We start from the raw sequence: 56,727 nt of genomic DNA, 5'->3' as shown, positions 1-56,727 counted from the left end.
GCCTGCACCCGGACAAAGACCAGGCCACGCTGCTCAAGGGCTTTGCCCTGGCATTGGCGCAGTTGCCGGCTGAAAGCAAGCTGGCGATCCTCGGCAGCGGGCGCCTGGAGCAAGACCTCAAGAGCCAGGCTCGCGAATTGGGGATTGCCGATCGGGTGTTGTTCCTCGGCCAGGTGCCGAATGCGCGCCTGTATTTCCGTGCGTTCGATGCCTTTGCCCTGAGTTCCGACCACGAGCCCTTCGGCATGGTGCTGCTTGAAGCCATGGCTGCCGGTGTACCGTTGCTGGCCACGGCTTGCGGCGGTGCGCGGGAAGTGGTCGAAGGCGTTGGCATATTGTTTCCCTTCGGTGATGCCGAGCACCTGGCACAGGGCCTGGTCCATCTGGCTGCAATGGGCCCGCAGCAGAAGCGCCAGTGCGCCGAAATGATGCTGGAGCGTCTGCATGCACAGTTCTCGGATCAGGCAGTACACACGGCTTTCTGGCAGTTGCCCCACGTAATTGAACTGACCGCGGGGGCTTGATGCTCAATCGATTTCAAGGCTGGCGTGAGCGTGGCTGGTCCGTTGTCGACGCGACTGCCTACAGCGCCGCGTGGAAGCGTTTCGGCGGCAGTGTCGCCACCCATCCGCAGATCATCGAACGCCTGGCCGCGCTGGCGGGTATTCCCGTGCGCTATCTGGCGTGGGAGCAAGGCGACGAACTCAAGGCGTGCATTGCCACGTGGGGGCGCGACCTGGCGTTGTCCAAGGATGTGCTCAAGCGTCAAGGCAAGAAGGGCCTCTTCGACCTGGGCAATGCCGAATTGATCCTGCCGGCCGCCGTCGACGCCCAAGCACCGCTGCGTCACCGGGGCCGTTACTTGTCGACCCTCAATGAGGGGCGTTTCAGCGGGCTCAAGCCTCAGCCCGAGCAGTTAGCCATGGCGCGTACGCCGGAAGAGTTGTCGAAGAAGTTTCGCTACAACCAGCGCCGTGAGTTGCGCTTGTTGGAGGAGGCTGGTGGTGTCGTGCGGTCGGTGAGCGAATTTTCCAGCCAGGAACTAGCTGCGATCTACTGCGATTTGTTCCTGCGTCGCTGGGGTTTTGTCGCCACGGGTGCCGAGCGGATGGCCGAGGTGATCGAGTTGCTGCGTGAATGGCTGATCGGCTCGGTGATTTTTCTTAACGATGCGCCGATTGCTGTGCAGTTGGTGTACCGGGTCGAGTCGTCCGACTGGATCAGCGTGGAATATGTCAATGGTGGTGTCGACCCTGAAACCCGCTCATTCAGCCCAGGCAGCGTCCTGAGCTTTCTCAATACCCAAGCCGCCTGGGAGCAGGCGCGAGAAGTCGGCAAACCGCTGCGGTTTTCTTTCGGTCGGGCCGATCGCGAGTATAAGGACCGCTGGTGCAACCCGGTGCAGGTATTCAGCGTATGAGTCGCAAGCAGCAGTTGCTCAAGCGTCACCGGCGTAACAAGCGCATCGGTCTGTTGATCGGTTTGTTGCTGTTGGTGGTCATTGGCGTGCTGGTGGCCTGGTGGCTACCGATAGTGCTGGCCGTGTTGGCATGGGTCGCCCACGAAGCCTGGTTTGCCGACCATTTGTTCTACTCGCCGTCGCAAGACTATCAATACCCGTTTGCAGAAGACGCTCAATTGGCCGGAGTGCGGCTGGAGGGCGATCGGCTGCTACTTGATCGACCTGACGAATTGAAGGCGGACGCCACGTTGATACTGGCTGTTCGGTTGGAGAGCCGTTGGCTGGGGCGTTTTCTTGACCCTGCCGTCGAGCTGACAGGCGGCGGGCAGGTCGACCGTCAAGCATTCGAGCGCGGTGTAAACGGTACGCGCTATATCAATCTGACGGGGCTGGCGCCGGCCCTGCTCGCCGGGGAGTTGCGGGTACGTGCGCGTCATTGCCGGTTCAAAGGCGCGCCCAAGCTGTGGGCCTGGAGCAACCCTGACCTGAGTACGCGGCGAGTGATGGTGGTCGCGCCCCATGCCGATGACGCTGAGTTGGCGGCGTTCGGCCTTTACAGCCAGGCCGAAGAACCGTGGATCGTGACCCTGACCGCCGGTGAAATCGAAGCTGAACATTACCGGCAGATGGGCCTGGGGGCTGTCGAGGCGTCGCGCGTCAAGGGTCGGCTGCGTGCCTGGGACAGTATCGCCGTACCGCGCTGGGCCGGTGTGCCCGAATCCCATTGCGTGCAGCTGGGCTATTTTTGCCTGCAACTGCAAGCCATGCAGGCCGCGTCGGACGTGCCGGTTACCTCGCGGGAAGCGGACCTTGCGGATACCCGTCTGTTTCGCCAATTCAACCCATTCCCGCTGCCGACCGATGGTGACGGTTTGCCGACCTGGAACAACCTGCTGGCTGACCTGCGTCACTTGTTACTGACGGCGCGCCCCGAAGTCATCGTGTTACCGCATCCGGTCATCGACCCGCATCCTGACCATATCTGCGCGCAGCAAGCGGTGCTGGAAGCGCTGCAGGGGTTGGAATGGCAACCGTCCATGTTGCTCGGATACGCCAATCACTTGCACGACAATGATCGCTGGCCGATGGGGGATGCCGGCAGTGGTGTCGCTTTGCCACCTTTCTTTGATTCAACGTACACTTTGCACCCTTATTGCATATCGCTGACTGATGAGCAGCAGTGTGACAAGGCAATGTCGCTTGGCATGATGCATGACTTGCAACCGCGGATGCCGTTCAAGCGGCGACTGCGGCGGGTTATCCAGCGGGTTCTGGCGCGCCGGACGATTTCACCTTGGGGAGAAAACGAGTTTTTCCGCAAGGCCGTCCGTCGTCATGAGCTGTACTGGGTGATCCGACGTCCCCAAGCGTTCGGCAATGTGAGAGAGCACTGAGTGCTCTCTGTAAATGGCAGTGAGTCCCCGTTTTGATCAACCCATGCCCTCGTATTATTTTTATCATCCCCTACTTCGGCTGCTGGCCGTTCTGGATGCCGTTTTTCCTGGAAAGCTGCCGTCACAATCCGGATATCGACTGGCTGTTGTTCAGTGATTGTCCAATGCCGGCCAACGTCCCGACCAATGTGCGCATCGAGCACATCACATTTGCCGATTACTGCGCCCTGGTATCACAGCGCCTGAATATCCCGTTTGCCCCTCAGGCTGCTTACAAACTGTGCGACATCAAGCCAGCGCTCGGGTATATCCACGCCGACCGGCTTGAAGAGTATGATTTCTGGGCCTTTGGCGATCTGGACCTGATCTACGGCAACCTGCGTAACTATTTCACCGCAGAGCGTCTGGCGGGCTACAACTTGTTCTCCACCCATGAGCGCCGCGTGGCGGGCCACTTGTGCCTGATGCGCAACACCGCCAGCAAGCGCGAAGTGTTCATGCAGATGAAGAATTGGCAGCAACGTTTCACCGATCAGAAGCACCATGCGCTGGACGAGGGCGCCTTCAGCAGGATCTTCCTGTGGCGCAAGAACTTTCCTAAGCCATTGTTCGAGCTGGTCGGTAAGCTCAACCCGTGGCGCCGGCAGAGTGAGTTTGTCGAGGCATTCAGCACGCCCGGCGGCGTGATCAAATGGCACGACGGCACGGACCGCTTCCCGCACCAGTGGTATTGGAACAAGGGACACCTGACCAATGACCGGGACGGCGAGCGGGAATTTCCCTATTTTCATTTTGTCTGTTGGAAGCGTAATCAGTGGCCATTGGTGGAAACACCGTGTCCTGATCAGATCCAGGCGCTGGCGGCTGCACCGTCCTGGATTGTTGATGCTACGGGTTTCCATCGAGGAGCGTTATGAGCCGGCGGTTCAAAGTCTTGCAGTTGCAGCCTGACTACAATGTCAAATCCCATGATTTCGCTGACTTGGCCGAGCAGATCGTCAAGGCACTGCCGACGGATCGCTATGAGGTCACCGCAGCCTTCCTGCGCGGTCGACCGGGGCCGGGCGAACCGGTGAGCCGTGCGCACGCATCGGTGTATTTCGAGTTTTCCGACAAGGCCCTCAAAGGCATGCGCCTGCTTGCCATGTGGCGCCTGTATCAGTTCTGCCGCAAGGAACGCTTCGACGTAGTGGTGTGCAACCGCTTCAAGCCCGTCAACATGCTGCTGCAGCTCAACCGCTGGTTGAAGATCCCCCTGTGTATCGGGATCTCCCACGGGTTTGGCGAGTACGACCGCTTATACCGCCGCAAACAGGCCCAGCGACTGATTGACGGCCATTGGCGGTTTGTCGGCGTGTCACCGGCGGTCAAGCAGTACCTGCTGGACTGCCAGTGCGGCTTCACCGACAGCAACACCTACGCGATTACCAATGCCATCGATATCGAACAGACCGATGCATTGCAGTATTCCCGGGAGCAGGCGCGTGAGCTGCTGGGGCTCGACCCTTCGGTGCGCTTGGTCGGAGCATTGGGCCGGCTGGTGCCGGTCAAGGGGCATACTTATTTACTGCAGGCTTTTGCGCAGCTCAAGGAGCGCTATCCCTCGGCGCAGATGGCTATCATCGGCGCCGGACGGGAGGAGGCCAACTTGTCGGCTGAAATCGAGCGCCTGGGCTTGAGCGGTCGTGTCCACTTGCTCGGCTTTCGCGAGAACGCTTTGCGTTATGTGCGCGCTTTTGACATCTGGGCGATGCCGTCCCTGGCCGAGGGCTTGGGCCTGGCGCTGCTGGAAGGCATGAGTGGGCGACTGCCGATCATCGCGTCGAGCGTGCCGGCCATGCTGCCATTGATCGAGGGTGCGGGCGGCCTGGCGGTCGAACCGGCCAACGTTGCGGCGCTGGCGCAGGCGCTGGACAGCTACCTGGCTCTGCCCGATGACGCCTTGGCGCGCAAGGGTGAACAGGCTTATCAGTACCTCCAGGCCAATCATGACATCGAGGTGTTCCGTCGCGAATATCTCGAGCTCATCGAGTCGGGACTGGCTCAAGCACGCAGAGAGAATGTATGAACCAGAATCAACCGTTGGTCACTGTGATCATCGCGTCGTACAACCACGCTCCCTATATAGAAGAGAGCATCCTGAGCGTACTGAACCAGACGTATGCCAACATCGAGCTGCTGGTGATCGATGACGGCTCCACCGATGACAGCGTCGTGCGCATTCGCGGCTTGCTGGAACATCACGCCTTTGATTTTCGCGTACAGCAGAACCAGGGGCTGACCAACACTCTCAATGACGCCATCGCACGCGCCAGGGGCTCGTTGATTGTGCCGTTCGGTTCCGATGACATTATGTTGCCCGAGCGTATTGCGACCCAGGTTGCCTATATGGACGGCAAGCCTGAGGTGGGGATTTGCGCAGGTAATATCGAACTGATCGACTCCGAGGGGGCGCTGTATCCGGAAAGCCGCCAGCGCCGCGATGTACCCTTCCGGCGCCTCGATTTCGATGACATGTTCCTGGAGCGCAAGCCTTATCCGCCAGCACCGACGCTGATGATTCGGCGCGAGGCGCTGGAGGCGGTCGGGGGGTTCGACCCGCAGATTCGTCTGGAAGACTTGTTCATCGAATTGAAGATCACTCACGCGGGTTACTTCATCGACGGTTTGAACGTGGTGATGGCGCGCTATCGCAAGCACGCTACCAACTCCTACAAAAACCACCGCTTCATGATCGACAGCATACTGCGCACCTACGCCCTGTTCAGCGATCACCCGTTGTATGACGAGGTGCGTTACAAGTTCCTCAGTTCCATGTTCCTCAAGACATCCAATCGCAACCGCGAGCTGGCCCGGGAGTTGTTGGCGCAGATTCCGTTTCGCGCCTGGAACAAGAAGACCTGGCGTGGCCTGGCCCGCCTGTATTTTTCCCCGCTGGAAAAAGACTGATCCCCCTACGGGCCCTGTCACCTGCTGGCGGGGCTTGTATCCTGTTCTGTCGGACGCAGCGTCTGTGCCTTTTCGCGGATCTTCAACGTGGCTTGTGCCGACGCGACGGCGGCATAGCCTTGCATCAGTTGTTCAAAATGGCTCTCGAACAACCAGTTGCGGTCTTGCGAATAGCGCTGCATGTGCTTGAGGTTGCGTTGACGCAGGGCGTTGCGCAGTGCCGACGGATACAGGCGCATATCTGCCACGTCAATCAGCCCGAACTCGCCGTCTTCCATGAACAGTACATTGCCCAGGTGCAGAGAGCGGAAGTACACGCCTCGTTCGTGAAGCAGGGCTATGTACCGGCCTAGACGCTCCACAAGAGCGCCGCGCAGGCTGCTGTCCAGGCTTTGCAGGGTCTGGCGCACGGTCAGCCCCGGCAGCGGCTGGTAACGCACGGCGGTGCTGCCGTCGCGCAGGTTGTAGAGGTCGAGGATAGTCGGCGCGACGATGCCGAGTGCACGAAGCTGCGCAGCGTTGCTGGCAAAGCGTTCCGAATAAGGATTGAACCAGCCGGAGGTATACCAGCGGCGGGCTCTGAAGAGCTTGAGGAAGCTGCCGTCCTCCAGGCGCAGGACCTTCGGGCCCAGGCCGTCGGCCTCGATTACGTGGGCGTTGCAGCATAGCTGGTCAAATGCCTGCGGTGTTAGGGTTTTGACCGGTGTGTCCAGCAGGCTGCGACGACGCTGGGCGATGCTCAGCCCGGTCAGCAGTGCCAGCGGAATCCACAGTAGGAACCAGTGCTCCTTGGGCCGCGAAAGGATGCCGCCGCCTTCGGTGAGGCCCGCGCCGATGCCGTACACCAAGAGCGCCGATGCCAGGATAAACAGCGGCTGCGTACGTTGTTTGATGCCTATATACAACCCCCGTCCGAGCATGAATACCCACGGGATGAAGCCGATGATGCCGACATAATAGAAAACGCCCAGCGCAAAACTGTGAGGTTCGTACAGTTGGTAGCCATTCCAGAAAGTCAGGTACAGCTCGGAGTTGTAGCTGTGGCCGATCCAAGGATGTTCGGCAATGCGTTCTAGTGCCAGGTCCCATACTTCAAAGCGGAGCGAACTGCCGCGCCCACTGATGGCATCTGGGTATAGGATCAGTAATCCGACCAGGGCTATTGCCAAGCCGGTAATCAGCAGTGCTGCGCGGCGGTTACGGCTGAGGAAACTCAGCCACAGAACGGCGAGAGCCATGGCTACCAAAGGTGTTCGTGAGCCGGTAGCCAGCAAGGCTGCAGCCATGATCATCGTGGCCGGCACGCTGAACCACAGCGCCTGGAGGCGCTTGGTGGTCATGCAGATATATAACCAGTAAACGCAGAAGAAACCGAACAAATGAGAACTGAGCAGCGGGTTATCGAGGGCACCACGCCCGCCGATCATGCGCATGCCCGGCTCGAACCCTTTGACGAACGCCACCAGATTGCATAGGCAAACCACCAAGGCGATCACCGCAGCACCGAAGAAAATCGGTTTGAACAGTTCGGCGCGGTAATGCAGCAGCAGCGCGCAGCCGCCAAACAGGAGGAAGGTGTTCAATGGGCGCTTGAGCAGGTCGCTGTCGAGGGTGGGTTCAACGCTCCACAGCAGGCTGGTCAGAGCCCAGCCTGCGAAGACCAGGAACGCGATTGCCAAGGGTTCACGCAGCAGTTCCCTGAGCTCTCGGGGACGCTGCAAAAACATGAACAAGGTCGGTACGGTAAAAAGGATGTAAACGATTCGGTGCAATACGTTGCGGTTGGACACGAAGAACAGTGAGCTCAGGAGCAGCAACAAGCCAATGGGCAAAATCCAAAGGACCAGGAAGTCGAAAACGCGATTTGAGCCATAACTAAGGCGCTTGGAGTGCATACAGTAAAGCCATTCCAGAGAGAGAAAACCGACCATCTTAAGATAGTGGCTATATAATGTCTTCGGTCGGATCCAGCCGGGCCGAGGGGCAAGCCGGGTGCAAGTACAACAGAGAAGCTGTGCTAAAGTCAGCCTCCTTTTTCAAAACGCCGCGTGATATGACCGACTCCAGTCCGAGCGCAAGCCCTTCGAGCTTGAAAATATACTTCCGCCTGCTCAGCTACGTTAAGCCTTACATGGGCTTGTTCGCGTTGAGTATCGTCGGATTTCTGATTTTCGCGTCAACCCAGCCGATGCTGGGTTACATCCTCAAGTACTTTGTCGATGGCCTGTCCAACCCGCAAGCCGTGTTGTTCCCCACTGTGCCATTCCTGCGGGACCTGCAACTGCTGCAGGCCGTGCCGCTGCTGATCATCTTGATCGCCGCCTGGCAGGGCCTGGGGTCTTTCCTGGGCAACTACCTGTTGGCCAAGGTCTCCCTGGGCCTGGTCCACGACTTGCGGGTGCAGTTGTTCAACAACCTGCTGACGCTGCCTAACCGGTACTTCGACAACCACAACTCGGGACACCTGATTTCCCGCATCACCTTCAACGTGACCATGGTCACAGGTGCGGCAACCGATGCGATCAAGGTGGTCATCCGTGAAGGCATGACGGTGATCTTCCTGTTCGCCTCCCTGTTGTTCATGAACTGGCGCCTGACGCTCGTCATGATCGCCATCCTGCCGTTGATTGCGGTGATGGTCAGCACGGCCAGCAAGAAATTTCGCAAGCAGAGCAAAAAGATCCAGGTGGCGATGGGTGACGTGACCCACGTGGCTTCGGAAACCATCCAGGGCTATCGCGTGGTGCGCAGCTTCGGCGGTGAAGTCTACGAGGAGAAGCGTTTCCTCAAGGCAAGCCAGAGCAATACCGACAAGCAACTGCGCATGACCCGTACGGGCGCGATCTACACGCCGGCGTTGCAACTGGTGATCTACACCGCCATGGCGGTATTGATGTTCCTGGTTCTGTATCTTCGTGGCGATGCGTCCGCCGGTGACATGGTCGCCTACATCACGTTGGCCGGTTTGTTGCCCAAGCCGATCCGCCAACTGTCGGAAGTCAGCTCGACCATCCAGAAAGGTGTCGCCGGTGCTGAAAGCATTTTCGAGCAGTTGGACGAGGCGGTTGAAGTCGACCACGGCACTATCGAGCGCGACAAGGTCAGCGGGCGCCTGGAAGTGCGCCAGTTGAACTTCACTTACCCCGGCACCGAGCGTCATGTGCTCAAGGACATCAGTTTCACCGCCGAGCCGGGGCAGATGATTGCGCTGGTTGGGCGCTCAGGCAGCGGCAAGTCGACCCTGGCCAGCCTCATCCCGCGTTTTTACCACCACGAGAGTGGGGAGATTCTGCTCGATGGCGTCGAAATCGAAGACTACAAGCTGCTCAACCTGCGCAAGCATATCGCCCAGGTAACCCAGCATGTCACCCTGTTCAGTGACACCGTGACCAACAACATCGCTTACGGTGACCTGGCCGGAGCACCACGGGAGGCGGTTGAAGCCGCGGCGGCGGATGCCAATGCCAAGGACTTCATCGACCAGTTGCCCAAGGGCTTCGATACCCAGGTCGGTGAAAACGGCGTGTTGTTATCCGGTGGCCAGCGCCAGCGCCTGGCGATTGCCCGTGCACTGCTCAAGAATGCACCGCTGCTGATTCTCGACGAGGCCACCTCGGCGCTCGACACCGAGTCCGAGCGCCACATTCAGGCGGCGTTGGACAACGTCATGCAAGGTCGCACGACCCTGGTGATCGCGCACCGCCTGTCGACCATCGAGAAGGCTGACCTGATCCTGGTGATGGACGACGGCCGTATCGTGGAGCGCGGTACCCACGGCGAGTTGCTCGCGCAAAACGGCTACTATGCCCGCCTGCACTCCATGGGCCTGGATACGCCGGTATCGGCCGATATCACCTGATCGACAGGTACACAGGGCAATGTGGGAGGGGGCTTGCCCCCGATAGCGAAGTGTCAGCTTGCAGAAATGCCGGCTGATATTTCGCTATCGGCGGGCACGCCCCCTCCAGCATTAGCCCCGTAGTGGATTCGGCGTCGCGCTAGTCACAAGCCATCGCAAACCCTGTGCTAATATCGCGCCCCTGTTCATTTTGTATGTGGGTTGCACCATGAAGTTGTCCATGCCGCGATTCGATCAAGCCCCTGTCTTGGTGGTCGGCGATGTCATGCTCGACCGTTACTGGCATGGTGGTACCTCACGGATTTCCCCTGAGGCACCGGTGCCGGTAGTCAAGGTCGAGCAAATCGAAGACCGTCCGGGTGGTGCTGCCAACGTTGCCCTCAATATTGCCGCGCTCGGCGCTCCAGCCTCCCTGGTGGGTGTGACCGGCGACGACGAAGCTGCCGACAGCCTGGCCAACAGCCTGCGCGGGGCCGGCGTGCGTGCGGTGTTCCAGCGTATCGCCCATCAGCCGACCATCGTCAAGTTGCGGGTCATGAGCCGGCACCAACAGTTGCTGCGTATCGATTTCGAAGAACCCTTCGCCACCGACGCCTTGGCTCTCGGCAGCCAGGTTGACGAGTTGCTCGAAGGCATCAAGGTGCTGGTGTTGTCCGACTACGGAAAAGGCGCCTTGAGGAACCATCAGGCGCTGATTCAGGCCGCCAAGGCCAAGGGCATTCCGGTGCTGGCCGATCCCAAGGGCAAGGACTTCTCGATTTATCGGGGCGCCAGCCTGATCACGCCGAACCTCAGTGAGTTCGAAGCCATCGTCGGTGGTTGCGCCGATGAGCATGAATTGGTGAGCAAGGGTGCGGCGCTGATGGCCGACCTCGACCTGGGCGCCTTGCTGGTGACCCGTGGCGAGCACGGCATGACCCTGTTGCGCCCAGGCCACCCGGCGATGCACCTGCCGGCGCGTGCCCGTGAAGTGTTCGATGTCACTGGTGCCGGTGACACCGTCATTTCTACCTTGGCCGCGTCTATCGCGGCAGGTGAAGAATTGCCTCACGCCGTGGCCCTGGCCAATTTGGCGGCAGGCATTGTGGTTGGCAAACTGGGTACGGCGGCCATCAGCGCTCCTGAGCTGCGCCGGGCGATCCAGCGTTCCGAAGGTTCCGAGCGTGGCGTACTGAGTATCGAGCAGTTGCTGCTGGCGATTGACGATGCGCGTGCCCACAACGAAAGCATTGTGTTCACCAATGGCTGCTTCGACATCCTGCATGCCGGCCATGTGACTTACCTGGAGCAGGCGCGTGCCCAAGGCGATCGCCTGATCGTTGCGGTCAATGACGATGCTTCGGTCAGTCGCTTGAAAGGTCCGGGCCGTCCGATCAACAGCGTTGACCGTCGCATGGCGGTGCTGGCGGGGTTGGGCGCGGTGGATTGGGTGATCAGCTTCCCCGAAGGCACCCCGGAAAACTTGCTGGCCCAGGTCAAGCCGGACGTGCTGGTCAAGGGCGGTGACTACTCCGTCGACCAGGTGGTCGGTGCCGATATCGTCAGCGCCTACGGCGGCAAGGTCAAAGTGCTGGGCTTGGTTGAGAACAGCTCGACCACCGCGATTGTCGAGAAGATCCGCAACAATGAGTAACTCTGATAAGTGGGTCCTGATTACCGGCGGTGCGGGCTTCATTGGCTCGCACCTGGTGGACGCGTTGCTTGCCAAAGGCTATGGCGTGCGGGTGCTGGATAACCTGTCCACCGGCAAACGCAGCAACTTGCCGATGGATAACCCGCGTTTGGAGCTGATTGAAGGTAATGTCGCCGATGCGGACCTGGTGGCGAAGGCCGCCGTCGGCGCGACTGCCGTGGTGCACTTGGCTGCAGTGGCCTCGGTGCAGGCCTCGGTGGATGACCCGGTCAGCACGCACCAGAGCAATTTTGTCGGTACCTTGAATGTCTGTGAGGCCATGCGCAAGGCCGGCGTCAGGCGTGTGGTGTATGCCTCCAGCGCCGCGGTCTATGGCAACAACGGCGAGGGGGCTTCGATTGCCGAAGAAACCACCAAGGCGCCATTGACGCCTTACGCGTCCGATAAATTGGCCAGCGAGCATTACTTCGATTTCTACCGCCGCCAGCATGGCCTGGAGCCGGTGATCTTCCGTTTCTTCAATATCTTCGGGCCGCGCCAGGATCCGTCATCGCCGTATTCCGGTGTGATCAGTATCTTCAGCGAGCGCGCGCAGCAAGGTGTGCCGATCGCCGTGTTTGGCGATGGCGAGCAAACCCGTGACTTCATGTACGTGGAAGATCTGGTGGACGTGCTGGTACAGGCCATTGAAGCGCCCGCTGCACCGCTGGGTGCAATCAATGTCGGTTGGAACCGCACCACTACGCTCAAGGACGTACTGCAAGCCTTGCAAGACATCGTCGGCAAGTTGCCGGCTGTGACTTACGGGCCTGCACGTTCTGGGGATATCCGACATTCGCGGGCGAATAACCAACGGCTGCTGGCGAGTTTTACGCTGCCCGAGCCCACGCCGTTGAAGGTGGGCCTGGAGCGTTTGCTCAGAGGCTGACGGTAAGGAGGCCAGCCTTTATCGGCTGGCTTTTTTCTTTGGCACGATTTTGCGCAGCATCCGCTGTGCCAGATGCTTCAATCGCGACTCTTTTTCCGGCTCTGCCAGGCCTTGCTGCCTGAGCCAGTCTTTCCAGCGAATCCGCTCATCACGTACCAACCAGCCTTCCTGTTGGGCGAAGCTTTCCGCCAGGTACAAACCTCGTGTGCTCGCCGGGTACAGCTGGTCTTTCTTGACGGTGTAAAGCTCGGCCAGTGGCTGGCCGTCTTTCAGAGGCATCAGGTACAGATCGGGGCGCTGGCGGTCCAGGCGGGCGACCAACTGGTCACCTTCCAGGCGCTCATCGACATGGAACAGGCTCAGGGACTTGGCTTCCTTCGGGACTTCCAGCCTCAAGTCATAAATCAGCTGCAGCGATGCGGTGGGCAGGTGCACATAAGCCCGTGGGCGCTCGATCAATTGAGTGGTTGCGCAACGCACCGGTCGCGCCGCGCCAGACAGCGGGCTGAGGCGAAAGGGCAAGGCTTCACGGTAGTGCAGGGCTGCGGAGTAGGGCGCCGGGAGCCACGTGTCGTTGAAGCGCCCGCCGAGCCAGCCTTCGGGGGTTTCGAGCAGGCATTCTTCGGCAATTTCCTGGATGGCGGTGTGCAGCGGCAGGTTCAATTCATGGGCCGGGACGTAGCCGGAGATCAGCTTGAGCACCACATCGCCACGGTCCTGGCGGCGTTGGCGCACGAGCACCCAGTAGTCCTTGTTTTGCCAATGCAGCGTCAGTCGCACCGAGACGCCAAGGTTGGCCAGTTCCAGGGCAAAGCGCTCGGCGTTCGGCACGTCTACCGGTTTGCGCCGTTGCAGGGTCTGGGCGAAGTTGAGCGGCATGCCGACGCTCTGGTAGCTCAGGCCCTCGGGGGTGGCTTCGACGTGTAGCGGCAGTGTTTTGAAGTTGCTGGGGTTTTTTCTTATGAGCGTTCGCGGCATGTCGGCTCCTTCTTGCGACGGGGTCGGCCGCGTCGGCGGCATCAGAGTTGACGAATGACCTGGGCAGCGGTCGCCACGTTATGGGCCAGGTGCAGCGGGTTGATGGTCCCGACAATAGCACTGGCGACGCCCGTTTGCGCAAACAACAACATGAAACTGGCATGAATTGGATCCATTCCGGGCTCAAGGCAAACGTGGCCGCTGGCCAAGGCTTTTTTCACCAGGATGCCTTTGCCATGGGTCGCGGCGTAATCAATCACGGCCTTCTCGGCCTGCTCGTTCAGATTGTAGGTGACCATCGCGCAATCGCCTTGTTCCAGAGCCTTCACACCGCCTTCAACGGTTTTGCCGGAGAAGCCGAAGCCGCGAATCTTGCCCTCTTTTTTCAGTGCCGCCAGGGTTTGGTAAACCTCACAATCGTTGAGGATGTGCAGATCATTGCCGTCGGAGTGCACCAGCACCAGATCGATAAAATCCGTTTCAAGTCTTTTCAAGCTGCGCTCGATCGACAGGCGGGTGTGGGCCTCACTGAAGTCATGACGGGATACGCCGTCGGCAAACTCTTCGCCAACCTTGCTGACAATCACCCAATCCTTGCGCTGGCCACGTAGCAGCGGCCCCAGGCGTTCTTCGCTGCGACCGTAGGCGGGGGCGGTGTCGATCAGGTTGATGCCCAGCTGTCGGGCCTGGCGCAACAACATTCGCGCTTCGTCATCGTCGGGGATCTGAAAGCCGCTGGGGTATTTCACGCCCTGGTCGCGGCCCAGTTTGACGGTGCCCAGGCCCAGTGGCGAGACGATCAGGCCCGTGCTGCCCAGGGGGCGATGCAGGTCGTGCAAGGTAGGCAGGCTCATGGCAACAGTTGCTCCCAGGCAGGCACGCCGATCGCGGGTTTCGGCAGGTCGGGCAAAGGCTCGCCGGCGCCGGGTCGGATACCGTCGCGTTCCAGGCTGTCGAGCACGCGATCGGCGAAGTCCGGCGCCAGGGCCAGCTTGGTCGGCCAGCCCACCAGTAGGCGGCCTTGTTCGGCGAGGAATGCATTGTCGGGGCGGCTCAGACCCGATTGCAGCGGCTCGGCGCGGTCGACCCGCAAGGTGGCCCACTGGGTCTGGCTCATGTCGATCCACGGCAGCAGTTGCGCCACTTCCTTTTGTGCGGTGGCGATCTGTTCTTCAGGGGTACGTGCCACACCGTCGGCTTCGGCGATATCTCCGCCGATGTACCACACCCAATTGCCATCCGCTGCCGGGTGGGTGGTAACGGTGAGGCGCGGCTTGGTGCCGCCACCCAGGCAATGGGCATACAGCGGCTTCAGGCCTGGGCCCTTGGCGATGATCATATGCAGGGGGCGTTTCTGCATGGCCGGTTGGCTGAGGCCCAGGGCGCCGAGCAAGTCAGCCGTGCCGGCGCCGGCACTCAACACGATGCGTTGCGCGCGGATCTCGCGGCCATCGACCTTCAAGCCCACCAAGTGGTCGTCTTCGCGCAGCGGTTCGATCTGCTTTGCGGCGAGCAGGCTATCACCGCCCAGTTGCGCCAGGCGTTGAATCACACTCGGCACGTCCACCACGAGTTCGGCCAAGCGATAGACCTTGCCCTTGAAGCGGCGATCCTGCAGGGCGGGGGGCAATTCGTCGCCTTTGACCTGGTCCACACGCCCGCGCACGGCCTTGCTGGCAAAGAAGCTGGTGAGGTTGCCGGCGAGCGTGCCGGGGGACCATAGATAGTGGGCTTCGGACAGCAAGCGTACGCCGGACAAATCCAGCTCGCCCGTTCCTGCCAGGGCTTCACGCCAGCGGCGCGGCATGTCGGCAATGGCTTCGGACGCGCCGGTGAGCGCGCCGTGCAGGGCATATTTCGCCCCACCGTGAATGATTCCCTGCGACTTCACGCTTTGCCCGCCGCCCAGGGTGGCGCTTTCCACCAGTACCGTGGAAAACCCCTGGCGGCGCAGGCGCGCATTCAGCCAGAGGCCGGCAACCCCGGCGCCGACAATCAGTACGTCGGTGGAAATAACGGATGGCATCGGCGACCTCAGTGTTCAAGACAAGGGACGCAGTATACAGCCTGTTGAGTAGCGGTCAGTGCCCGGCGGTTTTCGAGAACAACTGAATCACTACCACGCCCAGTACGATCAGGCCCATCCCCAGCATCGCCGGGACATCCAGCTTCTGCCCGTAGATGAACAACGCCGCGACGCTGACCATCACGATCCCCAGCCCGGCCCATACCGCATAGGCCACGCCCACCGGTACGCTGCGCACCACCAGGGTGAGCATCCAGAACGCTACGCCATAACCCACAATCATCAGCATCAGCGGGATGGGTGTGCTCAGGCCCTTGACCGCTTTCATGGAAACGGTCGCGATCACTTCCGAGCAAATGGCAATGGCCAGGTAGAGGTAGGCGACATTCATGGGGTAATCCTCGGTGTGTTGCGTGCTAGATAAGGTCGGCATTCTAGCGACTGCCAAGATGCGGTAAAGTCATTACCTATCCGAATTAAAGATGGGTTAGGCCATGAGCGTGCAGTGGAACCTTGAGCAGATGCGCCTGTTTGTCAGTGTCGCCGAGCAGCGTTCGTTTTCCGCGGTGGCCCGTGACCAGCGCAAGGCTCAATCGGCGGTGAGCAATGGGATTGCCTTGCTTGAGGCGGACCTGGGGGTGAGCCTGTTTGATCGTAGCAGTGGCCGCCAGCCACGCCTGACCGAGGCGGGCAGTGTGTTGCTGGAGGAGGCGCGTGAGGTGTTGCGCCAGTGTGAGCGGCTCAATGGTCGGGCGCTGTCCTTGACCCGGGGTGAAGAAGCCTGTCTGCGCCTGGCCCAGGACGAAGCCATGTTGTTCCAGCCGGTACTCGACAGCCTTGAAGCGCTGGCCGCGCAATACCCGTTGCTGGAAGTGCAATTGTCCAGCGCTGCCCAAGGCGACGTAGCGCGTAAGTTGGTGGAGCGCAAAGCCGACCTGGGCCTGCTGTTCTATCACGACCAAATCCCCGAGGCGCTTGAGCGGCGGGTGGTGGGCAGTGTGGAAATGGTCACGGTGTGCGGCGTGAACCACCCGCTCGCCAAGGAGCGATATGTGGATTGCCAGCGCCTGGCACAGTTTCGCCAACTGTTGATGTCGACCCAGACCAGTGTGTACCCCGGCAGTGAGGCTGCCAGCCCTCTGGTGTGGCGCGCCGACAGTTTCTATGTGCTGGCCGAATGGTTGATGAGTGGCTTGGGTTGGGCCTGGCTGCCGCGGCATATCGTGCAGTACCCCACCTATCAGCAACAAATGGTCGAGTTGGACAGCGAATGGACGCCACCGGCCCTGGTGGTGGAACTGGTCTGGCGTCGGGATGAACACCTCGGGCCTGCCGCACGCTTCCTGGCTGAACGATTTGCCGAGTGCTTGCAGGCGATCGACTGAAAAAGCCGATAAACTCCGCCGCCATGAATAGAACTCTCTACAGCTGTCTGTTTTACCTGGCGCTGCCGTTGGTGGCTTTACGTCTGTGGCTGCGCGCGCGCAAGGCGCCGGCGTATGCCAAGCGCGTGGGCGAGCGGTTTTCCTATGGCCTGCCGATGATGCGGCCGGGCGGGATCTGGGTGCATGCGGTGTCGGTCGGCGAAAGCATCGCTGCCGCGCCGATGATACGCGGGCTGATGGCGCGCCACCCGACGCTGCCGATCACCGTCACCTGCATGACGCCCACCGGTTCCGAGCGTATCCAGGCGTTGTTCGCCAATGAGCCGCGCATTCAGCATTGTTACCTGCCCTATGACGTGCCGTGCGCCGCCAAGCGTTTTCTGGATCAGGTGCAGCCGAAACTCGCGGTGATCATGGAGACGGAGCTGTGGCCCAATCACATCCATGCCTGCTACCAGCGTGGCATTCCGGTGGCACTGGCCAATGCGCGACTGTCGGCGCGCTCGGCCAAGGGTTATGGGCGTTTCGCCAAACTGACCGCGCCGATGCTGGCTGAGATGAGCCTGTTCGCCGTGCAGACGCGTACCGAGGCCGAGCGTTTCCTGAGCCTGGGTGCGCGCCCGGAAACCGTTGAAGTCACGGGTTCGATCAAGTTCGACCTGACTGTCGACCCCGAGCTGCCGCTGTGTGCCGCCGCCCTGCGTGAGCAATGGGGCGCGCGTGAGCGCCCGGTGTGGATCGCCGCCAGTACCCATGAAGGCGAAGATGAAGTGGTGCTGGCGGCCCACCGCCAGTTGCTCGAGAGTTATCCCAATGCGTTGCTGATTCTGGTGCCGCGCCATCAGGAGCGCTTCGGTCCGATGTTTGAGTTGTGCCGGCAACGAGGATTCGCCACGGTGCGTCGCTCCAGCGGTGACCCCGTGACCGCGCAGACCTCCGTGTTGCTGGGCGATACCATGGGCGAGTTGCTGTTTCTGTATGCCCTGGCCGACAGTGCTTTCGTCGGCGGCAGCCTGGTGCCGACCGGCGGCCACAACCCGTTGGAGCCGGCGGCGCTGGCCCTGCCTGTGATCATGGGGCCGCACCGGTTCAACTTCCTCGAAATCAGCGCGATGATGCATGAGGCGGGGGCGTTGCGCGAAGTCGACGATGCCCAAGGTCTGGCCGAAGCTGTGCGCCAGCTGTTCGAGCTGCCACAGGATGCGCGCAAGATGGCGCAGGCTGGGCTCAAGGTGATGCAGGCCAACCAGGGCGCGCTCAAGCGCTTGCTGGATGGCCTGGACAGGCTATTGGATCAGCACTGATTCCATTGTAGGCGCTGTGCTTAATTACCCGGGCGGGCCTTGAGCTGTTCGGCGGCGGCCTTGGCTAGGTCCGGCGGCAGGAAGTCCTTGTCCGGGTTGTAGTCAGCCTTGAGGTAGCGCGCCAGGTCCTGCAAGTCCCCCGGGTTCAAGGTGCCCGCCGCCTGCTTCAAGCGCAGGTTGTCGAGGATGTAGTCGTAGCGGCTGTTGTTGTAGTTGCGCACCGACGCATAGAGCTGGCGCTGTGAGTCGAGCACGTCGACGATGTTACGCGTACCCACCTGGTAGCCGATCTCCGTGGCTTCCACCGCGCTCTGGTTGGAAATGATCGACTGGCGGCGTGCCTGTACCTGTTCCACGTCGGTGTTCACTGCGCGGTGCAGGTTGCGCGTATTTTCCACCACCTGGCGCCGCAGGCCTTCGCGTTGCTGCTCGGTCTGGCCCAGGCGCGAGTAGGATTCACGCACTTGGGAACTGGTCAGCCCGCCGCTGTAGATCGGAATGTTCAGGCGCAGGCCAATGGTGCGTTGTTCCACATCGCCGCGATAGGGCGTGCCAAAGGCATTCGGGTTGCTGAACCCGAGGGCGTCGTTGTCGCCTTTCTCATATTGCGCCACCGCATCGAGTGTCGGGGCATGCCCGGCCTTGCGTTGCTTGAGGGTTTCTTCGGCGGCGGTGACGGCGTAGTTGCTGGCGAGCAGGTTCAGGTTCTGGCGGCCGGCGGTTTCAACCCAGGCCTTGGCGTCGTTCGGCAGCGGTGGCAACACCGGCAGTGTGTGGACGATGCCCTGGATCGAGTTGTATTGACGATTGGTCAGGGTGATCAACGCTTCAAAGGCGTCTTCCACCTGACGCTGGGCCAGGATCCGGTTGGCGCGCGCGGTGTCATAGCTGGCCTGGGATTGCAGTACGTCGGTCTTGTCCGACAGGCCCACGTCGAAGCGCTCGCTGGACTGGTCCAGCTGGCGCTTGAAGGCGTTTTCTTCAGCCTTGGTCGAGGCCAGGTTGTCCTGGGCGCGCAGCACGGCAAAGTAGCTTTCGGCGCTTTGCAGGATCAGGTTCTGCTCGGTGGCCGACAGTTGCAGCGCGGCCTGCTCGTTGGTGGCCTCGGCAGCCTGTAGCTGGAACCAGCGATCAGCGCGGAACAGTGGCTGGCTCAAGGTCGCGCGCCAGGAGTGAGCGTCGCGGTTGGCGGTGGCGGCCGGCGTGTCGATCTGGGTGCGCACGGTGTTGATATCGGCACCGCCCGACAGGTTGGGCAACAAGCCGGCGCGGGCCTGGGGCACCACTTCCTTTTGTGCGCCATATTGGGCGCGTGCGGCTGCCAGGTCGGCGTTGTTGTCCACCGCTTCCTGGTAAACGCTGACCAGGTCGGTTTTGGTCGTCAGGGGCGCTTCAGCTGCCCAGACCATTCCGTTGGTTGCACAAGACACGGCAAGCGCCAGTGAAAGTTTGCGCAGCATGAGGCGATCCCTAGATTGAATATTACGGTGATAATTTAGCGCCCAAGGCTAAGGCTGGCCGTTCCTGGCGTCAAGCATTGTGGCGGCAACCGAGTGTAGTGGCGCTGACCCGGCGCAACAATCCCGCAATCATGCCATTCATCACGCTGAATGCAGCGCTATTGGCAATTTGCCCATGCCATGGTCTAGACTGCCTGCGTTCTTGTCGGGGTGCCTTGTTGGAAGGCTGAGATCGGTAAATACCGGATCCCGTTGAACCTGATCAGGTTAGCGCCTGCGTAGGGAACAAGATTTCTCGTCACCCGGCGAGTCCTCTTGTGCTTCGTCCGGGATGAATGTTCGACAATCGAACACTCCGTGCGCCAAGCACAGCACTGTTTTCAGTGCGTCCATCCGTCTCAGGTTCGCTCCGACAAAAATCCACCGCCTGGATAGTTGGAGAGCCCGTGATGAGCACAGAAATAAAAAGTACAAAACTGAAAAATACCGTGCACCTGAGTGAATCGGCCAAGGTCGACACAGGTTCCGTGCAACCCTTTACCCGCTCGCAAAAAATCTACGTGCAGGGCACTCGCCCGGATATCCGCGTGCCGATGCGCGAAATCAGCCTGGACGTCACCCCCACCGACTTCGGCGGCGAAATCAACGCGCCGGTCACCGTTTACGACACGTCCGGCCCCTACACCGACCCGAATGTGATCATCGACGTGCGCAAAGGCCTGGGCGATGTGCGTTCGCCATGGATCGAATCGCGCGGCGACACCGAGCGCCTGCCCGGCCTGAGCTCGCACTTCGGCCAGCAGCGCCTCAACGACGCCGAACTGACCGCGCTGCGTTTCGCCCATGTGAAGAACCCACGCCGCGCCAAGGCCGGTGCTAACGTCACGCAGATGCACTACGCCCGCAAAGGCATCATCACCGCCGAGATGGAATACGTCGCCATCCGCGAAAACATGAAGCTCGAAGAGGCCCGCGCCAGTGGCCTGCTCGACCAGCAACACGCCGGCCACAGCTTCGGCGCCAGCGTGCCGAAAATCATCACCCCGGAATTTGTGCGCGAGGAAATCGCACGCGGCCGCGCGATCATCCCGGCCAACATCAACCACACCGAGCTGGAACCGATGATCATCGGCCGTAACTTCCTGGTGAAGATCAACGGCAACATCGGCAACAGCGCCCTGGGTTCGTCCATTGAAGAAGAAGTGGCGAAACTGACATGGGGCATTCGCTGGGGTTCGGACACGGTGATGGACCTGTCCACCGGCAAGCACATCCATGAAACCCGCGAGTGGATCATCCGCAACTCGCCGGTGCCGATCGGCACCGTGCCGATCTACCAGGCACTGGAAAAAGTGGGTGGCGTCGCCGAAGACCTGACCTGGGAATTGTTCCGTGACACCCTGATCGAACAGGCCGAGCAGGGCGTCGACTACTTCACCATCCACGCCGGCGTCCTGCTGCGCTACGTGCCGCTGACCGCCAAACGCGTCACTGGCATCGTGTCCCGTGGCGGTTCGATCATGGCCAAGTGGTGCCTGGCGCACCACAAAGAGAACTTCACCTACACGCATTTCGACGAAATCTGCGAAATCATGAAGGCCTATGACGTCAGTTTCTCCCTCGGCGACGGCCTGCGCCCGGGCTCGATTGCCGACGCCAACGACGCCGCGCAATTCGGTGAGTTGGAAACCCTCGGCGAACTGACCAAGACGGCCTGGAAGCACGACGTGCAAACCATGATCGAAGGCCCCGGCCACGTGCCGATGCAGTTGATCAAGGAGAACATGGACAAGCAGTTGGAGTGCTGCGACGAGGCGCCGTTCTATACCCTCGGCCCGCTGACCACCGACATTGCACCGGGCTACGACCACATCACTTCCGGTATCGGTGCCGCGATGATCGGCTGGTTCGGTTGCGCCATGCTCTGCTACGTCACGCCCAAGGAACACCTGGGTTTGCCGAACAAGGATGATGTGAAGACCGGGATCATTACCTACAAGATCGCAGCCCATGCCGCCGACTTGGCCAAAGGGCATCCGGGCGCGCAGATCCGCGACAATGCCTTGAGCAAGGCGCGCTTCGAGTTCCGTTGGGAAGACCAGTTCAACCTAGGCCTGGATCCGGACACCGCGCGTTCCTATCACGACGAAACCCTGCCGAAAGACTCGGCCAAAGTCGCGCATTTCTGTTCGATGTGCGGGCCGAAATTCTGCTCGATGAAGATCACCCAGGAAGTGCGTGAGTACGCGGCCAACCAGCGGATTGATGCGGTGGATGTCGACGTGGCCAAGGGCTTGGCCGAGCAGGCGCAGCGGTTCAAGCAGGAAGGCAGCCAGCTCTACAAAAAAGTCTGATCGCAGATGCTGGGCGCCTGTACGGGCCTCATCGGGGGCAAGCCCCCTCCCACATTTTTGAATGTATTCGCAGTTCAAACAGTGGGAGGGGCTCGCCCCCGATAGCACTTCAACAAACAACCCATGCCCCTCAGAGATACAACCCTTGAGCATTCAACCGAGTACCTACTCTCCTGAGATAGCAGTGCCAAGTGACAAGCGCGTGTTCGGCGCCCGCGATCTGTTTTCCCTGTGGTTCTCCCTCGGCATCGGCCTGATGGTCCTGCAGACCGGTGCCTTGCTCGCGCCGGGCCTGGGCTTGTCCGGCTCGTTGCTGGCGATCTTCCTCGGCACCCTGGTAGGGGTGCTGTTACTGGCCGCTGTTGGCGTAATCGGCAGCGACACCGGCCTGTCCGCCATGGCGGCCCTCAAACTCAGCCTCGGCACCCAAGGCGCGAGCCTGCCGGCGTTGCTGAACCTGTTGCAGCTGGTCGGCTGGGGCTCGTTCGAAATTATCGTCATGCGCGACGCCGCCAGCTTGTTGGGCACGCGGGCGTTCAGCGAAGGCAGCCTGTTGGCGAGCCCTCTGTTGTGGACGTTGGTGTTCGGTGGTTTGGCGACCCTGCTGGCGGTCAGCGGTCCGTTGACTTTTGTACGCCAGATCCTGCGCAAATGGGGCATCTGGCTGCTGCTCGCCGCTTGCCTGTGGCTGACCTGGAACCTGTTCGCCAAGGCCGACCTGGCTGCGCTGTGGTCCCAGGCCGGTGACGGTACGATGCCGTTCGCGGTGGGTTTTGATATCGCGATCGCCATGCCGCTGTCGTGGCTGCCGCTGATTGCCGACTACTCGCGTTTCGGCAAACGCGCAAAAAGCGTGTTCGGCGGTACCGCGCTGGGCTTCTTTATCGGTAATTTCTGGCTGATGAGCCTGGGTGTGGCCTACACCCTGGCGTTTGCGCCCAGCGGCGAAGTGAATGCGCTATTGCTCGCGCTGGCCGGTGCGGGCCTGGGGATTCCGCTGTTGCTGATCCTGCTGGATGAAACGGAAAACGCCTTTGCCGATATTCACTCGGCGGCGGTGTCCAGCGGGATGCTACTGCGCTGGAAGGTCGAGCACCTGGCCCTGGTCATCGGGGTGGTCTGCACCTTGATCGCCTGCCTTGCGCCGCTGGCGCAATACCAGAACTTCCTGCTGCTGATCGGCTCAGTGTTTGCGCCGTTGTTCGGCGTGGTGCTGATGGACCACTTCATCCTGCGCCGCCGTGGCCGCGGCGCCGTCACTCATCTGCACTGGCCGGCGCTGGTGGCCTGGGGCGGCGGCATCGGTGCGTATCACCTGCTGGCGAACCTGTATCCGAATGTCGGCGCGACCCTGCCGGCGCTGGTGCTGGCAGGGCTGCTGCAGTTCATCCTGGGCCGGGCCATCAGCGGCGTGCAGGCATCAGCTCAGGCTTGAGTACGCCGGTGAGACGTGCGTAGGGGATGGTCATTTCGATCAACCCCAATGCGTACGGGCCGATGGTGGCCACGTTGTACTTGAGCACCACGCCGTTGCTGGTCAAGGCCACGTTCGGGGTCTTCTGGAATGGCCAGTTCTTCACGAACTCCGGGTCACGGTCCATCTGCGAGTTGATCAGCCAACTGTTGTGAGCGACTTTCGCAGTGTTCCAGAACGCCTGTTCCTGGCCTGGCAGCAACATGTCGGCGAGGCTCAGCTCCTTGTGCAGCAGGCGCGAATAGTTGATGAAACCACGGCCCGGCTCACCGTGGGCAGCGCCGGTATCCAGGTAGCTGGACACTTCGATGATCACCAGTCCGTCATGCTGCTCGCGTACCTTGGCTTGCAGATACATGCTGTTGCGGTCGGCGGACTCGCGCAGGAACTTGTCCCGGTAAGCGTTCAAGGTCGGCGGCACGCTGGCCCCCGGCGTGGTCCGGGTCATCTGCAGCAGGCGCTGTTCCACCAGGGTGTCGAGTTGCGGCTCGGTGGGGAAGTGCACGGTATCGATGTTGACCAGCGGGCAATCCGGGCTGTTGCAGCCGGGCTTGATCTGTTCCGAGGCGTCCGGCTGGGTGTCCAGCGGTTTGAGATAGCTGGGTTGGAACAGACTCTGGCAGGCACCCAGAGTCAAGGCAATGCAAGCCACGGAGGCGATTTTTAAAAGCGACATGTGCGTCCTTCGTAAATCGATGGAAAGCGAAAAGAGTAGCGCTTGGACTGCCCACAAGGCAGTCAGTTCGCCACTAGACTGATGAGAGTGAGTTTGACGCCCGCCGTCTATCCCGGCAACTGGAAAGGGGCTGCATCCGGGGGCGTGAGCGCGTTAGGATGGCGCCAATTGTATGGGTACAACGGGAATGGATATGACGGACATTGCGAAGTCGACGCCGAGCAAGATCGAAATCGTTCAGCACGACAATGCCTACCAGGGCTTCTACAAGCTTGATCGCGTGCAGTTGCGCCATGAAAAGTTCGATGGCGGCATGAGCCGGGTGATCAACCGCGAAGTCTTCGTTCGGCATGACGCAGTCTGCGTGCTGCCTTACGACCCGCAGCGTGACGAAGTGGTGTTGATCGAGCAGTTTCGCGTAGGCGCCATGGGCCGTACCGACAACCCCTGGCTGGTGGAAATGGTTGCGGGGCTGATTGACAAGGACGAGCAACCGGAGGAGGTTGCACACCGCGAAGCCGAGGAGGAAGCTGGGCTGACCTTCTCCGCTTTATGGCCGATTACGAAGTATTTCCCTTCGCCCGGCGGCAGTACCGAATTCGTTCACCTGTACCTGGGCCGTTGCGACAGCACAGGCGCCGGAGGCGTTCATGGACTGGAAGAAGAGGCCGAAGATATCCGCGTCACCCGCTGGGCGTTCGAAGATGCTCTGCAGGCGGTGCGTGACGGTAAGATTTCCAATGCAGCCAGCATCATCGCCCTGCAATGGCTTGCGCTTAATCGCGCGGAAGTGAGGGGGTTATGGCAGTAAAGGCACGGGAACGATATCGAGTTGACCTGATCGGGCTTCAAGCCGCCTGCGAGGCCAACTATGCGCGGCTGATGCGCCTGCTTCCCGACATGCGCCATGCGCCCGAGGCACGGCGCATTGCCGTGACCCATGGCGACCAGATGCTCGGCGTGTTGACGCTTGAAGTCATCATCAACTGCCCCTACACCACCACCCTGCGCGTGCGTCAGGAACACAGCCTGCCATGGTTGCCGGTGCCGCAGCTGGAAGTGCAGGTGTACCACGATGCACGGATGGCCGAAGTGATCAGCGCCGAACATGCGCGGCGTTTTCGCAGCATCTATCCGTACCCGAATGTGTTCATGCACCAGCCCGATGAGAAAGCACAGCTCAATGTGTTCCTCGGTGAGTGGTTGAGCCACTGCCTGGCCCTGGGCCACGAGTTCGAAGTCGTGCGGTAGATGTGAACTGCGTCTGCTTCCCCAGGTTTCCTCTTTGTGTCCTGCCCAGCATAATCGCGCCAGTCGCCCATTTTCCTGTGATTGCCTTGGGAGAACGCCTTGCCGAGCGTATCCACCGTGAACCCTGACGCACCCGCATTGCTGGTGCAACTGTCTGACAGCCACCTGTTTGCCGAGGCAAGCGGCACGTTGCTGGGCATGAACACCCGCGAAAGCCTTCAGCGGGTGATCGAGTTGGTGCGCGCACAGCAGCCGCAGATCGATCTGGTGCTGGCGACAGGCGATTTGTCCCAGGACGGTACGCTTGAGTCGTATCAGCAGTTTCGTGACATGACCCGTCAGATCGACGCGCCGGCGCGCTGGATTCCCGGCAACCATGACGAACCGCACATCATGGCCCACGCGGCTGTGCACAGCGATTTGCTGGAGCCGGTGCTCGACATTGGCCACTGGCGGGTCACCTTGCTGGATTCCGCCGTGCCCGGCTCGGTACCCGGCTACCTGCAAGACCAGCAATTGCAATTGCTCGCCCAGGCCCTGAGCGAAGCGCCGAACCGGCACCATCTGGTGTGCTTTCACCATCACCCGGTGCCCATCGGGTGTGCGTGGATGGAGCCGATCGGCCTGCGCAACCCGGAAGCCTTGTTTGCCGTGCTCGACCGTTTCCCGCAGGTCAGGGCTGTGCTCTGGGGGCATGTGCATCAAGAGATTGATGGCGAACGCAACGGCGTGCGCCTGCTGGCCTCGCCGTCCACGTGCATCCAGTTCGCCCCGGGCAGTGAAGACTTCCAGGTCAGCGAGCAGGCGCCGGGCTACCGCTGGCTGCGCCTGCATGCCGACGGACGGTTGGAAACCGGTGTTGAGCGGGTAAAAAATTTTGTGTTCACCATAGATTACGGCAGTAACGGCTACTAGTAGTGAGCGGGGCAAGCCCTAATGCCAGTCAGTTAAGGATTAACGCGGTCACTGTGGGAGGGGGCTTGCTCCCGATGGACTGCGTAGCAGGCCCATTTTTGAGGCCGCTGCGCGGCCTATCGGGAGCAAGTCGAATCGTCGCACCGCCCCTCCCACAATTTATTCATCGCCCGCTTTATCGCTTAACTAACTGGCATTAGGGCAAGCCCGCTCACTACTGAGATTTACCTGTAAACTGCGCCTCTTTGGCTGCAGCACGGAGAGCCCGGCATGTCCGCTTCGATCTTGTATATCCACGGTTTCAACAGCGCGCCTGCGTCCAACAAGGCCAGCCAGTTGACTGCTGTGATGGATAGCCTCGGCTTGGCCGACCAGTTGCGCGTGCCGGCGCTGCATCACCACCCGCGTCAGGCGATTCCTCAATTGGAGGAGGCCATTGCGCAGTTGGGGCGGCCACTGCTGGTCGGCAGCTCACTCGGCGGCTACTATGCAACCCATCTTGCCGAGCGCCATGGCCTCAAGGCACTGCTGGTCAACCCGGCGGTCAGCCCCCATCGGATGTTCGATGGTTACCTGGGCACTCAGACCAATCTTTACACCGGTGAGGCCTGGGAATTGACCCACGATCACGTCGCGGCCCTGGCCGAGCTGGAAGTGCCGGCGCCGCTGGACGCCGGGCGTTACCAGGTGTGGTTGCAGACCGGGGATGAAACCCTGGATTATCGCCTCGCCCAACAGTATTACCGGGCCTGTGCCTTGCGTATCCAGGCCGGTGGCGACCATGGTTACCAAGGGTTCGCCCAGCAATTGCCGGCGATGTTGAGTTTTGCCGGCATCGGCGCAGATCAGTATCAATCCTTCGACTTTGCGGCACTGTAAAGTCGCAGGTCATTTTTTAATCGAACGACTCACGACGAGACCCCATGGCCACTCCCAGCGCTAGCTCTTATAACGCCGACGCCATCGAAGTCCTCTCGGGCCTCGACCCGGTGCGCAAACGCCCCGGCATGTACACCGACACCAGTCGGCCGAACCACCTTGCCCAGGAAGTCATCGACAACAGCGTCGACGAAGCCTTGGCCGGGCATGCCAAGTCGGTGCATGTCATTCTTCACGCCGACCACTCCCTTGAAGTGTCCGACGATGGTCGCGGCATGCCGGTGGACATCCACCCGGAAGAGGGTGTGCCGGGCGTCGAGCTGATCCTCACCAAGCTGCATGCCGGTGGCAAGTTTTCCAACAAGAACTACCAGTTCTCCGGCGGCCTGCACGGTGTAGGCATTTCCGTGGTCAACGCCCTGTCCACGCTGGTGCGGGTCAAGGTCAAGCGTGACGGCAACGAGTACCAGATGACGTTCGCCGATGGCTACAAGGCCACCGACCTGGAAGTGATCGGCACCGTTGGCAAGCGCAACACCGGCACCAGCGTGTACTTTGCGCCGGACCCGAAATACTTCGATTCACCGAAATTCTCCATCAGCCGCCTCAAGCATGTGCTCAAGGCCAAGGCCGTGTTGTGTCCGGGCCTGCTCGTCACCTTTGAAGACAAAGGCACCGGTGAGAAGGTCGAGTGGCACTACGAAGACGGCCTGCGCTCCTATCTGGAAGACTCGGTCAGCGATTTCGAACGCCTGCCCAACGAGCCGTTCTGCGGCAGCCTGGCGGGTAATAAGGAGGCCGTCGACTGGGCTCTGCTGTGGTTGCCCGAAGGTGGCGACAGCGTGCAGGAAAGCTACGTCAACCTGATCCCCACCGCTCAGGGCGGCACTCACGTCAACGGTTTGCGCCAGGGTTTGCTGGACGCCATGCGCGAGTTCTGCGAATACCGCAGTCTGTTGCCGCGCGGCGTGAAGCTGGCGCCGGAGGACGTGTGGGAGCGCATCGCGTTCGTGCTGTCGATGAAGATGCAGGAACCGCAATTTTCCGGCCAGACCAAGGAGCGCCTGTCGTCCCGTGAAGCGGCGGCGTTTGTTTCCGGAGTGGTCAAGGATGCCTTCAGCCTGTGGCTCAACGAGCACCCTGAGCTGGGCCTGGCCCTGGCGGAACTGGCGATCAGCAACGCCGGCCGACGCCTGAAGGCGAGCAAGAAAGTCGAGCGCAAGCGCATCACCCAAGGCCCGGCACTGCCAGGCAAACTGGCCGATTGCGCGGGGCAGGACCCGATGCGTTCCGAACTGTTCCTGGTGGAGGGTGACTCCGCCGGTGGTTCCGCCAAGCAGGCGCGGGACAAGGAATTCCAGGCGATCCTGCCGTTACGCGGCAAGATCCTGAACACCTGGGAAGTCGACGGCAGTGAGGTCCTTGCCAGCCAGGAAGTGCACAACATTGCCGTGGCTATTGGCGTGGACCCGGGCGCAGAGGACATGAGCCAGCTGCGTTACGGCAAAATCTGCATCCTGGCCGACGCCGACTCCGACGGCCTGCACATCGCCACCTTGCTCTGCGCGCTGTTCGTCCAGCACTTCCGCCCGTTGGTGGAGGCCGGCCACGTTTATGTCGCCATGCCGCCGCTGTACCGTATCGACCTGGGCAAGGATATCTTCTACGCCCTGGACGAAGCCGAGCGCGATGGCATTCTCGATCGCCTGGTGGCCGAGAAGAAGCGTGGCAAGCCGCAGGTCACACGATTCAAGGGGCTGGGTGAGATGAACCCGCCGCAGCTGCGCGAAACCACCATGGACCCGAACACTCGGCGTCTGGTGCAACTGACCCTGGACGACTTCGTCGCCACCGCCGAAATGATGGACATGCTGCTGGCCAAGAAGCGCGCCGGCGACCGTAAATCCTGGCTGGAATCCAACGGCAACCTGGCCGAGGTTCTGGGCTGATGCGCACAGGTTTCGCCTTGGCGATCCTGATGTTGAGCGGGTTGGCGGCCACCGAAGGGGTCGCCGCGCCCGTGGCTGAGCTCAAGCTGGTAGGCGAACACCCGGTGGACGGTATGCGCGGCGGTAACCTGTCGGGCCTGGCCTTGTGCGGCAAGGAGCTGTGGACGGTGTCGGACCGTGACGACGACCAGATCTATCGCCTGGATATCAGTGCGCCGACCTGGAAGGCCGAAACGGTAAAGATCGACGTGCCACCGGTGCCTGACTCCGGGTTGCCGTGGGGCTTGCGTTCGCGGACCAAGGCCGCGTCCTTCATTCGCGGTGGCGACCTGGATTTTGAAGGCATCACCTGCGATGCCGCAGGCAATCGTTACATCGTCAGTGAAGCCCATGCGGCGGTGCTGCAGGTGCCGGCAACGGGGACGGCCGAGTGGTTGAAAATTGCTCCGGGCATGGTGCGTGAAGCCCGGGCCAGTGGCATGTTGCTGCACTTCAATGCCTTGTTTGAGGGCCTGGCGGTGAATGCCGAGGGCAATCAGATCTGGCTGGCGGCCGAACGCGAGCGACGTGGCCTGATCGCCATCAAGCGCGGGCAGAGCGTATGGGACTGCGACGGCCCCTGCGTATTGCTCAGCGAAGCGGGCCAGGAAGTGCAGCCGGCGCAGTTTGAAAATGCCAAGGCGGTGTCCAAGGACTTCGCCGATCTGGCGCTGTACAACGGCAAGCTGTTTACCCTGGAGCGCAATGCGTTCCAGATTTGCCGGCGCGATACCCTCACCGCCAAGGTCGAGCTGTGCTGGTCATTTGCCGACGAGGCCCTGACGCCCAACCGACGTTATGCCCAGCCCTACGGCCTGGCTGAAGCCCTGATAGTGGATGCAGACGGTGCCTGGGTGGGCATCGACAATAATTTCGGCCCACGGGCCGATGGTGAGAAACGCCCAATGGTCTATCGTTTCGCCGCCCCGGCCGGTGGCTGGAGCACCCAGCCATGAACCACTGCTTTTTTGAATTGACTCAGCGCGGCGGCAATTCCGCTGCGCCTTACCTGATATTGATGAGGCCCGCATGAGTGACATCCTCGCAGACAGCTTAGATGGCGTAGAACGCCGGTCGCTGGCTGACTTCACCGAAAAGGCCTACCTCAACTACTCCATGTACGTGATCATGGACCGTGCTTTGCCGCATATCGGCGACGGCCTGAAACCCGTGCAGCGGCGTATCGTCTACGCCATGAGTGAGCTGGGCCTGGACGCCGACTCCAAGCACAAGAAGTCGGCGCGTACCGTCGGTGACGTGCTCGGTAAGTTCCACCCTCACGGCGACTCGGCCTGCTACGAAGCCATGGTGCTGATGGCGCAGCCGTTCAGCTACCGCTACACCTTGGTGGACGGGCAGGGTAACTGGGGTGCGCCGGATGATCCGAAGTCCTTTGCCGCCATGCGTTACACCGAGGCGCGTCTGTCGCGTTACTCGGAAGTCCTGCTCAGCGAGCTGGGCCAGGGCACGGCGGACTGGGGGCCGAACTTTGACGGCACCCTCGACGAACCCTTGGTGTTGCCTGCACGTTTGCCGAATATTTTGCTCAATGGCACCACCGGCATCGCGGTCGGCATGGCCACCGACGTGCCACCCCACAACTTGCGCGAAGTCGCCACGGCGTGCGTACGTTTGCTGGATGAGCCCAAAGCGACGGTCGAGCAGCTCTGCGAGCATATCCAGGGCCCGGACTATCCGACCGAAGCGGAAATCATCACGCCGCGCGCCGACCTGCTGAAGATGTATGAAACCGGCAAGGGCTCGGTGCGCATGCGCGCCGTGTACCACATCGAAGATGGCGACATTATCGTCACCGCGCTGCCGCATCAGGTGTCCGGCGCCAAGGTGTTGGAGCAGATCGCTGCGCTGATGCAGGCCAAACCGTCGAAATTGCCGCAAGTCGCCGACCTGCGTGACGAGTCCGACCACGAGAACCCCTGCCGCATCGTGATCATCCCGACCAACAGCCGGGTCGATCACGAGGTGCTGATGCAGCATCTGTTCGCCAGCACCGATCTGGAGTCCAGCTACCGTGTCAACGTCAACATTATTGGCCTGGACGGCAAGCCGCAGTTGAAGAACCTGCGCAACCTGCTGGTGGAGTGGCTGGAGTTCCGCGTGCAGACCGTGCGCCGCCGCCTGCAGTTTCGCCTCGACAAGGTCGAGCGCCGCCTGCACCTGTTGGACGGTTTGCTGATTGCCTACCTCAACCTGGATGAAGTGATCCACATCATCCGCACCGCCGAGCACCCGAAAACCGAACTGATCGCGCGTTTCGAGCTGAGTGAGATCCAGGCGGACTACATCCTCGATACCCGCTTGCGTCAGCTGGCGCGGCTGGAAGAAATGAAGCTGCGGGATGAACAGGACGCACTGCTCAAGGAGCAAGCCAAGCTGCAAGCCCTGCTGGGCAGTGAAGCCAAGCTCAAGAAACTGGTGCGCAGCGAGCTGATCAAAGACGCGGAAACCTACGGTGATGAACGTCGTTCGCCAATCGTCGAGCGTGCGGAAGCCAAGGCGCTGACGGAAACCGAACTGCTGCCGAACGAGAAAATTACCGTCGTTCTGTCGGAAAAGGGTTGGGTTCGTTCCGCCAAGGGGCATGATATTGACGCTACCGGGCTCTCCTACAAAGCCGGTGATGGCTTCAAGACCGCTGCGGCCGGCCGTTCCAACCAGTTTGCGGTGTTCATTGACTCCACCGGGCGTAGTTATTCGGTGCCGGCCCACACCTTGCCTTCGGCGCGGGGCCAGGGCGAGCCGCTGACAGGCCGCCTTACGCCGCCGCCGGGTGCGAATTTCGAGTGTGTGCTGCTGCCGGATGATGATGCGCTGTACGTGATCGCCTCCGACGCTGGTTACGGCTTCGTGGTCAAGGGTGAAGACCTGCAGGCCAAGAACAAGGCGGGCAAGGCTCTGTTGAGCCTGCCGAATAATGCCAAAGTGATATTGCCGCGCCCGGTGGATGATCGTGAGAGCAACTGGCTGGCCTCGGTGACCACTGAAGGCCGTTTGCTGGTGTTCAAGATCAGCGACCTGCCGCAGTTGGGCAAAGGCAAGGGCAACAAGATTATCGGGATTCCCGGGGAGCGGGTGGCCAGTCGTGAGGAGTACGTGACCGACATCGCCGTGATCCCGGAAGGCGCGACCCTGGTGCTTCAGGCCGGTAAGCGCACATTGTCGCTGCGCCCTGACGACCTTGAGCACTACAAGGGTGAGCGCGGTCGACGAGGCAACAAACTGCCGCGAGGCTTCCAGCGAGTGGATGCTTTGTTGGTGGAAGCGCCGCTTTAAGGCGTACTAAGACGCTCGATCTACGATTTAACCCGTAGATCGACGCTTTGGCGCTGGAGTCATGGCGCATATTCACGGATGATATGGCCTTTCCAGCGCCGGCGTGGCCGAGCGTGTTTAGGTATTTTTTGTATTACGTTGTGGTTCGCCTTGTGGCAGCCACCTGGATGGGATGATGACTGCTCCACGCCTTCCTCTATTTTTAATGCTCGCTGGCCTCCTGGGGTTGGCGGGTTGCAGCACGCACCAACCGGTGTCGCTGTACCAGCTGGACAGCGGAAGTCCGGCTCAGCCTGCCCAAGCGGCGGGCATGGCCGTATTGCTGGGCCCGGTGGTCGTTGCCGATTACCTGCAACGCGAGACCCTGCTACAACGTCAGAACGACGGCAGCCTGCAAGGTTCCACCGATGGGCGTTGGGCGGGCAGTTTGTCGTCCGATATCAATCAGTTGATGCTGCGTCAGGTGGCCGGTCAATTGGACAGCCAGCGTGTGGTGCTGGCACCTGCGCCAACCGGGTTTACGCCGGATGTGCAGGTGTTGCTGACCATCACCCGGCTCGATTCCGGTGCTTCGCAGCCGGCAATCCTGGATGCCCAGTGGCGCTTGATCGATCGCCGTGGCCAGGTGCGTGATAACCGCATCGTGCACCTGCAGGAAGAACACGTCGGCACCACCGCGTCCCAGGTCCAGGCCCAGGGCGTGTTGTTGCAGCATTTGGCGCAGCAGTTGTCGGTAGCGATCAAGCCATTGGCCAATCAGCCGGCGGTCGCCGAAGCGCCGCGCAAACCAGCGCCGGTACATGCCAAGCCGGCAGCCCCGGAAAAGCCGAAGATGCCGATGGCCACGCCGATTCGTACGGACATGGAAGTGTTCAGGTTCTAAGCCGAACCGCAGATACAAAAAAGGCCCGCTGATTCAGCGGGCCTTTTTGTGTGCGCCGGATTTGAGTGGCGCTGAAGATCAATTGTGGGAGGGAGCAAGCCCCCTCCCACACAAGCCCGCACCGCCGTGTTTCAAGGCTTGGTGCGGGTCTCATGCATCCGCGCCAACTGCCGTTCGAGCATCGACGGGTACGGCTCCATCAGGCGTTCCACGCAGCTTGCACCTTCGGGGCTGGCGATTGGACGGATACGTGCGCGCTGGCGAATCAAGGCGTCTTCGCTGATCTTGCGCTCCACCAGCAGCAAATTGCGGCTGTGTTGGGACAAGGCCAGCGCATCCTGGGCGATCTCGGTCAACAGCAAGTCGATCTGGCTCATGCCGAACAGGTCGTCGCCGACGGTCAGGCCCAGTTGCAGTTGCAAGGTAATGCCGCTGTCCGCCACTTCGATTTGCAGGGCATGGCCCAGGGCGCGCAGCAGCTCACCGCAGCAGATGGCGTTGGTCAGATAGTCTTCGCCACTGTCTTCGCTGTGGAACAGCATCAAGGTGCTGCCATCGTTCAGGGTGTGCAACTCGCTTTGATACAGCGAGGCGGCCTGGTCGAGGCAGTCACGGTAGCGTTCGAGCAATTCCGTCAGGCGGGCGCGGGGCAGGCGACGCAGTTGGTCCTGGGCACCCAGTTGTACCGCCAATACCGCGCTGTGCTGGGGCTCGGCGTTCTTCACGGGGACCGGGTTGGGGGCCATGACTGGCGCAGCGGCCGACGTGTCGCGCAAGTCGGCGAACGGGTCTTCGTCGTCCAGTTCGTCTTCTTCAGCCTTGACCACGTGGCGCGCCGTTGCCTTCAGCCCGGCTACCGGGGCGCTGTCATCAAAGCCTGGGTCGCGCAGGTCGCGTACTTCAAACTCGGGCTCATCGGCCTCGTTGTATTCGGGCTCGGGTTCCGGCTCAGGTTCGCGCACCACCGGCTCCGGGGCGAAGCTGGCGTGAAGCTGGCGAGCGAGATCGCCGATTTCGTCCTGGCGGTCGGTGGCCGGGGTATGTTCGTCGATATCCCGCAGCCAGATGCGCAACTGCATCAGCGGCGTGGAGATATGCCGACCCAGGCGCAAGCTCAAGGCCAGGGCCAGTGCCAACAGGATCGCACTGAGAATGCCCATGCTTTGCAGGCTGATGGTCATCGGCTGCTGGAATTGCTGCATATCCAGGCTGATACGCAACTGGCCGGCCTTCACGTCCTGGAACGTGATGTTGCTCTGGTACAGACCCTCGGCCTCACCCAGCAGGCCGTTTTTCGGGCGCTGCCCGGCTTCGGCCATGATCCGGTTATCCACACTGTAGATAGCGGCGTGAGCCACCAGCGGGTTCTTGGTCAGGTTGTTGAGCAGCACGTTCAGGCTGAGGATGTCGTTGGACACCAGCAACTCAGTCGCCGACGTGGCGGTCTGGGTTGTCAGGCTCGCGCCCAGCGCGTCAGCTTGTTCGTGCATGGCCTGCTTGAACTGCAAACCCATCACGCAGGCGTAGATCACCAAGGCCAGGGCGACCAGGATCACGTTATGGCTGGCGATGCGTAATGCGATCGGCACACGGCGGTGGCGCAGTGCCCGGAAGATCAGCAGGAAGAAGTTATCGGTTTTTACTGGCGTGGGCCGGTTCACTTGCGCTCGGCTCTTGGTCCGTGAAGTTGACGCGCAGTATAGCGATAGCCCTAGGGCCGGCAAAGCGCTGGCTGTGCCCGATGGTCACTGAAAGTGGGTAGAATGCGGTTTTTTTCCAGCCTGGGGGTGCGCTTTGCGCGAAATTGTCCTGATAAACATCACCGGTGAAGACCGCCCGGGTCTCACCGCGGCCATTACCGGCGTGCTGGCCCAGGGTGGTGTGAACATTCTCGACATCGGTCAGGCGGTGATCCACGACACCTTGTCCTTCGGCATCCTTGTCGAAATCCCGAGCACCGAGCAGGCGTCCTCGGTACTCAAGGACATCCTGTTTACGGCATACAAGCTCGATCAACAGGTGCGATTCACCCCCGTGTCCGAAGAGGACTACCAGCATTGGGTCGACGGTCAGGGCAAAAAACGCCACATCGTGACCCTGTTGACCCGCAAGGTGACGGCTGAACAATTGCAGCGCGTCAGTTCGATCACTGCCCAGTATGGTTTGAATATCGACCACATCGACCGTCTGTCGGGTCGTATGCCCCTGGACACGCCAGCCGACAAAGGCAAGGGCTGTATCGAGTTCTCTGTGCGTGGCGAGCCTGCTGACCCGCAGGCATTACGCGCCGAATTCCTGAGCGTGGCCCAGGCGCTGAATGTCGACATCGCCTTCCAGGAAGATTCGCTGTTCCGCCGCAATCGTCGCCTGGCGGTGTTCGACATGGACTCCACGCTGATCGAGGCCGAAGTGATTGACGAGTTGGCCAAGGCCGCCGGTGTGGGCGAGCAGGTCTCCGAGATTACCGAGCGCGCCATGGCCGGCGAACTGGATTTCCGTGCCAGTTTCAAGGAGCGCCTGGCGCTGCTCAAGGGGCTGGACGTGAGCGTGCTGGATTCGATCGGTGCTTCGCTGCGATTGACCGAAGGCGCTGAAACCCTGTTCGCTGAACTCAAGCGCCTGGGTTACAAAACCGCGATCCTGTCCGGCGGCTTCACCTACTTTGCCAAGCAACTGCAGGCCAAGCTGGGTATCGACTATGTGTTCGCCAACGAATTGGAAGTGGTGGATGGCAAGGTGACCGGCGTTGCGGTAGAGCCGATTGTCGATGCGCAGCGCAAGGCCGACCTGCTGAAGGAATTGGCCCATAAGGAAGGTTTGCGCCTGGAGCAGACCATTGCGGTCGGCGACGGCGCCAATGACTTGCCGATGCTGGCGATTGCCGGGTTGGGTGTGGCGTTCCGCGCCAAGCCGCTGGTCAAGCAATCGGCCAAGCAGGCGATTTCGACCCTGGGGTTGGATGGCGTGTTGTATCTACTGGGCTTTCGCGACCGCGATGGTCAGCTCTAAGCGGCTCTCACTGTAGGAATACAAGCAAAAATGTGGGAGGGGGCTTGCTCCCGATAGCGGTGATTCAGTCAACAGATGTACTGACTGATGCTATCGGGAGCAAGCCCCCTCTCACATTTGATTTTCGTCGGCTTCAGGTCAGGCTTTAGGTGAACCAATACCCTGGCCCATCTGCACCGGCGAACCTGCCACCAGTTCTTCAGCCCACTTCACCTGATCCGGCCCGAACAGCACGATGGCGGTCGAACCCAGCTTGAAGCGGCCCAGCTCCGCACCTTTCTCCAAGTGAATCGGCGCACGCGCGGCTTCGTCGTAGCGGAAGGTTTTCAGCTCGCGTTTCGGTGGTGTCACCAGGCCTGCCCACACGGTTTCAATCGACGCCACGATCATTGCACCCACCAGCACTACCGCCATCGGGCCGCGTTCGGTGTCGAACAGGCAGACAACACGCTCATTACGCGCAAACAGCTCCGGCACGTTTTCAGCCGTGGTCTGGTTCACCGAGAAAATCCGCCCGGGCACATACACCATCTCACGCAACGTACCGGCCAGGGGCATGTGCACGCGGTGGTAGTCTTTGGGCGACAGGTAGATCGTGGCGAAATCGCCGCCCATGAACGGCGCAGCAACCGCTGTATCACCACCCAACAGTTCCACCACGCTGAAGCTGTGGCCCTTGGCCTGGAACACGCGGCCGTGTTCGATAGGGCCAAGCTGGCTGACCGCGCCATCGGCAGGGCTGAGCACTGCGCCTGGGGTTTGATCCAGCGGGCGAGCACCGTCTTTCAGCGCGCGGGTGAAGAAGGCATTGAAGTGCTCGTAGGCGGTCAGGTCTTCAACCAGGGCCTGGGACATGTCCACTTGATAGCGCTTGGCAAACCAGCGGGTGAAGGCATTCTTGAACCAGCGCACGCGACACTCGGCAATGCACCCGGCCAGGCGCGACAGCAAGTGGTGCGGCAACAGGTACTGGCTGAGGATGAATAACTGCTTTTTCATTGACTGTCCTTAAACCTTAAATCTCAACGGGGGTGTCGGGGTGGTTGCCCCATTCGCCCCAGGAACCGGCATAACCTTTGACTCGCGGATAACCGAGCGCCTTGGCCACCAGGTAGGTGAAGCCAGAGCGATGGTGAGTCTGGCAGTGGGTGATGATTTCTTTGTCGCGGGTCAGCCCGAGGTCTTCGAGGATCTGCGGCATGTCACGACGGATGCGCAGGTTGCGTGCCTTGTCCATGCCGGCAGTCCACTCGAAGTTCACCGCGCCGGGAATGTGACCGCCCTTGGCGGCGAGGACTTTCTCGCCGGAATATTCCAGCGGTCCGCGTGCGTCCCAGATGCCCAGGTCAGCCGCGCCGAGACGGCTTTGCAGGTATTCGCGGGTGGCGGTAGGGCCGTCGTGCAAGGTCAGGCTGACCGGGCCACCAACGGGGGCGGGCACCTCGGTGGAAAGCGGGTGCTGGCTTTCCAGCCATGCGAGCAGGCCGCCGTCCAGGTAGTGGTATTTCTGGTGGCCGATCACGTCGAGCATCCAGATAAAACGTCCGGCCCAGCCACCGCCTTCGTCGTCGTAGACCACGTAGGTTGCGTTCGGGGTGTGGCCCAGTTCGCCGAACAGCTTTTGCAGGTCGGCTTTGCTCGGCAGCAAGCCGGGAGCCGGTGGCTGGCCCAACTGGGTGCGCTTGGGGTCAACGAAATGCGCGCCTGGGATATGACCCTCGGCGTAGCGGGCGGCGCTGGTGAGGTCCACCAGAATCAGGTGTTCGGCATCCAGTCGACCGAGCAGGTCGCCGGGTTCGATCACCAGCGGCAAGCCAGAGAAGTCAGGCATGTGAGGTCTCCTGGGCACAAATGTTGGCGATAAAGGACGGCGATTGTAGCGCAAGCATCAAGTGCTGCGGTTGGTAAAGCTGTGCAGTGCTTTCTCGACGCATTGCGCTGTTTTGCCGAAGGCCTGCACCGTGGTTTCCGAGAACGGCCCGCCGCCCTGGTCGGCGACCATCAGCATGACCACTCGGCCGTTGCAGCTCAGGGAGCGCAACAACAGGTGTTCGCCGGTAAACAGGCGACGCAGCACTGGCGGCAGCAGTGCAGAGAACTGTGCGTGGTTGTCGGGTGTGAGACGCACCTGCGCGGACTTTTCCAACAGCCGTTGCAGCAGCGTGCTATTGACCACGTCCAGGCTCAGGTTTGCGGCGTCCTTGGGCAACCCTTCGGCTTGATGCACGCGCAAGGTACTCAAGGCGCGGTCGGCCATGAACAGCAGCACCCGTTGCATGCCGCTCGCCACCAATGCTTCTTTGGCGCAAGTGGTCAGGTGCATGGCGTTGGCAAAGCGGTTCGGTTCAACCAGCAACTCGGTACAGCGCTTGCGCCATACGGCCAAGGCTTCGGCGGTGGGCGGTGGTGCGGGCAGCAAGCCGCGATGGACCTTCTGTACATGCCACGGCCAGATCAGCGACAAGGCCGGGTGCCAGAGGTCGGGCATCAGGGTATGGCGGGCGCTGGTCACCGCTTGCTGGTGGGCTTGCTGCTGCACGTCGCCCAGGGGGGCTTCCAGGTAGAGCGCAGTCAGATATTGCCAGCGTTCGGTATGCGGGCAGGTCCAGGACTCCTGGGCCGACATTGCCAGGCCGTTAGCCAGCAGCACCGTATTGGCCGGCTGGTTCAACCAACGGCGCAGGTTGGGTTCGGCGTCGAGCAACTGCTGATGGCGCAGTTCATCTTCCTCGCGGGCGATATGCAGCGCCTTGACCAGCAAGCGTTGTTCGCTCAGCAGCAGGTTGTAGCCCTGGGACACCCAGATCGGCAAGTGCCACGCTTCGGTCAAGCCAAGGCACAAATCCAGCAGCCGTACGCCGAACAATTCCTGCTCGACCTGGCGTGCCGGCTGGCCCTTGTGGATCACCCGCAATTCCCATTCTTCCAGGAGCTTGGGGTAGGTGACGGCCATCGGCCAAAGCGGCGATAAAAACAGCAGGCTGCCCCAGTGAATGTCTTGCCACAAGCGCGCCAGGCGACTGCCGAATAAACCGTTGGCTTGCTGCGACGCGTGCAGGCTCACCAGCAGCAGTTGGCGCAAGGCCACGGGGATTTCCTTGGCCGGCACCGAGGGCAGGCGCGCCAGTAATTCTTCGGCACGCTTGAGGCCGAGGCGGTTGAGCGCCACTTCGAGGTTTTCCGCAGGGGCCGCGAGGCTGCCGTGGGTGTGGCTGTTGGCCTCGCGCATCACGCTGAGTACCAACGCCGGGCTGTCTTGCATCAGCTCGGCAATATCTCGCAATGAACTGCGGCTATCGCGAATGGCTTTGCACACGCGCTCGTGGCTGGCTTGGGGAATAGGCAGCAGCACATCATCCAGGCGCTTGATCCAAGCGGCGAGGGTGGTCGGTTTTGCAGTTGGGACTGTCGTTTCATTAGCCATGATTGGGGCGCGGTCATCACATGCATTCAACACGCCCGGAATGGGCCGAATTGGCTTTTCGCCTTAACGGGCTATAGTCTGGCGCAGTTTTGCCGATAAGTAGAACAAGAGTTTTTCTGCTACACCCACTATGTCCATGAACCCGACGGCGCAAGTACCCATCTCCTATGGCTAAAATTATCGGCATCATCGTCGTCCTCGCGAGCGTGCTCGGCGGTTACGTCCTTTCCCACGGTAAAATTGCCGCGTTGATCCAGCCTTTCGAAGTGATGATCATCGGCGGGGCGGCATTCGGTGCATTCCTGCAAGCCAACCCTGGGTACATGACCATGCATGTGGTCAAAAAATCCCTGAGCATGTTCGGTTCACGCTTCTCCCACACCTTCTATCTGGAAGTGCTGGGCCTGGTCTACGAGATCCTCAACAAGAGTCGCCGCGAGGGGATGATGGCCATCGAGGCCGACATCGAGGATGCGGCGGCCAGCCCGATTTTCGCCAAGTACCCGGCCGTGCTCAAAGACGAGCGCATGACCGCCTATATCTGCGATTACCTGCGCATCATGTCTTCCGGCAACATGGCTCCCCACGAGTTGGAAGGCCTGTTCGACATGGAGCTGTTCAGCCTCAAGGAAGAACTGGAACACCCCTCCCACGCTGTCACCGGCATTGCCGACGGCATGCCGGGCTTCGGTATCGTCGCGGCGGTACTCGGTATCGTGGTGACCATGGCGTCCCTGGGCGATGGCGACCAGAAGGCCATCGGCATGCACGTGGGTGCGGCGTTGGTGGGGACATTCTTCGGTATTCTTGCGGCCTACGGTTTCTTTGGCCCGCTGGCGACTTCCCTGGCGCATGATGCCAAGGAAGAGATCAACCTCTATGAAGCGATCAAGGCGTGCCTGGTCGCTTCGGCCTCCGGCATGCCGCCATCGTTGGCGGTGGAGTTCGGTCGCAAGGTGCTGTACCCGAAACATCGCCCAAGCTTCGCCGAGCTGGAGCAAGCGGTTCGCGGTCGCTAAGCCATGGAAAACAATCAGCCGATAATCATCAAGCGCGTCAAGCGCTTCGCAGCGGGGCACCACGGCGGCGCCTGGAAAATCGCCTTCGCCGACTTTGCGACGGCGATGATGGCGTTCTTCCTGGTTCTGTGGCTGATGTCTACCGCCACGCCGGAACAGAAGATCGCCATTGCCGGTTACTTCAAAGACCCCATTGGCTTCTCGGAAAGCGGTACGCCTTTTGTGATCGACCTCGGCGGTTCGCCGCAGTTGGCGCCTGAGCGCACGATCAACCCGGAGGTCAAGACCGAGGCCCCCCAGGAAAAAATCCCCGTCGAGCGCGACACGGTCGAGGCCATGGCTGAGCAAGTCGAGCAGGAGCGCCTGGAACTGTTGCTCAAGGAGCTGCAGACCAAGGTCGAAGAAAACCCGCAACTGCTGAAGTTCAAGGATCAGATCTCCTTCGAGATCACGCCCGAGGGCCTGCGTATCCAGATCACCGACGCCGCTAACCGGCCGATGTTCGACTCCGGCAGTGCCCGCTTGAAGCCGTACTTCGAAGATATCCTGCTGGCCATGGCCGACACCATCAAGGCGGTGCCGAACAAGATCAGCATCAGCGGCCACACCGACGCCAAGCCCTATGCAGGCCAGGGCGACTTCGGCAACTGGGAGCTCTCGGCCAACCGCGCCAACGCTGCCCGTCGTGCGCTGGTGGCGGGCAGCTATCCGGACCCGCAAGTGGCGCGAGTGGTGGGTTTTGCTTCGTCGCAATTGTTTGATCCCGCAGACCCGTTCAACCCGGTCAACCGCCGGATCGATATCGTGGTGCTGACCAAAAAGGCCCAGCGCGCGATCGAGGGTGATCACAGTGCGGCGCCTGCGGTACCGAAACCTGGCGAAGGCGCGCCAGGGGAAGTCCCGGCTGACCCGAACGCCATTCCTCCAGGGCAGGAGCCGTTGCCGGCCCATGAGCTACGGCAGAAGCTGAACCTGTTTGATGATGGTGGAGTGAAGGATCCTACGGTGCCTGCACCCAAGTCGTAATCACCATGCAAAAGGCCGCGATGATCGCGGCCTTTTCGTTGGTGCAGGTTAGTAACTGTTCTCCGGCAAACTCGCGATGATCGACCGATAGCTGTTCATCCGTTGCTGCTGCACACGACCATCTTCCAGGGCCTTGAGCAACGCACAGCCCGGCTCACGGTCGTGTTTGCAGTCGCGGAAGCGGCAGGTGCCGATCAGGTCGTTGAATTCGATGAAGCCCGCCTCCACATCGCTGCGGCTGACATGGCCGAGGCCGAATTCCCGGATGCCCGGGGAGTCGATCAGCTCACCGCCACCGGGGAAGTGGAACAGTCGCGCGGTGGTGGTGGTGTGGGTGCCCTGGCCGGACAGCTCCGACAGCGGCCCCACGCGGGTCTCGACTTCCGGCAGCAGGCTGTTGACCAGCGATGACTTGCCTACGCCCGACTGGCCGACGAACACGCTGATGCGCCCGTCCAGTTGTTGTTGCAGCTGTTCCATGCCATTGCCGTGATGCGCCGAGACTTCCAGCACCGGGTAACCCAAGGTGCGGTAGACCGCCAGCAATGCGTTGAGCGCCGGCGCGTTTTGCTCGTCGATCAGGTCGAATTTGTTCAGCAGCAACAGCGGGCGAATGCCGGCATGTTCGGCGGCCACCAGATAGCGGTCGATCAGGTTGGCATGGGGCTCGGGCAGCGGCGCGAACACAATCACGATCATGTCGACGTTGGCGGCTACCGGCTTGAGCTGGCCACGGCTGTCCGGGCGGCGCAGTTCGGTGGTGCGTGGCAATTGAGCGACGATTACGCCAATGCCCTGGTTGCCGGCACGCCACACAACCCGGTCGCCGGTGACCAGCGCAGGCAGGTTGGCGCGCAAGTGGCAGCGGAAAACCTGGCCGGCGAGTTCGCCTTCCAGCGCCTCGACCTCGACCTGCACGCCGAAGTGCGCGATCACCAGGCCCGTTTGTTCGGGGCCCAGGTCGCCGCCTTCGAGCGCTTCCACGGCGGAGGATTCACGTTTGGCGGCGCGAGCGGCGCGTTCACCCTGAATCTTTTCGATGCGCCAGTTTTGGCGGCGATTGAGCTGGCGTTTGGCCATTGGTGTTCCGTGTCGATAATGCAAAGGATAGGTGAAACGGTCGCGAGTCTAGCATGCCCCCGCCTGCTAAACTGCGCAGCCACGCCAAGGTGCCAAGAGAATCAAGCCATGCAAAACCCACAGAACCTGATTTGGATCGATCTGGAAATGACCGGTCTGAACCCCGACACCGACGTCATCATCGAGATGGCGACCATTGTCACCGACAGCAACCTCAACACCCTGGCCGAAGGTCCGGTGATTGCCATCCATCACAGTGATGCAGTGTTGGCCACCATGGACGAGTGGAATACCCGCACCCACGGCAACTCCGGCCTGACCCAGCGGGTGCGCGACAGCCGTATCAGTATGGCCGAAGCCGAGGCCCAGACCATCGCCTTCCTGGAGAAGTGGGTGCCCAAGGGCAAGTCACCGATCTGCGGCAACAGCATCTGCCAGGACCGCCGCTTCCTTTATACCCACATGAAGGCGCTGGAAAGCTACTTCCATTACCGCAACCTGGATGTGTCCACCTTGAAAGAGCTGGCCGCACGCTGGGCGCCGGAAGTCAAAGACAGCTTCCATAAAGGCAGCACGCACCTGGCGCTGGATGATATTCGCGAGTCGATTGCCGAGTTGCAGCACTACCGCAAGCATTTCATCAAGGCTTGATGATAAGGACTGCTTCATGCTGCTTATGCTTTACCTCATCGCCATCACGGCCGAAGCCATGACCGGCGCGCTGTCCGCCGGGCGCCGTGGCATGGACTGGTTTGGCGTGGTGCTGATCGCCTGCGTCACTGCCCTGGGCGGTGGTTCGGTGCGCGATGTGTTGCTGGGGCATTACCCGCTGACGTGGGTCAAGCACCCGGAATACCTGGTGCTGACGTCGGTTGCCGCACTGGTGACGATCTTTATCGCACCGCTGATGCGCCATCTGCGCTCGCTGTTCCTGGCGCTGGACGCCGTGGGGCTGGTGGCGTTTACCTTGATCGGCTGCATGACCGCCCTGGAAATGGGTCACGGCATGCTGGTGGCTGTGGTCAGTGGCGTGATCACCGGGGTGTTTGGCGGCATCCTGCGGGATATCTTCTGCAACGACATTCCCCTGATCTTCCGCCGTGAGCTATACGCCAGCGTTTCGTTTCTTGCCGCGTGGTTCTACATGCTGTGCCTGTATCTGGAGCTGCCCAGCGAGCAAGCGATTTTGCTGACGCTGTTCAGCGGCTTTCTATTGCGGTTGCTGGCGATCCGTTTCCACTGGGAAATGCCCAAGTTCGTCTACAACGACGACGTGCACTGACGCCCGGCGTGCTGGTTCAGCGCCCACTCGACGTGTTCGCGTACCAGTTCCGACGGATAATCCCGGCGTGCCTTCAACGCCTCCAGCACCGGGATGCTCGATGGCGCGTTGCCCAGGCCCACCGCCAGGTTGCGTAGCCAGCGCTCGTAACCGGCGCGACGTAGCGGTGAGCCCTCGGTGCTGCTGAGGAATTTATCCTCGTCCCACATGAACAGCTCGGCCAGTTCGGCGTTATCCAGGTTGTGGCGTGGCTTGAAATCACCCTCAGCGGTAGGCCGGGCGAAACGATTCCACGGGCAAACGATCTGACAGTCATCGCAGCCGAACACGCGATTGCCGATCAGCGGGCGCAGGTCTTCAGGGATCGCGCTCTTGAGCTCGATGGTCAGGTAGGAAATGCAGCGTCGGGCGTCCAGCACATAGGGGCCGACGAAGGCATTGGTCGGGCAGATGTCCAGGCACGCGGTGCAGCGGCCGCAGTGTTCGGTGTCATGGGGCGCGTCCACCGGCAGCGGCAAGTCGACAAACAGTTCGCTCAGGAAGAAGTAACTGCCGGCCTTGCGGTTGAGTACCAGGGTGTTCTTGCCGATCCAGCCCAACCCGGCTTGTTCGGCTATGGCTTTTTCCAGCACGGGCGCGCTGTCCACGAAGGCGCGAAAGCCAAACGGGCCGATCTGTGCCTGAATGCGCTCGGCCAGTTGCTGTACGCGCTTGCGGATCAGCTTGTGATAGTCACGACCCAGGGCATAGCGCGAGATATAGGCTTTTTCCGGTTGGGCCAGCAATTGCGCCATCTGCGTGTCGCCGGGCAGGTAGTCCATGCGCAGCGAGACCACGCGCAAGGTGCCCGGTACCAGCTCGTCCGGGTGGGAGCGCTTGCTGCCATGGGCGCCCATGTACTCCATCTCGCCGTGATAACCCGCGGCGAGCCAGCGTTGCAGGTGCTGTTCATGCTCGGCCAGGTCCAGGCCGCTGATGCCGACTTGTTGAAAGCCCAGTTCGCGGCCCCAGTCTTTGATCGATTGGGCGAGGGCGGGCAGATCGGAGGTAATAGCAGGCATGAGACACGGGAAACCACGGGTGAGATGCGTATAATTCTGCCAGACATCGGAGCTTGAAGACGCATGCCGCAGACAAAACACGAAATAACCGACGTTCAGCCTTTGTTGCCCGGCCATTTGCCGCAACTGGCTGCGCGTCCTCCGCAGGCCCATAAAGGCTTGTTCGGCCACCTGCTGGTCATTGGCGGTGACCACGGCTTTGGCGGTGCTGCGCTGCTGAGTACCGAAAGCGCCTTGCGCAGTGGTGCCGGCATGGTGTCCCTGGCGACGCGGGCGGAGCATGTGCCGGCGGCGCTGGCGCGCTTGCCGGAGGTCATGACCGTCGGCGTCAGTTCGGCTAACCAATTGATGGGGCTTCTGGAAAAAGTCTCGGTGATTGTCATTGGCCCTGGCCTGGGTGAGGCATCCTGGGGCAAAAGCCTGCTGTCGGCTGCCGCCAACGCCCGGCAGCCGCAAGTCTGGGATGCGGATGCGTTGAATCAACTGGCCAAGGGCGGTGTCAGTTTGCCGGTTGGCTCGGTCATCACCCCGCACCCTGGCGAAGCGGCGCGTTTGTTGGGGCTCACGACAGCCGAGGTTCAGGCCGAGCGTCTTAAGGTGGCGCGCGCTTTAAGCCAGAAATTCAATGCAGTCGCTATCCTCAAGGGTGCTGGCAGTTTGATTGCCGGCCCGGACGGTCGGGTTTCCCGCTGTGATCGTGGTCATCCGGCGATGGCCACGGCGGGGCTGGGTGATGTCCTGGCGGGTTTGGTCGGCGCCCTGCTGGCTCAAGGTATGCCGGCCTATGAGGCGGGCTGTCTGGCCGTGTGGCTGCACGCCGCGGCGGGAGAGCGCCAAGGTACCCTGGGTCGCGGGCTGGCTGCCAGTGACCTGATTCCTGCCATTCGTCAATTGCTGGAGGAGCAATCGCCGTGTCTGAAGTAACCCTGTTTCTGGCAGATGAAGACGCAATGGTCGCATTCGGCCATCGCATCGCCCAAGTGACGGCGGGCACCGGGCTGATTTTTCTTGAGGGTGACCTGGGGGCGGGCAAAACCACGCTCTCGCGCGGCATCATTCGTGGCTTGGGCCACACGGGCGCGGTTAAAAGCCCAACGTTCACGCTGGTAGAGCCCTACGAAATTGGCCAGGTGCGAGCTTTCCATTTCGACCTTTATCGCCTGGTCGATCCCGAAGAGCTGGAGTACATGGGCATCCGGGATTATTTCGACGAAGACGCGTTGTGCCTGATCGAGTGGCCAGATAAAGGCACAGGCTTTTTGCCAAAGCCGGACCTGACCATTACCATTACGCCGCATGAATCAGGACGTCAGTTGAAGTTGTTGCCCCAAAGCGTGCGCGGCCAGTCCTGGTGCGCCGCTTTGGCATTGGAATTCAAATAATTGGTGGGGTTAGGTATGCGCTTTCGCGCGTTGGTTGCTGTCGTAGGGGTATTGCTTGCGGCAATGACTGTCAATGCTCTGGCTGCTTCGCAGGTGAAAAGTGTTCGCCTGTGGCGAGCGCCGGATAACACGCGACTGGTGTTCGACCTGTCTGGCCCGGTCCAGCACAGTGTCTTTACCCTGACGGCGCCCGATCGCCTGGTGATCGACATCAATGGTGCGTCCCTGGCCGCGCCGCTCAAGGTGTCCACCGCCAACACCCCGATTACCGCCATGCGCTCGGCCCAGCGTACGCCGACCGATCTGCGTGTGGTCATCGACCTGAAAAAGGCCGTGACCCCGAAAAGCTTCTCCCTGGCGCCGAATGCCCAGTACGGCAACCGACTGGTGGTCGATCTGTTCGACAATGCCGCCGATGCCAACCCGACGCCCGTGCCGACCCCGAGCGTTGCTACGGTACCGGCCGTACCGGTCAACCCGTCGCAGCCGCAGGTCAAGTTGCCGCCACCCCCACCGGCCCCGACGGGCAAGCGTGACATTATTGTGGTGATCGATGCCGGCCATGGTGGCGAAGACCCGGGCGCATCCGGCTCGCGCGGCCAGCATGAAAAAGACGTAGTGTTGGCCATCGCCCGTGAGCTGCAGCGCCAGGTCAATGCGATGAAAGGCTATCGCGCCGAGCTGACCCGTACCGGTGACTACTTCATTCCATTGCGCGGCCGTACGGAAATCGCCCGCAAGAAAGGCGCCGACCTGTTTGTTTCGATCCACGCCGACGCCGCACCCTCGTCCGCCGCCTTCGGCGCCTCGGTGTTCGCCCTGTCCGATCGCGGCGCGACTTCCGAGACTGCCCGTTGGCTGGCCGACAGCGAAAACCGTTCCGACTTGATCGGCGGGGCCGGCAACGTGTCTCTGGATGACAAGGACAAAATGCTCGCCGGCGTGCTGCTCGACCTGTCGATGACTGCTTCGCTGACCTCCAGCCTGAATGTCGGCCAGAAAGTGCTGAGCAATATTGGCCGGGTCACTTCGCTGCACAAGCAGCGTGTCGAGCAGGCTGGGTTCATGGTGTTGAAGTCGCCGGATATCCCGTCGATCCTGGTGGAAACCGGCTTTATCTCCAATTCCAACGAAGCCTCCAAGCTGGCCAGTACCAGCCACCAGCAGGCGCTGGCGCGTTCGATCAGCGCGGGTATCCGCCAGTTCTTCCAGCAGAACCCGCCGCCGGGCACTTACATTGCCTGGCTGCGCGACTCCGGGAAAATCGCCCAGGGCCCGCGTGACCACCGCGTGCAGCCCGGCGACACCCTGGCCATGCTGGCCGTGCGCTTCCAGGTTTCGCCTGCCACATTGCGCAGTGCCAATGGCCTGAAAACCGATGAATTGAAAGTCGGCCAGGTATTGACCATTCCCGGCACTGAATTGGCGGCGCAGTAATGAGCGAATCACAGTTGAACAGCGGCGCACGCATCGAACTGCTCAGCCCGCGCCTGGCCAACCAGATTGCCGCGGGCGAAGTGGTTGAGCGTCCGGCGTCGGTGATCAAGGAGCTGCTGGAGAACAGTATCGACTCTGGCGCCAAGCGTATCGATGTCGATGTGGAGCAGGGCGGCGTCAAGCTCCTGCGCGTGCGCGACGACGGTAGCGGCATCTCCTCCGATGACCTGCCGCTGGCTCTGGCGCGTCACGCCACCAGCAAGATTCGCGACCTGGAAGACCTTGAGCGGGTGATGAGCCTGGGTTTTCGCGGTGAGGCCTTGGCCTCCATCAGCTCCGTGGCCCGCCTGACCCTGACCTCGCGGACCCGTGGTGCCGACCAGGCCTGGCAGGTAGAAACCGAAGGCCGTGACATGGCGCCTCGAGTCCAGCCGGCTGCGCACCCGGTGGGCACTTCGGTGGAAGTGCGCGACTTGTTCTTCAATACCCCGGCGCGCCGCAAGTTCCTCAAGGCTGAAAAAACCGAATTCGATCACCTGCAGGAAGTCATCAAGCGCTTGGCGCTGGCCCGTTTCGACGTGGCTTTTCATCTGCGCCACAACGGCAAGACCATCCTCAGCCTGCATGAAGCCAATGACGACGCTGCCCGTGCACGGCGTGTGGCCGCTGTTTGCGGGTCGGGTTTCCTGGAGCAGGCACTGCCGATTGAGATCGAGCGCAATGGCTTGCGCCTGTGGGGTTGGGTCGGGTTGCCGACGTTCTCCCGTAGTCAGGCGGACCTGCAGTATTTCTTCGTGAATGGTCGTGCAGTACGCGATAAGTTAGTGGCCCATGCGGTGCGCCAGGCGTATCGCGACGTTCTGTTCAATGGGCGGCACCCCACGTTTGTGCTGTTTTTTGAGGTCGACCCGTCGGTGGTCGACGTCAACGTGCATCCGACCAAGCATGAAGTGCGTTTTCGTGACGGGCGCATGGTGCATGACTTCCTCTATGGCACGTTGCACCGTGCCTTGGGCGATGTGCGTCCGGATGATCAGTTGTCTGCGCCGATCGTGACGGCGGTGGTGCGGCCGAGCGGTCCGGAGGCCGGCGAGTTTGGTCCACAGGGCGAAATGAGCCTGGCGGCCAATTTGTTGCAATCGCCGCAACCACAGCCGTCATACACCGCGCCGGGTTCCGGTTCGGGCGCGGGTTATCAGTACCAATACACCCCGCGTCCGCAATCGACAGTGCCGGTGGCGGAAGCCAAGGCGGCCTATCGCGAGTTTTTTGCGCCATTGCCGGGGGCCGAGCCGGGCGCCGTTGCATTGCCGGAGGGTGGGGGGGATATTCCACCGTTGGGTTATGCGTTGGCGCAACTCAAAGGCATCTACATCCTGGCGGAAAACGCCCACGGCCTGGTACTGGTCGATATGCATGCCGCCCATGAGCGGATCATGTACGAGCGCTTGAAGATCGCCATGGCCAGCGAAGGTCTCAGCGGTCAGCCGCTGTTGGTGCCCGAATCCCTGGCGGTCAGCCAGCGGGAGGCCGATTGCGCCGAAGAGCATCACGGCGTGTTCCAGAAACTGGGCTTCGAATTGCAGCGCCTTGGGCCGGAAACCCTGGCGATCCGCCAGATTCCTGCGCTGCTCAAGCAGGCTGAAGCCAACCGCCTGGTCGCTGATGTGCTGGCGGACCTGATGGAGTACGGCACCAGCGATCGTATCCAGGCGCACATCAATGAGCTGCTTGGCACCATGGCCTGTCATGGCGCCATCCGCGCCAATCGCCGCCTGGCCCTGCCGGAAATGAACGGGCTGCTGCGCGACATGGAAAACACCGAGCGCAGCGGGCAATGCAACCATGGCCGACCGACCTGGACCCAGATGGGCCTGGACGATCTGGACAAACTGTTCCTGCGCGGCCGTTGATGAGTGCCTTGCCCCCCGCCATCTTCCTGATGGGCCCCACGGCCGCCGGCAAGACCGACCTGGCCATCGAGCTGACCAAAGTGTTGCCGTGCGAGCTGATCAGTGTCGACTCTGCCCTGGTTTACCGGGACATGGACATCGGTACGGCCAAGCCCTCAAAAGCGCTATTGGCCCAATATCCGCACCGGTTGATCGACATTATCGACCCGGCCGAAAGCTATTCTGCGGCGGATTTCCGTACCGACGCCCTGGCTGCCATGGCTGAGATCACCGCGCGGGGCAATATTCCGCTGCTGGTGGGCGGTACGATGCTCTACTACAAGGCTTTGCAGGAAGGCCTGGCGGATATGCCGCCGGCTGATGCCCAGGTGCGCGCCGAGCTTGAAGAGGAGGCTGCACGCCTTGGTTGGCAAGCGCTGCACGATCAGTTGGCGGCGGTCGACCCGGTCTCTGCCGCGCGCATTCACCCCAATGACCCCCAGCGCCTCACACGCGCCCTGGAAGTCTGGCGTGTGAGCGGCCAGACCATGACTGAACACAGGCTGAAACAAACTGCGCAAAGTACTGATGCAGACGCATCTGGACAGTCACAATTGCCCTATACTGTGGCGAATCTGGCGATTGCTCCGGCAAATCGCCAGGTGCTGCATGAACGAATTGCACAAAGATTCACAATTATGTTGGAACAGGGGTTTGTGGATGAGGTCGTAGCACTGCGTTCAAGAGGTGACCTGCATTCCGGGCTACCTTCCATACGTGCTGTAGGCTATCGCCAAGTCTGGGATCACCTGGATGGCAAGCTGACGTGGGCCGAAATGCAGGAGCGCGGCATCATCGCCACGCGCCAATTGGCCAAACGCCAGTTCACCTGGCTGCGCAGCTGGAGCGATTTGCACTGGTTGGACAGCCTGGACAGCGACAATCTGTCACGCGCCTTGAAATACTTGGGAACGGTCTCCATATTGAGCTGAGTCCTTGCAATTGCCGTCTATCCTTGGGGGTGTGACGGCCATAAGCTATCTATTTTCCGCTTTTTTATTATTGATCCTTATAGGAGTGCGACACATGTCAAAAGGGCATTCGCTACAAGACCCTTACTTGAATACTTTACGTAAAGAGAAAGTGGGGGTTTCCATCTACCTGGTGAACGGTATCAAACTGCAAGGTACGATCGAATCGTTCGACCAGTTCGTGATCCTGCTGAAGAACACCGTCAGCCAGATGGTCTACAAGCACGCTATCTCGACAGTTGTTCCAGTTCGTCCAATCCGTCTGCCTAGCGCAGCAGGTGACGATGCAGCTGACGCTGAGCCAGGTAACGCCTGATAGGAGTCTCCTTTGTTCTTTGAGCGCCACGGTGGTGGTGAGCGAGTCATTCTCGTTCACTTGGATGGACAGGACCCTGAGGCGCGCGAAGATCCGCAGGAGTTTCAGGAGTTGGCAAATTCGGCCGGCGCCGAGACCGTTGCGTTTTTTAACGTGCCGCGTCATCGGCCAACCGCCAAATTCCTGATTGGCAGCGGCAAGGTCGAGGAACTGCGCGACCTGGTGCACGCCGAAGAAGCCGATCTGGTGATCTTCAATCACGTCCTCACACCCAGTCAGGAACGTAACCTCGAACGTGTCTTCGAGTGTCGCGTGATCGACCGTACCGGTCTGATTCTCGATATCTTCGCCCAGCGCGCCCGTACCCATGAAGGCAAGCTCCAGGTTGAACTGGCCCAGCTTGACCACATGAGCACCCGGCTGGTTCGCGGCTGGACTCACCTTGAGCGCCAGGGTGGTGGTATCGGTATGCGCGGCCCGGGTGAAACCCAGCTTGAAACCGACCGACGCCTGTTGCGGGTTCGCCTGCGTCAGATCAAGGGCCGTCTGGAAAAAGTGCGTAGCCAGCGCGAACAGTCACGCCGTGGCCGTTCCCGTGCGGATATTCCTACCGTTTCCCTGGTGGGCTACACCAACGCCGGTAAATCCACGCTGTTCAATAACGTGACGAAGTCCGACGTATACGCGGCCGACCAACTGTTCGCCACCCTCGACCCGACCTTGCGCCGTCTGGACCTGGATGACCTGGGGCCGATTGTCCTGGCGGATACGGTGGGCTTTATTCGTCACTTGCCCCACAAGCTGGTCGAAGCGTTTCGGTCTACGCTCGAAGAGTCGAGCAACTCGGATCTGTTGTTGCACGTGATCGATGCGGCCGAACCGGATCGCATGTTGCAGATTGAACAGGTGATGTTGGTGCTGGGCGAGATTGGTGCACAGGACTTGCCGATCCTCGAGGTCTATAACAAACTCGATTTGCTTGAAGGCGTAGAGCCACAAATTCAACGCGACGAGAACGGCAAGCCCCAGCGGGTATGGCTGTCAGCGCGTGATGGCAGTGGTTTGGAATTGCTCGAGCAAGCCATTGCCGAGCTGTTGGGCAGCGATTTGTTTATCGGCACCTTGCGCTTGCCGCAGCGTTTTGCTCGACTGCGTGCACAGTTTTTCGAGTTGGGCGCAGTGCAGAAAGAAGAACATGACGACGAAGGTGTCAGCTTGCTGGCCGTTCGATTGCCGCGCTCGGAACTGAATCGGCTGGTCAGCCGTGAAGGCGTCGTACCGGCGGAGTTCATCGAACAACACACTTTGCAATAAAAGCCTGAGAAAGCGGTTGTGTCGCAGTAGCAGGCATTCTGTAGCATTGGTCGGCGCGCCGTGGGCGCGTCTTTGCTTTATCAGATGGAGAGCGCTATGGCTTGGAATGAGCCGGGTGGCAACTCGAATAATCAGGATCCTTGGGGTGGTAAGCGCCGCAATAACGGCGACCGCAAGGGGCCGCCGGATCTCGACGAGGCCTTCCGAAAGCTGCAGGAAAGCCTGAATGGGTTGTTCGGTGGTGGGAAAAAAAGTGGTGGTGACGACGGCGGTCGCGCAAGCAAGGGTGGCGGCTATGGCCTGCTGGGCCTGGGTCTTGTCGTGCTGGCGGCCGTATGGCTGTACAGCGCGGTCTACGTAGTCGACGAGCAGGAGCAGGCTGTCGTGCTGCGCTTCGGCAAGTACTACGAGACGGTAGGGCCGGGCCTGAACATCTACTTCCCGCCGATTGACAAGAAGTACATGGAAAACGTCACGCGTGAGCGTGCCTACACCAAGCAGGGCCAGATGCTGACCGAAGACGAGAACATCGTCGAAGTGCCGCTGACCGTGCAGTACAAGATCAGCAACCTGCAGGACTTCGTGCTGAACGTCGACCAGCCTGAGATCAGCCTGCAGCACGCAACCGAAAGCGCCCTGCGCCATGTGGTGGGGTCCACTGCGATGGACCAGGTGCTGACCGAAGGGCGTGAGTTGATGGCCAGCGAAATCAAGGAGCGCCTGCAACGGTTCCTCGATACCTATCGCACCGGTATCACCGTCACTCAGGTGAACGTGCAGAGCGCAGCGGCACCACGTGAAGTGCAGGAAGCCTTTGACGACGTTATCCGCGCCCGTGAAGACGAGCAGCGTTCGCGCAACCAGGCTGAAACCTATGCCAACGGCGTCGTGCCGGAAGCCCGTGGTCAGGCCCAGCGTATCCTTGAGGATGCCAACGGTTACCGTGACGAAGTGGTTTCCCGCGCCAAGGGTGAGGCAGATCGCTTTACCAAGCTGGTTGCCGAGTACCGCAAGGCTCCGGAAGTCACGCGTGAGCGTTTGTACCTGGACACCATGCAGGAAGTCTTCAGCAACACCAGCAAGGTTCTCGTGACCGGCAACAAAGGTGGGCAGAACAACCTGTTGTACCTGCCGCTGGACAAGATGATCGAAGGTGGCCGTAGCGGCACCAACGCGCCGTCTACCGGTTCGACGGCTGCTGCCAACGAAGCGAGCGCCCGTTCGGCCGCTGACTTGCTGCAACAGCAAACACGTACCAGGGAGAGTCGTTGATGAGCAATAAATCGCTGACCGCCCTGATTGTGGGCGTCGTCGTGGTCATCGCTGCCTGGAACTGCTTCTACATCGTGTCTCAGACCGAGCGTGCGGTGTTGCTGCAATTCGGTCGCGTGGTGCAGGCGGACGTCCAGCCAGGCCTGCATGTGAAGGTTCCTTACGTCAACCAGGTGCGCAAGTTCGACGCCCGCCTGATGACCCTGGATGCACCGACGCAACGCTTCCTGACCCTGGAAAAGAAAGCCGTGATGGTTGACGCCTATGCCAAGTGGCGCGTCAAGGATGCCGAGCGTTTCTACACTGCGACCTCCGGCCTCAAGCAGATTGCCGACGAGCGTTTGTCGCGCCGCCTGGAATCGGGCCTGCGTGACCAGTTTGGTAAGCGCACCCTGCACGAGGTGGTGTCCGGTGAACGTGATGCGCTGATGGCTGATATCACGCGCTCGTTGAACACGATGGCGGAAAAAGAGCTGGGCATTGAAGTGATCGATGTTCGGGTCAAGGCCATCGATCTGCCGAAGGAAGTGAACCGCAGCGTGTTCGAGCGCATGAGCACCGAGCGTGAGCGTGAAGCCCGCGAGCACCGTGCCAAGGGTAACGAGTTGGCCGAAGGTATCCGTGCGGATGCCGACCGTCAGCGCCGTGTACTGTTGGCGGAAGCCTATCGCGAGTCTGAAGAGGCCCGTGGTGATGGCGACGCTCAAGCCGCGGCGATCTACGCCAAGGCCTATGGGCAGGACCAGGAGTTCTACGCGTTCTACCGTAGCCTGCGTGCCTACCGTGAAAGCTTCGCAAACAAAACCGACGTCATGGTGCTGGACCCAAGTAGCGAGTTCTTCCGCTACCTGGAAAAAGCCAAGTAATCAGCGCGTTGCTGTGTAGGACTTACTCCGTCGGGCGGCTAAAACGCCTGGCGGGGTGATCCTTTCAGAAAACGGGTGTATGATGCGGCAGCCGGGAAATTCCCGGCTTTTTTGCGTCTGCATGTTTGATTCGGCAGGCGTGACAGGTTTTTCGAGGAAAGTGCCCGACGAGGCCGCTGGCAGGCCGATCGTCACGTCGCTCTTGCGCGTGGTTTATGCAGGCGGCGGGTATTTTCTGCTTCACTCAAGGCTCGGCCGAGGGCTGGCCGCCCGGATCATAGGGGAATGGCGTAATGGCAACGGTAGACCGCTGGCTGCTGCCAGATGGCATCGAAGAAGTACTGCCACCGGAAGCTGCGCGCATTGAAGTAGCGCGTCGCCAGGTGTTGGATCTGTTCCAGAGCTGGGGTTACGAGTTTGTCGTCACCCCTCATATCGAGTACCTGGAATCCCTGCTGACCGGCGCGGGCCAGGACCTGGATTTGCGCACCTTCAAGGTCATCGACCCGCAATCAGGCCGGCAAATGGGTTTCCGTGCCGACATCACGCCGCAAGTGGCGCGTATCGATGCGCACACCCTGCGTCGCGAAGGCCCGAGCCGTCTGTGTTACGCCGGTAGCGTGCTGCACGCGCAGCCTCGTGCCTTGTCGTCTTCCCGCAGCCCGATCCAGCTGGGTGCCGAGTTGTACGGCGATGCCAGTCCAAGCAGCGACGTTGAAGTGATCAGCTTGATGCTGGCCATGCTGCAACTGGCTGATGTGCCGGATGTCCACATGGACCTGGGGCATGTCGGTATCTACCGGGGCCTGGCCCGTGCGGCCGGTTTGTCCGGTGAAGTGGAACAACAGTTGTTCGATGCCCTGCAACGCAAGGCTATCGATGAAGTCATTGCCCTGACCGCTGGCGTGCCTGCCGACCTGGCCGACATGCTGCGTGCGCTGGTGAACCTGTGCGGTGGCCGTGAAGTGCTGGTGGCTGCGCGTGAGCGCCTGGCCAATGCGCCGGCGCCCGTACTGGCTGCACTGGACGACGTGCTGGCAATTGCCGAGCAGTTGTCGGCGCGCTTCCCGCAGTTGCCGCTGTACTTCGACCTGGGTGAATTGCGCGGCTACCACTACCACACCGGTGTAGTGTTCGCCGTATTTGTCCCGGGTGTTGGCCAGGCCATCGCCCAGGGCGGTCGTTATGACGACATTGGCGCCGACTTCGGTCGAGCCCGCCCGGCGACTGGCTTTTCCACCGATTTGAAAACCCTGGTGACCCTGGGGCGTGCTGAGGTCGAGCTGCCGTCTGGTGGCATCTGGATGCCCGACAGTACGGACGCAGCACTCTGGCAGCAGGTTTGCCAGTTGCGCGGTGAGGGTCAGCGTGTCGTCCAGGCTTTGCCTGGGCAGCCATTGGCCGCCGCCCGTGAAGCGGACTGTGACCGGCAATTGATTCTGCAGAACGGGCTTTGGCAAGTATCGCCACTGGCTTCTTGAGTTTTCCTGCCGGCTATTGCCGGCACCAAGTTTGCGCGAATGAGGACAAGTGTTATGGGTAAGAATGTCGTAGTCCTGGGCACCCAGTGGGGTGATGAGGGCAAAGGCAAGATCGTTGATCTGCTGACCGAACATGCTGCCGCCGTAGTGCGCTACCAAGGTGGCCACAACGCTGGCCACACTCTGGTCATCGATGGCGAAAAAACCGTCTTGCACCTGATCCCGTCGGGCGTGCTGCGCGAAGGCGTGCAGTGCCTGATCGGCAACGGTGTGGTGGTTGCACCTGACGCCTTGCTGCGTGAGATCACCAAGCTGGAAGAGAAAGGCGTACCGGTGCGCGAGCGCCTGCGTATCAGCCCGTCCTGCCCGCTGATCCTGTCCTTCCATGTTGCGTTGGACCAGGCTCGTGAAAAGGCGCGTGGCGAGCTGAAGATCGGTACCACCGGTCGCGGTATCGGCCCGGCCTATGAAGACAAGGTCGCACGCCGTGGCCTGCGTGTGGGCGACCTGCTCAACATGCCGCGCTTTGAAGACAAGCTGCGTGAGCTGGTGGATTACCACAACTTCATGCTGGTGGGTTACTACAAAGAGCCGGCGATCGAGTTCGACAAGACCCTGGCTGAGTGCAAGGAATACGCCGAGCTGCTCAAGCCGTTGATGCTGGACGTGACTGCCGAGCTGCACGAGCTGCGTCGCGCCGGTAAAGACATCATGTTCGAAGGCGCCCAGGGTTCGCTGCTGGA

Annotated in this window: 50 protein-coding genes and 1 riboswitch (2 of these 51 running past the window's edge); of the genes, 37 read left to right on the top strand and 13 right to left on the bottom strand. The window is 61.1% G+C overall.

Translation table 11 applies throughout. The annotated features are described in order from the left end of the window. The 6 genes in view from MJP36_RS27640 to MJP36_RS27615 are tightly spaced (at most 32 nt apart) and all read left to right on the top strand, a layout consistent with a single transcriptional unit that may run on beyond the window. Nucleotides 1-524: the end of a glycosyltransferase gene (locus MJP36_RS27640; protein WP_244384534.1), read on the top strand. It extends 607 nt beyond the left edge of the window; the window shows 524 of its 1,131 coding nt (coding positions 608-1,131); the start codon falls outside the window, past its left edge; its stop codon occupies nucleotides 522-524. After that, nucleotides 524-1,420, top strand: coding sequence for an antimicrobial resistance protein Mig-14 (locus MJP36_RS27635; RefSeq protein WP_244384533.1), 897 nt, complete (start codon nucleotides 524-526; stop codon nucleotides 1,418-1,420). Before MJP36_RS27640 ends, MJP36_RS27635 begins: the two co-directional genes overlap by 1 nt. Next, complete coding sequence (locus MJP36_RS27630) at nucleotides 1,417-2,856, top strand: PIG-L deacetylase family protein (protein WP_244384532.1); 1,440 nt, start codon at nucleotides 1,417-1,419, stop codon at nucleotides 2,854-2,856. Before MJP36_RS27635 ends, MJP36_RS27630 begins: the two co-directional genes overlap by 4 nt. Nucleotides 2,857-2,888: 32 nt before the next feature. Beyond that, nucleotides 2,889-3,773 (top strand): DUF6625 family protein, encoded by an 885-nt coding sequence (locus tag MJP36_RS27625; RefSeq protein ID WP_104995346.1) that lies wholly within the window; start codon nucleotides 2,889-2,891, stop codon nucleotides 3,771-3,773. Continuing rightward, the gene (locus MJP36_RS27620; protein WP_090367187.1) at nucleotides 3,770-4,924 is read left to right on the top strand and encodes a glycosyltransferase; all 1,155 of its coding nucleotides are present in this window, start codon (nucleotides 3,770-3,772) and stop codon (nucleotides 4,922-4,924) included. The genes MJP36_RS27625 and MJP36_RS27620 overlap by 4 nt, the downstream gene beginning before the upstream one ends. After that, nucleotides 4,921-5,805: a glycosyltransferase gene (locus tag MJP36_RS27615; RefSeq protein ID WP_161547754.1), complete on the top strand. Its 885-nt coding sequence runs from the start codon at nucleotides 4,921-4,923 to the stop codon at nucleotides 5,803-5,805. The genes MJP36_RS27620 and MJP36_RS27615 overlap by 4 nt, the downstream gene beginning before the upstream one ends. Nucleotides 5,806-5,822: 17 nt before the next feature. Here MJP36_RS27615 and MJP36_RS27610 read toward each other — a convergent pair whose 3' ends face one another. Continuing rightward, nucleotides 5,823-7,700: an O-antigen ligase family protein gene (locus MJP36_RS27610; RefSeq protein ID WP_244384531.1), complete on the bottom strand. Its 1,878-nt coding sequence runs from the start codon at nucleotides 7,698-7,700 to the stop codon at nucleotides 5,823-5,825. Nucleotides 7,701-7,858: 158 nt separating this feature from the next. Here MJP36_RS27610 and msbA point away from each other — a divergent pair, with 158 nt between their 5' ends. The 3 genes from msbA (at nucleotide 7,859) to MJP36_RS27595 (ending at nucleotide 12,225) form a co-directional block, all read left to right on the top strand. Then, nucleotides 7,859-9,664 carry a lipid A export permease/ATP-binding protein MsbA gene (gene msbA / locus MJP36_RS27605; RefSeq protein WP_060755140.1) on the top strand — a complete coding sequence of 602 codons (1,806 nt, stop codon included), beginning with the start codon at nucleotides 7,859-7,861 and terminating at the stop codon, nucleotides 9,662-9,664. Between the two features lie 208 nt (nucleotides 9,665-9,872). Next, a complete protein-coding gene (gene hldE, locus MJP36_RS27600) occupies nucleotides 9,873-11,297 on the top strand; it encodes a bifunctional D-glycero-beta-D-manno-heptose-7-phosphate kinase/D-glycero-beta-D-manno-heptose 1-phosphate adenylyltransferase HldE (protein WP_090367181.1) in 1,425 nt (474 codons plus the stop codon). Then, the gene (locus MJP36_RS27595; protein WP_090367179.1) at nucleotides 11,290-12,225 is read left to right on the top strand and encodes an NAD-dependent epimerase/dehydratase family protein; all 936 of its coding nucleotides are present in this window, start codon (nucleotides 11,290-11,292) and stop codon (nucleotides 12,223-12,225) included. The genes hldE and MJP36_RS27595 overlap by 8 nt, the downstream gene beginning before the upstream one ends. Nucleotides 12,226-12,243: 18 nt before the next feature. Here the strand turns inward: MJP36_RS27595 and MJP36_RS27590 are convergent, their stop codons facing one another. Genes MJP36_RS27590 through MJP36_RS27575 form a run of 4 tightly spaced genes read right to left on the bottom strand, consistent with a single transcriptional unit; the run spans nucleotide 12,244 to nucleotide 15,620 of the window. Beyond that, complete coding sequence (locus MJP36_RS27590) at nucleotides 12,244-13,203, bottom strand: metal ABC transporter ATPase (RefSeq protein ID WP_090367178.1); 960 nt, start codon at nucleotides 13,201-13,203, stop codon at nucleotides 12,244-12,246. A gap of 41 nt (nucleotides 13,204-13,244) precedes the next feature. Next, nucleotides 13,245-14,057: an aldo/keto reductase gene (locus MJP36_RS27585; RefSeq protein ID WP_090367176.1), complete on the bottom strand. Its 813-nt coding sequence runs from the start codon at nucleotides 14,055-14,057 to the stop codon at nucleotides 13,245-13,247. Continuing rightward, nucleotides 14,054-15,229 (bottom strand): NAD(P)/FAD-dependent oxidoreductase, encoded by a 1,176-nt coding sequence (locus MJP36_RS27580; RefSeq protein WP_060755136.1) that lies wholly within the window; start codon nucleotides 15,227-15,229, stop codon nucleotides 14,054-14,056. The genes MJP36_RS27585 and MJP36_RS27580 overlap by 4 nt, the downstream gene beginning before the upstream one ends. 55 nt (nucleotides 15,230-15,284) lie before the next feature. Continuing rightward, a complete protein-coding gene (locus MJP36_RS27575; protein ID WP_060755135.1) occupies nucleotides 15,285-15,620 on the bottom strand; it encodes a DMT family transporter in 336 nt (111 codons plus the stop codon). Nucleotides 15,621-15,723: 103 nt separating this feature from the next. Here MJP36_RS27575 and MJP36_RS27570 point away from each other — a divergent pair, with 103 nt between their 5' ends. Together MJP36_RS27570 and waaA are read left to right on the top strand one after the other, a co-directional pair. Continuing rightward, nucleotides 15,724-16,614 (top strand): LysR family transcriptional regulator, encoded by an 891-nt coding sequence (locus MJP36_RS27570; RefSeq protein WP_244384530.1) that lies wholly within the window; start codon nucleotides 15,724-15,726, stop codon nucleotides 16,612-16,614. Between the two features lie 23 nt (nucleotides 16,615-16,637). Continuing rightward, complete coding sequence (waaA, locus tag MJP36_RS27565) at nucleotides 16,638-17,918, top strand: lipid IV(A) 3-deoxy-D-manno-octulosonic acid transferase (protein WP_060755133.1); 1,281 nt, start codon at nucleotides 16,638-16,640, stop codon at nucleotides 17,916-17,918. Between the two features lie 20 nt (nucleotides 17,919-17,938). Here the strand turns inward: waaA and MJP36_RS27560 are convergent, their stop codons facing one another. Beyond that, on the bottom strand, nucleotides 17,939-19,378 hold the full coding sequence (locus MJP36_RS27560) for a TolC family outer membrane protein (protein WP_060755132.1): 1,440 nt from the start codon (nucleotides 19,376-19,378) through the stop codon (nucleotides 17,939-17,941). Nucleotides 19,379-19,574: 196 nt separating this feature from the next. Further along, nucleotides 19,575-19,680, top strand: a riboswitch (TPP riboswitch). Between the two features lie 147 nt (nucleotides 19,681-19,827). Here MJP36_RS27560 and thiC point away from each other — a divergent pair. After that, nucleotides 19,828-21,732, top strand: a complete 1,905-nt coding sequence (gene thiC / locus MJP36_RS27555; RefSeq protein WP_060755131.1) for a phosphomethylpyrimidine synthase ThiC — start codon at nucleotides 19,828-19,830, stop codon at nucleotides 21,730-21,732. 145 nt (nucleotides 21,733-21,877) lie between these two features. After that, nucleotides 21,878-23,167 (top strand): putative hydroxymethylpyrimidine transporter CytX, encoded by a 1,290-nt coding sequence (gene cytX, locus MJP36_RS27550; RefSeq protein WP_244384529.1) that lies wholly within the window; start codon nucleotides 21,878-21,880, stop codon nucleotides 23,165-23,167. Here cytX and MJP36_RS27545 read toward each other — a convergent pair. Then, the gene (locus MJP36_RS27545) at nucleotides 23,136-23,882 is read right to left on the bottom strand and encodes an RsiV family protein (protein ID WP_244384528.1); all 747 of its coding nucleotides are present in this window, start codon (nucleotides 23,880-23,882) and stop codon (nucleotides 23,136-23,138) included. The genes cytX and MJP36_RS27545 overlap by 32 nt on opposite strands. Before the next feature lie 193 nt (nucleotides 23,883-24,075). Here MJP36_RS27545 and MJP36_RS27540 point away from each other — a divergent pair, with 193 nt between their 5' ends. The 8 genes from MJP36_RS27540 to MJP36_RS27505 all read left to right on the top strand — a co-directional run bounded on the left by MJP36_RS27540 (nucleotide 24,076) and on the right by MJP36_RS27505 (nucleotide 33,092). Continuing rightward, on the top strand, nucleotides 24,076-24,693 hold the full coding sequence (locus tag MJP36_RS27540; RefSeq protein ID WP_060755128.1) for an NUDIX domain-containing protein: 618 nt from the start codon (nucleotides 24,076-24,078) through the stop codon (nucleotides 24,691-24,693). Further along, nucleotides 24,684-25,133: a DUF1249 domain-containing protein gene (locus MJP36_RS27535; protein ID WP_060755127.1), complete on the top strand. Its 450-nt coding sequence runs from the start codon at nucleotides 24,684-24,686 to the stop codon at nucleotides 25,131-25,133. The genes MJP36_RS27540 and MJP36_RS27535 overlap by 10 nt, the downstream gene beginning before the upstream one ends. Nucleotides 25,134-25,232: 99 nt before the next feature. Further along, nucleotides 25,233-26,048: a 3',5'-cyclic-AMP phosphodiesterase gene (gene cpdA, locus MJP36_RS27530; RefSeq protein ID WP_205344169.1), complete on the top strand. Its 816-nt coding sequence runs from the start codon at nucleotides 25,233-25,235 to the stop codon at nucleotides 26,046-26,048. Nucleotides 26,049-26,318: 270 nt separating this feature from the next. Next, nucleotides 26,319-26,927, top strand: a complete 609-nt coding sequence (locus MJP36_RS27525; protein ID WP_060755125.1) for a YqiA/YcfP family alpha/beta fold hydrolase — start codon at nucleotides 26,319-26,321, stop codon at nucleotides 26,925-26,927. 44 nt (nucleotides 26,928-26,971) lie between these two features. Beyond that, on the top strand, nucleotides 26,972-28,876 hold the full coding sequence (parE, locus tag MJP36_RS27520; RefSeq protein WP_060755124.1) for a DNA topoisomerase IV subunit B: 1,905 nt from the start codon (nucleotides 26,972-26,974) through the stop codon (nucleotides 28,874-28,876). Beyond that, a complete protein-coding gene (locus MJP36_RS27515) occupies nucleotides 28,876-29,871 on the top strand; it encodes an esterase-like activity of phytase family protein (protein ID WP_244384527.1) in 996 nt (331 codons plus the stop codon). Before parE ends, MJP36_RS27515 begins: the two co-directional genes overlap by 1 nt. Nucleotides 29,872-29,944: 73 nt before the next feature. Continuing rightward, nucleotides 29,945-32,209: a DNA topoisomerase IV subunit A gene (gene parC / locus MJP36_RS27510; protein ID WP_161547763.1), complete on the top strand. Its 2,265-nt coding sequence runs from the start codon at nucleotides 29,945-29,947 to the stop codon at nucleotides 32,207-32,209. 172 nt (nucleotides 32,210-32,381) lie between these two features. Further along, complete coding sequence (locus MJP36_RS27505; protein WP_060755121.1) at nucleotides 32,382-33,092, top strand: PqiC family protein; 711 nt, start codon at nucleotides 32,382-32,384, stop codon at nucleotides 33,090-33,092. Between the two features lie 131 nt (nucleotides 33,093-33,223). On the opposite strand, the gene MJP36_RS27500 is transcribed toward MJP36_RS27505, so the two are convergent. Beyond that, on the bottom strand, nucleotides 33,224-34,753 hold the full coding sequence (locus MJP36_RS27500) for a histidine kinase (RefSeq protein WP_244384526.1): 1,530 nt from the start codon (nucleotides 34,751-34,753) through the stop codon (nucleotides 33,224-33,226). A gap of 133 nt (nucleotides 34,754-34,886) precedes the next feature. On the opposite strand from MJP36_RS27500, the gene serB reads away from it, so the two are divergent. Continuing rightward, nucleotides 34,887-36,101, top strand: a complete 1,215-nt coding sequence (serB, locus tag MJP36_RS27495; protein WP_090367158.1) for a phosphoserine phosphatase SerB — start codon at nucleotides 34,887-34,889, stop codon at nucleotides 36,099-36,101. A 138-nt stretch (nucleotides 36,102-36,239) separates the two neighbouring features. Here serB and asd read toward each other — a convergent pair whose 3' ends face one another. From asd to MJP36_RS27480, 3 genes are read right to left on the bottom strand one after another with little or no spacing between them, the layout of a single operon-like run. Next, a complete protein-coding gene (asd, locus tag MJP36_RS27490) occupies nucleotides 36,240-37,100 on the bottom strand; it encodes an archaetidylserine decarboxylase (RefSeq protein WP_205344171.1) in 861 nt (286 codons plus the stop codon). A 16-nt stretch (nucleotides 37,101-37,116) separates the two neighbouring features. Further along, the gene (gene rhdA, locus MJP36_RS27485) at nucleotides 37,117-37,932 is read right to left on the bottom strand and encodes a thiosulfate sulfurtransferase (protein ID WP_060755117.1); all 816 of its coding nucleotides are present in this window, start codon (nucleotides 37,930-37,932) and stop codon (nucleotides 37,117-37,119) included. 57 nt (nucleotides 37,933-37,989) lie between these two features. Then, nucleotides 37,990-39,525, bottom strand: a complete 1,536-nt coding sequence (locus MJP36_RS27480; protein WP_060755116.1) for an HDOD domain-containing protein — start codon at nucleotides 39,523-39,525, stop codon at nucleotides 37,990-37,992. A 167-nt stretch (nucleotides 39,526-39,692) separates the two neighbouring features. Here MJP36_RS27480 and motA point away from each other — a divergent pair, with 167 nt between their 5' ends. Next, complete coding sequence (motA, locus tag MJP36_RS27475; protein ID WP_060755115.1) at nucleotides 39,693-40,544, top strand: flagellar motor stator protein MotA; 852 nt, start codon at nucleotides 39,693-39,695, stop codon at nucleotides 40,542-40,544. A gap of 3 nt (nucleotides 40,545-40,547) precedes the next feature. Continuing rightward, nucleotides 40,548-41,570 carry a flagellar motor protein MotB gene (motB, locus tag MJP36_RS27470; protein WP_090367151.1) on the top strand — a complete coding sequence of 341 codons (1,023 nt, stop codon included), beginning with the start codon at nucleotides 40,548-40,550 and terminating at the stop codon, nucleotides 41,568-41,570. 48 nt (nucleotides 41,571-41,618) lie between these two features. Here motB and rsgA read toward each other — a convergent pair whose 3' ends face one another. Further along, nucleotides 41,619-42,650, bottom strand: a complete 1,032-nt coding sequence (gene rsgA / locus MJP36_RS27465; RefSeq protein ID WP_161547765.1) for a small ribosomal subunit biogenesis GTPase RsgA — start codon at nucleotides 42,648-42,650, stop codon at nucleotides 41,619-41,621. A gap of 108 nt (nucleotides 42,651-42,758) precedes the next feature. On the opposite strand from rsgA, the gene orn reads away from it, so the two are divergent. After that, on the top strand, nucleotides 42,759-43,301 hold the full coding sequence (orn, locus tag MJP36_RS27460; protein ID WP_034105723.1) for an oligoribonuclease: 543 nt from the start codon (nucleotides 42,759-42,761) through the stop codon (nucleotides 43,299-43,301). 16 nt (nucleotides 43,302-43,317) lie between these two features. After that, a complete protein-coding gene (locus tag MJP36_RS27455) occupies nucleotides 43,318-43,932 on the top strand; it encodes a trimeric intracellular cation channel family protein (RefSeq protein ID WP_060755111.1) in 615 nt (204 codons plus the stop codon). Here MJP36_RS27455 and queG read toward each other — a convergent pair. Next, nucleotides 43,911-44,993, bottom strand: coding sequence for a tRNA epoxyqueuosine(34) reductase QueG (gene queG / locus MJP36_RS27450; RefSeq protein WP_060755110.1), 1,083 nt, complete (start codon nucleotides 44,991-44,993; stop codon nucleotides 43,911-43,913). The two genes, MJP36_RS27455 and queG, sit on opposite strands and share 22 nt — an antisense overlap. 63 nt (nucleotides 44,994-45,056) lie before the next feature. On the opposite strand from queG, the gene MJP36_RS27445 reads away from it, so the two are divergent. From MJP36_RS27445 to MJP36_RS27395, 11 genes are all read left to right on the top strand, one after another. Further along, entirely contained in the window at nucleotides 45,057-45,917 is an 861-nt protein-coding gene (locus MJP36_RS27445; protein WP_244384525.1) for an NAD(P)H-hydrate dehydratase, read from the top strand. Then, on the top strand, nucleotides 45,905-46,375 hold the full coding sequence (gene tsaE / locus MJP36_RS27440; protein ID WP_090367145.1) for a tRNA (adenosine(37)-N6)-threonylcarbamoyltransferase complex ATPase subunit type 1 TsaE: 471 nt from the start codon (nucleotides 45,905-45,907) through the stop codon (nucleotides 46,373-46,375). Before MJP36_RS27445 ends, tsaE begins: the two co-directional genes overlap by 13 nt. 15 nt (nucleotides 46,376-46,390) lie before the next feature. Beyond that, on the top strand, nucleotides 46,391-47,812 hold the full coding sequence (locus MJP36_RS27435; RefSeq protein WP_244384524.1) for an N-acetylmuramoyl-L-alanine amidase: 1,422 nt from the start codon (nucleotides 46,391-46,393) through the stop codon (nucleotides 47,810-47,812). Next, the gene (gene mutL / locus MJP36_RS27430; protein WP_060755106.1) at nucleotides 47,812-49,725 is read left to right on the top strand and encodes a DNA mismatch repair endonuclease MutL; all 1,914 of its coding nucleotides are present in this window, start codon (nucleotides 47,812-47,814) and stop codon (nucleotides 49,723-49,725) included. The genes MJP36_RS27435 and mutL overlap by 1 nt, the downstream gene beginning before the upstream one ends. Further along, nucleotides 49,725-50,696, top strand: a complete 972-nt coding sequence (gene miaA / locus MJP36_RS27425) for a tRNA (adenosine(37)-N6)-dimethylallyltransferase MiaA (protein WP_244384523.1) — start codon at nucleotides 49,725-49,727, stop codon at nucleotides 50,694-50,696. Before mutL ends, miaA begins: the two co-directional genes overlap by 1 nt. A 94-nt stretch (nucleotides 50,697-50,790) precedes the next feature. Next, nucleotides 50,791-51,051: an RNA chaperone Hfq gene (gene hfq, locus MJP36_RS27420; protein ID WP_003171355.1), complete on the top strand. Its 261-nt coding sequence runs from the start codon at nucleotides 50,791-50,793 to the stop codon at nucleotides 51,049-51,051. A 12-nt stretch (nucleotides 51,052-51,063) separates the two neighbouring features. Further along, nucleotides 51,064-52,365: a ribosome rescue GTPase HflX gene (gene hflX, locus MJP36_RS27415; RefSeq protein ID WP_090367139.1), complete on the top strand. Its 1,302-nt coding sequence runs from the start codon at nucleotides 51,064-51,066 to the stop codon at nucleotides 52,363-52,365. Nucleotides 52,366-52,461: 96 nt separating this feature from the next. Continuing rightward, nucleotides 52,462-53,637, top strand: a complete 1,176-nt coding sequence (gene hflK, locus MJP36_RS27410) for an FtsH protease activity modulator HflK (RefSeq protein ID WP_244384522.1) — start codon at nucleotides 52,462-52,464, stop codon at nucleotides 53,635-53,637. Further along, nucleotides 53,637-54,503 (top strand): protease modulator HflC, encoded by an 867-nt coding sequence (gene hflC, locus MJP36_RS27405; protein ID WP_060755102.1) that lies wholly within the window; start codon nucleotides 53,637-53,639, stop codon nucleotides 54,501-54,503. Before hflK ends, hflC begins: the two co-directional genes overlap by 1 nt. Before the next feature lie 293 nt (nucleotides 54,504-54,796). Further along, nucleotides 54,797-55,984 carry an ATP phosphoribosyltransferase regulatory subunit gene (locus MJP36_RS27400; RefSeq protein ID WP_060755101.1) on the top strand — a complete coding sequence of 396 codons (1,188 nt, stop codon included), beginning with the start codon at nucleotides 54,797-54,799 and terminating at the stop codon, nucleotides 55,982-55,984. Nucleotides 55,985-56,038: 54 nt separating this feature from the next. Further along, nucleotides 56,039-56,727, top strand: the 5' portion of a protein-coding gene (locus MJP36_RS27395) for an adenylosuccinate synthase (RefSeq protein ID WP_060755100.1). Its footprint extends 601 nt past the window's final position; the window shows 689 of its 1,290 coding nt (coding positions 1-689); it begins with the start codon at nucleotides 56,039-56,041; its stop codon lies beyond the right edge, outside the window.

The organism is Pseudomonas palleroniana (assembly GCF_022836895.1).
Lineage (GTDB): Bacteria > Pseudomonadota > Gammaproteobacteria > Pseudomonadales > Pseudomonadaceae > Aquipseudomonas > Aquipseudomonas palleroniana.
Note: the sequence above shows the minus strand (reverse complement) of the source record. Positions and strands in the feature narration are given on the sequence as shown.

What these genes read in the sequence shown, in the direction of transcription:
- MJP36_RS27635 (WP_244384533.1), top strand. Translation starts at nt 524, where the DNA reads ATGCTCAATCGATTTCAAGGCTGGCGTGAGCGTGGCTGGTCCGTTGTC.
- MJP36_RS27630 (WP_244384532.1), top strand. Translation starts at nt 1,417, where the DNA reads ATGAGTCGCAAGCAGCAGTTGCTCAAGCGTCACCGGCGTAACAAGCGC.
- MJP36_RS27620 (WP_090367187.1), top strand. Translation starts at nt 3,770, where the DNA reads ATGAGCCGGCGGTTCAAAGTCTTGCAGTTGCAGCCTGACTACAATGTC.
- MJP36_RS27615 (WP_161547754.1), top strand. Translation starts at nt 4,921, where the DNA reads ATGAACCAGAATCAACCGTTGGTCACTGTGATCATCGCGTCGTACAAC.
- MJP36_RS27610 (WP_244384531.1), bottom strand. Translation starts at nt 7,700, where the DNA reads ATGCACTCCAAGCGCCTTAGTTATGGCTCAAATCGCGTTTTCGACTTC.
- msbA (WP_060755140.1), top strand. Translation starts at nt 7,859, where the DNA reads ATGACCGACTCCAGTCCGAGCGCAAGCCCTTCGAGCTTGAAAATATAC.
- hldE (WP_090367181.1), top strand. Translation starts at nt 9,873, where the DNA reads ATGAAGTTGTCCATGCCGCGATTCGATCAAGCCCCTGTCTTGGTGGTC.
- MJP36_RS27595 (WP_090367179.1), top strand. Translation starts at nt 11,290, where the DNA reads ATGAGTAACTCTGATAAGTGGGTCCTGATTACCGGCGGTGCGGGCTTC.
- MJP36_RS27590 (WP_090367178.1), bottom strand. Translation starts at nt 13,203, where the DNA reads ATGCCGCGAACGCTCATAAGAAAAAACCCCAGCAACTTCAAAACACTG.
- MJP36_RS27585 (WP_090367176.1), bottom strand. Translation starts at nt 14,057, where the DNA reads ATGAGCCTGCCTACCTTGCACGACCTGCATCGCCCCCTGGGCAGCACG.
- MJP36_RS27580 (WP_060755136.1), bottom strand. Translation starts at nt 15,229, where the DNA reads ATGCCATCCGTTATTTCCACCGACGTACTGATTGTCGGCGCCGGGGTT.
- MJP36_RS27575 (WP_060755135.1), bottom strand. Translation starts at nt 15,620, where the DNA reads ATGAATGTCGCCTACCTCTACCTGGCCATTGCCATTTGCTCGGAAGTG.
- MJP36_RS27570 (WP_244384530.1), top strand. Translation starts at nt 15,724, where the DNA reads ATGAGCGTGCAGTGGAACCTTGAGCAGATGCGCCTGTTTGTCAGTGTC.
- waaA (WP_060755133.1), top strand. Translation starts at nt 16,638, where the DNA reads ATGAATAGAACTCTCTACAGCTGTCTGTTTTACCTGGCGCTGCCGTTG.
- MJP36_RS27560 (WP_060755132.1), bottom strand. Translation starts at nt 19,378, where the DNA reads ATGCTGCGCAAACTTTCACTGGCGCTTGCCGTGTCTTGTGCAACCAAC.
- thiC (WP_060755131.1), top strand. Translation starts at nt 19,828, where the DNA reads ATGAGCACAGAAATAAAAAGTACAAAACTGAAAAATACCGTGCACCTG.
- MJP36_RS27545 (WP_244384528.1), bottom strand. Translation starts at nt 23,882, where the DNA reads ATGTCGCTTTTAAAAATCGCCTCCGTGGCTTGCATTGCCTTGACTCTG.
- MJP36_RS27540 (WP_060755128.1), top strand. Translation starts at nt 24,076, where the DNA reads ATGACGGACATTGCGAAGTCGACGCCGAGCAAGATCGAAATCGTTCAG.
- MJP36_RS27535 (WP_060755127.1), top strand. Translation starts at nt 24,684, where the DNA reads ATGGCAGTAAAGGCACGGGAACGATATCGAGTTGACCTGATCGGGCTT.
- MJP36_RS27525 (WP_060755125.1), top strand. Translation starts at nt 26,319, where the DNA reads ATGTCCGCTTCGATCTTGTATATCCACGGTTTCAACAGCGCGCCTGCG.
- parE (WP_060755124.1), top strand. Translation starts at nt 26,972, where the DNA reads ATGGCCACTCCCAGCGCTAGCTCTTATAACGCCGACGCCATCGAAGTC.
- MJP36_RS27515 (WP_244384527.1), top strand. Translation starts at nt 28,876, where the DNA reads ATGCGCACAGGTTTCGCCTTGGCGATCCTGATGTTGAGCGGGTTGGCG.
- parC (WP_161547763.1), top strand. Translation starts at nt 29,945, where the DNA reads ATGAGTGACATCCTCGCAGACAGCTTAGATGGCGTAGAACGCCGGTCG.
- MJP36_RS27505 (WP_060755121.1), top strand. Translation starts at nt 32,382, where the DNA reads ATGATGACTGCTCCACGCCTTCCTCTATTTTTAATGCTCGCTGGCCTC.
- asd (WP_205344171.1), bottom strand. Translation starts at nt 37,100, where the DNA reads ATGAAAAAGCAGTTATTCATCCTCAGCCAGTACCTGTTGCCGCACCAC.
- rhdA (WP_060755117.1), bottom strand. Translation starts at nt 37,932, where the DNA reads ATGCCTGACTTCTCTGGCTTGCCGCTGGTGATCGAACCCGGCGACCTG.
- MJP36_RS27480 (WP_060755116.1), bottom strand. Translation starts at nt 39,525, where the DNA reads ATGGCTAATGAAACGACAGTCCCAACTGCAAAACCGACCACCCTCGCC.
- motA (WP_060755115.1), top strand. Translation starts at nt 39,693, where the DNA reads ATGGCTAAAATTATCGGCATCATCGTCGTCCTCGCGAGCGTGCTCGGC.
- motB (WP_090367151.1), top strand. Translation starts at nt 40,548, where the DNA reads ATGGAAAACAATCAGCCGATAATCATCAAGCGCGTCAAGCGCTTCGCA.
- rsgA (WP_161547765.1), bottom strand. Translation starts at nt 42,650, where the DNA reads ATGGCCAAACGCCAGCTCAATCGCCGCCAAAACTGGCGCATCGAAAAG.
- orn (WP_034105723.1), top strand. Translation starts at nt 42,759, where the DNA reads ATGCAAAACCCACAGAACCTGATTTGGATCGATCTGGAAATGACCGGT.
- MJP36_RS27455 (WP_060755111.1), top strand. Translation starts at nt 43,318, where the DNA reads ATGCTGCTTATGCTTTACCTCATCGCCATCACGGCCGAAGCCATGACC.
- queG (WP_060755110.1), bottom strand. Translation starts at nt 44,993, where the DNA reads ATGCCTGCTATTACCTCCGATCTGCCCGCCCTCGCCCAATCGATCAAA.
- MJP36_RS27445 (WP_244384525.1), top strand. Translation starts at nt 45,057, where the DNA reads ATGCCGCAGACAAAACACGAAATAACCGACGTTCAGCCTTTGTTGCCC.
- MJP36_RS27435 (WP_244384524.1), top strand. Translation starts at nt 46,391, where the DNA reads ATGCGCTTTCGCGCGTTGGTTGCTGTCGTAGGGGTATTGCTTGCGGCA.
- mutL (WP_060755106.1), top strand. Translation starts at nt 47,812, where the DNA reads ATGAGCGAATCACAGTTGAACAGCGGCGCACGCATCGAACTGCTCAGC.
- miaA (WP_244384523.1), top strand. Translation starts at nt 49,725, where the DNA reads ATGAGTGCCTTGCCCCCCGCCATCTTCCTGATGGGCCCCACGGCCGCC.
- hfq (WP_003171355.1), top strand. Translation starts at nt 50,791, where the DNA reads ATGTCAAAAGGGCATTCGCTACAAGACCCTTACTTGAATACTTTACGT.
- hflK (WP_244384522.1), top strand. Translation starts at nt 52,462, where the DNA reads ATGGCTTGGAATGAGCCGGGTGGCAACTCGAATAATCAGGATCCTTGG.
- hflC (WP_060755102.1), top strand. Translation starts at nt 53,637, where the DNA reads ATGAGCAATAAATCGCTGACCGCCCTGATTGTGGGCGTCGTCGTGGTC.
- MJP36_RS27400 (WP_060755101.1), top strand. Translation starts at nt 54,797, where the DNA reads ATGGCAACGGTAGACCGCTGGCTGCTGCCAGATGGCATCGAAGAAGTA.